Origin of the sequence: Methylocystis sp. (assembly GCF_050251305.1) — a bacterium.
Lineage (GTDB): Bacteria > Pseudomonadota > Alphaproteobacteria > Rhizobiales > Beijerinckiaceae > Methylocystis.
Genome location: NZ_JBFWNB010000017.1, coordinates 1 through 56,399, shown reverse-complemented (window position 1 = coordinate 56,399; position 56,399 = coordinate 1). Strand labels below are relative to the sequence as shown.

General features: G+C 63.9%; 53 protein-coding genes (1 of these 53 running past the window's edge). 29 read left to right on the top strand and 24 right to left on the bottom strand.

The window, feature by feature from the left end:
* The 4 genes in view from rfbB to rfbA are tightly spaced (at most 19 nt apart) and all read left to right on the top strand, a layout consistent with a single transcriptional unit that may run on beyond the window.
* Positions 1 to 416, top strand: the final stretch of a protein-coding gene (gene rfbB, locus AB7F41_RS08110; RefSeq protein ID WP_428385824.1) for a dTDP-glucose 4,6-dehydratase. Its footprint begins 661 nt before the window's first position; 416 of the gene's 1,077 nt are visible here — the last part of the coding sequence; the start codon falls outside the window, past its left edge; its stop codon occupies positions 414 to 416.
* A gap of 19 nt (positions 417 to 435) precedes the next feature.
* Entirely contained in the window at positions 436 to 987 is a 552-nt protein-coding gene (gene rfbC, locus AB7F41_RS08105) for a dTDP-4-dehydrorhamnose 3,5-epimerase (RefSeq protein ID WP_428385826.1), read from the top strand.
* 9 nt (positions 988 to 996) lie between these two features.
* Complete coding sequence (gene rfbD, locus AB7F41_RS08100; RefSeq protein WP_428385830.1) at positions 997 to 1,878, top strand: dTDP-4-dehydrorhamnose reductase; 882 nt, start codon at positions 997 to 999, stop codon at positions 1,876 to 1,878.
* Between the two features lie 11 nt (positions 1,879 to 1,889).
* Positions 1,890 to 2,777, top strand: a complete 888-nt coding sequence (gene rfbA / locus AB7F41_RS08095) for a glucose-1-phosphate thymidylyltransferase RfbA (protein WP_428385828.1) — start codon at positions 1,890 to 1,892, stop codon at positions 2,775 to 2,777.
* On the opposite strand, the gene AB7F41_RS08090 is transcribed toward rfbA, so the two are convergent.
* A complete protein-coding gene (locus tag AB7F41_RS08090) occupies positions 2,720 to 5,227 on the bottom strand; it encodes a rhamnan synthesis F family protein (protein ID WP_428406502.1) in 2,508 nt (835 codons plus the stop codon). The genes rfbA and AB7F41_RS08090 overlap by 58 nt on opposite strands.
* A gap of 195 nt (positions 5,228 to 5,422) precedes the next feature.
* Between AB7F41_RS08090 and AB7F41_RS08085 the strand changes: the two genes are divergently transcribed.
* The 3 genes from AB7F41_RS08085 to AB7F41_RS08075 all read left to right on the top strand — a co-directional run bounded on the left by AB7F41_RS08085 (position 5,423) and on the right by AB7F41_RS08075 (position 8,513).
* Positions 5,423 to 6,076 carry an ABC transporter ATP-binding protein gene (locus AB7F41_RS08085; RefSeq protein WP_428383773.1) on the top strand — a complete coding sequence of 218 codons (654 nt, stop codon included), beginning with the start codon at positions 5,423 to 5,425 and terminating at the stop codon, positions 6,074 to 6,076.
* On the top strand, positions 6,069 to 7,370 hold the full coding sequence (locus AB7F41_RS08080; protein WP_428383771.1) for a hypothetical protein: 1,302 nt from the start codon (positions 6,069 to 6,071) through the stop codon (positions 7,368 to 7,370). Before AB7F41_RS08085 ends, AB7F41_RS08080 begins: the two co-directional genes overlap by 8 nt.
* A 63-nt stretch (positions 7,371 to 7,433) precedes the next feature.
* The gene (locus AB7F41_RS08075) at positions 7,434 to 8,513 is read left to right on the top strand and encodes a hypothetical protein (protein WP_428383769.1); all 1,080 of its coding nucleotides are present in this window, start codon (positions 7,434 to 7,436) and stop codon (positions 8,511 to 8,513) included.
* Here AB7F41_RS08075 and AB7F41_RS08070 read toward each other — a convergent pair.
* Both AB7F41_RS08070 and AB7F41_RS08065 read right to left on the bottom strand, forming a co-directional pair.
* Positions 8,501 to 9,811 carry a hypothetical protein gene (locus AB7F41_RS08070; protein ID WP_428383767.1) on the bottom strand — a complete coding sequence of 437 codons (1,311 nt, stop codon included), beginning with the start codon at positions 9,809 to 9,811 and terminating at the stop codon, positions 8,501 to 8,503. The genes AB7F41_RS08075 and AB7F41_RS08070 overlap by 13 nt on opposite strands.
* A 169-nt stretch (positions 9,812 to 9,980) precedes the next feature.
* Positions 9,981 to 11,888 carry a glycosyltransferase family 2 protein gene (locus AB7F41_RS08065; RefSeq protein WP_428383765.1) on the bottom strand — a complete coding sequence of 636 codons (1,908 nt, stop codon included), beginning with the start codon at positions 11,886 to 11,888 and terminating at the stop codon, positions 9,981 to 9,983.
* 457 nt (positions 11,889 to 12,345) lie between these two features.
* Here AB7F41_RS08065 and AB7F41_RS08060 point away from each other — a divergent pair, with 457 nt between their 5' ends.
* The 8 genes from AB7F41_RS08060 (at position 12,346) to murI (ending at position 21,483) form a co-directional block, all read left to right on the top strand.
* On the top strand, positions 12,346 to 12,924 hold the full coding sequence (locus AB7F41_RS08060; RefSeq protein WP_428383763.1) for a hypothetical protein: 579 nt from the start codon (positions 12,346 to 12,348) through the stop codon (positions 12,922 to 12,924).
* Positions 12,925 to 13,137: 213 nt separating this feature from the next.
* Positions 13,138 to 13,893, top strand: a complete 756-nt coding sequence (rimP, locus tag AB7F41_RS08055) for a ribosome maturation factor RimP (protein ID WP_428383761.1) — start codon at positions 13,138 to 13,140, stop codon at positions 13,891 to 13,893.
* Between the two features lie 2 nt (positions 13,894 to 13,895).
* Complete coding sequence (gene nusA, locus AB7F41_RS08050) at positions 13,896 to 15,506, top strand: transcription termination factor NusA (RefSeq protein WP_428383759.1); 1,611 nt, start codon at positions 13,896 to 13,898, stop codon at positions 15,504 to 15,506.
* On the top strand, positions 15,503 to 16,186 hold the full coding sequence (locus AB7F41_RS08045; RefSeq protein WP_428383757.1) for an RNA-binding protein: 684 nt from the start codon (positions 15,503 to 15,505) through the stop codon (positions 16,184 to 16,186). The genes nusA and AB7F41_RS08045 overlap by 4 nt, the downstream gene beginning before the upstream one ends.
* 21 nt (positions 16,187 to 16,207) lie before the next feature.
* Positions 16,208 to 18,811 (top strand): translation initiation factor IF-2, encoded by a 2,604-nt coding sequence (infB, locus tag AB7F41_RS08040; protein ID WP_428383755.1) that lies wholly within the window; start codon positions 16,208 to 16,210, stop codon positions 18,809 to 18,811.
* A 155-nt stretch (positions 18,812 to 18,966) separates the two neighbouring features.
* Entirely contained in the window at positions 18,967 to 19,392 is a 426-nt protein-coding gene (gene rbfA / locus AB7F41_RS08035) for a 30S ribosome-binding factor RbfA (protein ID WP_428383753.1), read from the top strand.
* Positions 19,389 to 20,291 (top strand): tRNA pseudouridine(55) synthase TruB, encoded by a 903-nt coding sequence (truB, locus tag AB7F41_RS08030; RefSeq protein WP_428383751.1) that lies wholly within the window; start codon positions 19,389 to 19,391, stop codon positions 20,289 to 20,291. Before rbfA ends, truB begins: the two co-directional genes overlap by 4 nt.
* Before the next feature lie 370 nt (positions 20,292 to 20,661).
* Complete coding sequence (murI, locus tag AB7F41_RS08025; RefSeq protein WP_428383749.1) at positions 20,662 to 21,483, top strand: glutamate racemase; 822 nt, start codon at positions 20,662 to 20,664, stop codon at positions 21,481 to 21,483.
* Between the two features lie 59 nt (positions 21,484 to 21,542).
* Here the strand turns inward: murI and AB7F41_RS08020 are convergent, their stop codons facing one another.
* Positions 21,543 to 22,703: a cytochrome-c peroxidase gene (locus tag AB7F41_RS08020; RefSeq protein ID WP_428383747.1), complete on the bottom strand. Its 1,161-nt coding sequence runs from the start codon at positions 22,701 to 22,703 to the stop codon at positions 21,543 to 21,545.
* A gap of 474 nt (positions 22,704 to 23,177) precedes the next feature.
* Here AB7F41_RS08020 and AB7F41_RS08015 point away from each other — a divergent pair, with 474 nt between their 5' ends.
* On the top strand, positions 23,178 to 24,293 hold the full coding sequence (locus AB7F41_RS08015; RefSeq protein WP_428383745.1) for a hypothetical protein: 1,116 nt from the start codon (positions 23,178 to 23,180) through the stop codon (positions 24,291 to 24,293).
* Positions 24,294 to 24,452: 159 nt separating this feature from the next.
* The gene (gene folE / locus AB7F41_RS08010) at positions 24,453 to 25,025 is read left to right on the top strand and encodes a GTP cyclohydrolase I FolE (RefSeq protein WP_428383743.1); all 573 of its coding nucleotides are present in this window, start codon (positions 24,453 to 24,455) and stop codon (positions 25,023 to 25,025) included.
* Between the two features lie 58 nt (positions 25,026 to 25,083).
* Here the strand turns inward: folE and AB7F41_RS08005 are convergent, their stop codons facing one another.
* Together AB7F41_RS08005 and leuB are read right to left on the bottom strand one after the other, a co-directional pair.
* Positions 25,084 to 25,545: a hypothetical protein gene (locus AB7F41_RS08005; RefSeq protein ID WP_428383741.1), complete on the bottom strand. Its 462-nt coding sequence runs from the start codon at positions 25,543 to 25,545 to the stop codon at positions 25,084 to 25,086.
* Positions 25,546 to 25,557: 12 nt separating this feature from the next.
* Entirely contained in the window at positions 25,558 to 26,664 is a 1,107-nt protein-coding gene (leuB, locus tag AB7F41_RS08000) for a 3-isopropylmalate dehydrogenase (protein ID WP_428383739.1), read from the bottom strand.
* A 247-nt stretch (positions 26,665 to 26,911) separates the two neighbouring features.
* Here leuB and AB7F41_RS07995 point away from each other — a divergent pair, with 247 nt between their 5' ends.
* The 4 genes from AB7F41_RS07995 to AB7F41_RS07980 all read left to right on the top strand — a co-directional run bounded on the left by AB7F41_RS07995 (position 26,912) and on the right by AB7F41_RS07980 (position 31,063).
* Positions 26,912 to 27,391, top strand: a complete 480-nt coding sequence (locus AB7F41_RS07995) for a hypothetical protein (RefSeq protein WP_428383737.1) — start codon at positions 26,912 to 26,914, stop codon at positions 27,389 to 27,391.
* Positions 27,392 to 27,558: 167 nt separating this feature from the next.
* Positions 27,559 to 28,464 (top strand): preprotein translocase subunit SecG, encoded by a 906-nt coding sequence (secG, locus tag AB7F41_RS07990; protein WP_428383735.1) that lies wholly within the window; start codon positions 27,559 to 27,561, stop codon positions 28,462 to 28,464.
* 107 nt (positions 28,465 to 28,571) lie between these two features.
* Positions 28,572 to 30,200 carry a CTP synthase gene (locus tag AB7F41_RS07985; protein WP_428383733.1) on the top strand — a complete coding sequence of 543 codons (1,629 nt, stop codon included), beginning with the start codon at positions 28,572 to 28,574 and terminating at the stop codon, positions 30,198 to 30,200.
* A 110-nt stretch (positions 30,201 to 30,310) separates the two neighbouring features.
* Entirely contained in the window at positions 30,311 to 31,063 is a 753-nt protein-coding gene (locus tag AB7F41_RS07980; protein WP_428383731.1) for a DUF5131 family protein, read from the top strand.
* Here the strand turns inward: AB7F41_RS07980 and AB7F41_RS07975 are convergent.
* The 3 genes from AB7F41_RS07975 to AB7F41_RS07965 form a co-directional block, all read right to left on the bottom strand.
* Entirely contained in the window at positions 31,021 to 31,920 is a 900-nt protein-coding gene (locus AB7F41_RS07975) for a three-Cys-motif partner protein TcmP (RefSeq protein ID WP_428383729.1), read from the bottom strand. The genes AB7F41_RS07980 and AB7F41_RS07975 overlap by 43 nt on opposite strands.
* Positions 31,921 to 31,993: 73 nt before the next feature.
* Positions 31,994 to 32,392, bottom strand: a complete 399-nt coding sequence (locus AB7F41_RS07970; RefSeq protein ID WP_428383727.1) for a carboxymuconolactone decarboxylase family protein — start codon at positions 32,390 to 32,392, stop codon at positions 31,994 to 31,996.
* Between the two features lie 36 nt (positions 32,393 to 32,428).
* Positions 32,429 to 32,560, bottom strand: a complete 132-nt coding sequence (locus AB7F41_RS07965) for a hypothetical protein (RefSeq protein WP_428383725.1) — start codon at positions 32,558 to 32,560, stop codon at positions 32,429 to 32,431.
* A gap of 337 nt (positions 32,561 to 32,897) precedes the next feature.
* On the opposite strand from AB7F41_RS07965, the gene AB7F41_RS07960 reads away from it, so the two are divergent.
* From AB7F41_RS07960 to AB7F41_RS07940, 5 genes are all read left to right on the top strand, one after another.
* Positions 32,898 to 33,197 (top strand): hypothetical protein, encoded by a 300-nt coding sequence (locus AB7F41_RS07960; RefSeq protein ID WP_428383723.1) that lies wholly within the window; start codon positions 32,898 to 32,900, stop codon positions 33,195 to 33,197.
* A 199-nt stretch (positions 33,198 to 33,396) separates the two neighbouring features.
* Positions 33,397 to 33,846, top strand: a complete 450-nt coding sequence (locus AB7F41_RS07955; RefSeq protein ID WP_428383721.1) for a host attachment protein — start codon at positions 33,397 to 33,399, stop codon at positions 33,844 to 33,846.
* Between the two features lie 238 nt (positions 33,847 to 34,084).
* Entirely contained in the window at positions 34,085 to 35,302 is a 1,218-nt protein-coding gene (locus AB7F41_RS07950) for an alpha/beta hydrolase (RefSeq protein WP_428383719.1), read from the top strand.
* A gap of 128 nt (positions 35,303 to 35,430) precedes the next feature.
* Positions 35,431 to 36,327, top strand: a complete 897-nt coding sequence (locus AB7F41_RS07945; protein ID WP_428383717.1) for a hypothetical protein — start codon at positions 35,431 to 35,433, stop codon at positions 36,325 to 36,327.
* Positions 36,328 to 36,429: 102 nt separating this feature from the next.
* A complete protein-coding gene (locus AB7F41_RS07940; protein ID WP_428383715.1) occupies positions 36,430 to 36,879 on the top strand; it encodes a TspO/MBR family protein in 450 nt (149 codons plus the stop codon).
* Here AB7F41_RS07940 and AB7F41_RS07935 read toward each other — a convergent pair.
* The 6 genes from AB7F41_RS07935 to AB7F41_RS07910 all read right to left on the bottom strand — a co-directional run bounded on the left by AB7F41_RS07935 (position 36,876) and on the right by AB7F41_RS07910 (position 43,390).
* Entirely contained in the window at positions 36,876 to 38,090 is a 1,215-nt protein-coding gene (locus AB7F41_RS07935; RefSeq protein ID WP_428383713.1) for an alpha/beta hydrolase domain-containing protein, read from the bottom strand. The genes AB7F41_RS07940 and AB7F41_RS07935 overlap by 4 nt on opposite strands.
* A gap of 129 nt (positions 38,091 to 38,219) precedes the next feature.
* The gene (locus tag AB7F41_RS07930; protein ID WP_428383711.1) at positions 38,220 to 39,980 is read right to left on the bottom strand and encodes a di-heme-cytochrome C peroxidase; all 1,761 of its coding nucleotides are present in this window, start codon (positions 39,978 to 39,980) and stop codon (positions 38,220 to 38,222) included.
* Between the two features lie 130 nt (positions 39,981 to 40,110).
* Complete coding sequence (locus tag AB7F41_RS07925; RefSeq protein WP_428383709.1) at positions 40,111 to 40,659, bottom strand: RBBP9/YdeN family alpha/beta hydrolase; 549 nt, start codon at positions 40,657 to 40,659, stop codon at positions 40,111 to 40,113.
* Positions 40,659 to 42,341, bottom strand: coding sequence for a lysine--tRNA ligase (locus AB7F41_RS07920; RefSeq protein ID WP_428383707.1), 1,683 nt, complete (start codon positions 42,339 to 42,341; stop codon positions 40,659 to 40,661). The genes AB7F41_RS07925 and AB7F41_RS07920 overlap by 1 nt, the downstream gene beginning before the upstream one ends.
* A gap of 166 nt (positions 42,342 to 42,507) precedes the next feature.
* Complete coding sequence (locus tag AB7F41_RS07915; RefSeq protein WP_428383705.1) at positions 42,508 to 43,032, bottom strand: ImmA/IrrE family metallo-endopeptidase; 525 nt, start codon at positions 43,030 to 43,032, stop codon at positions 42,508 to 42,510.
* Between the two features lie 16 nt (positions 43,033 to 43,048).
* Positions 43,049 to 43,390 carry a helix-turn-helix transcriptional regulator gene (locus AB7F41_RS07910; RefSeq protein ID WP_428383703.1) on the bottom strand — a complete coding sequence of 114 codons (342 nt, stop codon included), beginning with the start codon at positions 43,388 to 43,390 and terminating at the stop codon, positions 43,049 to 43,051.
* Between the two features lie 387 nt (positions 43,391 to 43,777).
* On the opposite strand from AB7F41_RS07910, the gene AB7F41_RS07905 reads away from it, so the two are divergent.
* Positions 43,778 to 44,287 (top strand): toll/interleukin-1 receptor domain-containing protein, encoded by a 510-nt coding sequence (locus AB7F41_RS07905; RefSeq protein ID WP_428383701.1) that lies wholly within the window; start codon positions 43,778 to 43,780, stop codon positions 44,285 to 44,287.
* 459 nt (positions 44,288 to 44,746) lie between these two features.
* Entirely contained in the window at positions 44,747 to 46,027 is a 1,281-nt protein-coding gene (locus tag AB7F41_RS07900) for a carbohydrate porin (protein WP_428383699.1), read from the top strand.
* Between the two features lie 582 nt (positions 46,028 to 46,609).
* Here the strand turns inward: AB7F41_RS07900 and AB7F41_RS07895 are convergent.
* The 9 genes from AB7F41_RS07895 to AB7F41_RS07855 form a co-directional block, all read right to left on the bottom strand.
* Positions 46,610 to 47,488 (bottom strand): NAD(P)-dependent oxidoreductase, encoded by an 879-nt coding sequence (locus AB7F41_RS07895; RefSeq protein ID WP_428383697.1) that lies wholly within the window; start codon positions 47,486 to 47,488, stop codon positions 46,610 to 46,612.
* Positions 47,488 to 48,540 (bottom strand): GTP 3',8-cyclase MoaA, encoded by a 1,053-nt coding sequence (moaA, locus tag AB7F41_RS07890; protein ID WP_428383695.1) that lies wholly within the window; start codon positions 48,538 to 48,540, stop codon positions 47,488 to 47,490. Before moaA ends, AB7F41_RS07895 begins: the two co-directional genes overlap by 1 nt.
* A gap of 126 nt (positions 48,541 to 48,666) precedes the next feature.
* Positions 48,667 to 49,659 (bottom strand): sulfotransferase family protein, encoded by a 993-nt coding sequence (locus AB7F41_RS07885; protein WP_428383693.1) that lies wholly within the window; start codon positions 49,657 to 49,659, stop codon positions 48,667 to 48,669.
* Positions 49,660 to 49,713: 54 nt separating this feature from the next.
* The gene (mbnF, locus tag AB7F41_RS07880; RefSeq protein ID WP_428383691.1) at positions 49,714 to 51,360 is read right to left on the bottom strand and encodes a methanobactin biosynthesis FAD monooxygenase MbnF; all 1,647 of its coding nucleotides are present in this window, start codon (positions 51,358 to 51,360) and stop codon (positions 49,714 to 49,716) included.
* Positions 51,357 to 52,658: a methanobactin export MATE transporter MbnM gene (mbnM, locus tag AB7F41_RS07875; protein ID WP_428383689.1), complete on the bottom strand. Its 1,302-nt coding sequence runs from the start codon at positions 52,656 to 52,658 to the stop codon at positions 51,357 to 51,359. The genes mbnF and mbnM overlap by 4 nt, the downstream gene beginning before the upstream one ends.
* Positions 52,655 to 53,236 (bottom strand): methanobactin biosynthesis protein MbnC, encoded by a 582-nt coding sequence (mbnC, locus tag AB7F41_RS07870; protein WP_428383687.1) that lies wholly within the window; start codon positions 53,234 to 53,236, stop codon positions 52,655 to 52,657. The genes mbnM and mbnC overlap by 4 nt, the downstream gene beginning before the upstream one ends.
* Complete coding sequence (gene mbnB / locus AB7F41_RS07865; protein ID WP_428383684.1) at positions 53,214 to 54,041, bottom strand: methanobactin biosynthesis protein MbnB; 828 nt, start codon at positions 54,039 to 54,041, stop codon at positions 53,214 to 53,216. The genes mbnC and mbnB overlap by 23 nt, the downstream gene beginning before the upstream one ends.
* Before the next feature lie 80 nt (positions 54,042 to 54,121).
* On the bottom strand, positions 54,122 to 54,955 hold the full coding sequence (locus tag AB7F41_RS07860; RefSeq protein ID WP_428383682.1) for a methanobactin precursor domain-containing sigma factor: 834 nt from the start codon (positions 54,953 to 54,955) through the stop codon (positions 54,122 to 54,124).
* A gap of 105 nt (positions 54,956 to 55,060) precedes the next feature.
* Positions 55,061 to 55,396 carry a hypothetical protein gene (locus tag AB7F41_RS07855; protein WP_428383680.1) on the bottom strand — a complete coding sequence of 112 codons (336 nt, stop codon included), beginning with the start codon at positions 55,394 to 55,396 and terminating at the stop codon, positions 55,061 to 55,063.
* Between the two features lie 418 nt (positions 55,397 to 55,814).
* Between AB7F41_RS07855 and AB7F41_RS07850 the strand changes: the two genes are divergently transcribed.
* A complete protein-coding gene (locus AB7F41_RS07850; RefSeq protein ID WP_428383678.1) occupies positions 55,815 to 56,180 on the top strand; it encodes a hypothetical protein in 366 nt (121 codons plus the stop codon).
* Positions 56,181 to 56,399 lie beyond the last annotated feature (219 nt).

The following is a 56,399-nucleotide window of genomic DNA, read 5'->3' as shown; positions in this document are numbered from 1 at the left end:
TCCGCGACTGGCTCTATGTCGAGGATCACGCCTCTGCGCTTTTGCGCGTGGCGCGCGAGGGCGAAGTCGGCGAGTCCTACAATGTCGGCGGGCGCAACGAGTGGCGCAATATCGACGTGGTCGAAGCGATCTGCGCATTGATGGACGAGTTCCGTCCGCGCCGCGCCGGACCGCATCGCGACCTCATCTCATTCGTCGCCGATCGTCCCGGACATGATCTGCGCTACGCCATCGACGCCACGAAGATCGAGCGTGAACTCGGTTGGCGGCCGGCCGAGCAGTTCGAAACCGGTCTTCGCAAGACTGTGCGCTGGTATCTGGACAATTCCGACTGGTGGCAGGCGATCCGCTCGGGCAAATACCGCGGCGAACGGCTTGGGGTGCTTGGCGAGCAGGACGAACAAGCCGTCGCCTGACGCGCCGGAGGGGGGACGCTTGTTCGAAGATCTCGAGCTGTCGGGGCTCAAGCTCGTCACGCCCAAAAAATTCGGCGACGAGCGCGGCTTCTTCTGCGAAACGCACAATGAAAAAACCTGGGCGAACGCCGGACTGCATTTCGACTTCGTCCAGGACAATCATTCGCTCTCGCGCGACGTCGGCACAGTGCGAGGCTTGCATTATCAGACGGCGCCCTTCGCGCAGGACAAGCTCGTGCGCGTGGTCAACGGTCGAATTCTCGATATCGCCGTCGATCTGCGGCGGTCGTCGCCGACATTCGGGCGCCACGTCGTCGTCGAGCTTTCGAAGGAGAATTGGCGCCAGCTGTTCATTCCCATCGGATTCGCGCATGGCTTCGTCACGCTCGAACCCGATACGGAAGTGCTCTACAAAGTGACGAATTTCTATTCGCCGCAGCATGATTGCGGCGTCGCCTGGGACGATCCCGATATTGGCGTCGCCTGGCCGGTCGCCGCGGAGCGCGCCGTGCTGTCGGAAAAGGATCGCAAATGGCCGCGGCTGCGCGATCTGGCGGAGGTTTTCGCGTAAGTGGGCAAGATGAAGCGCATCGCCGTGACCGGGCTCACAGGCCAGGTCGTCAGTTCGCTGATCGAGCGCGCGCCGAGAGGCGTTGAAATGCTTGCGCTCGGCCGTCCGGGCTTTGATCTCTCTTCTCGGGAGATGGTTCTCGCGTCGCTGCGCAGCGTGCGCTGCGACGCCATCGTCAACGCCGCCGCCTACACGCAGGTCGACAAGGCGGAGAGCGAGCCGGACGTCGCGATGCGCGTCAATGGCGCGGGCGCGGGCTTCGTCGCCGAGACCGCCGCCGAACTGAAGGTGCCGCTGCTGCATCTTTCGACCGACTACGTCTTCGACGGCGCGCTCGATCGCCCCTATCGCGAAGATGACGCGCCCGGCCCGACCGGCGCCTATGGACGGTCGAAGCTCGAAGGCGAACGGCAGATCGCGGCGCGCTGCGACGACTGCGTGATTTTGCGCACCGCCTGGGTCTACAGCCCCTTCGGCGCGAATTTCGTCAAGACGATGCTGCGCCTCGGCGAGACGCGCGATGAAATCGGCGTCGTCGCGGACCAGATCGGAAATCCCACGAGCGCGCTCGACATCGCCGACGCGCTGCTCGCCATCGCGGAACGACTGGTCGACGACCCGGATCCTGGCCTGCGCGGCGTTTTCCACATGGCCGGTCGGGGCGAAGCCAGCTGGGCGGAGATGGCGGAAGCGATTTTTTCTGCGGCGGAGACTCAGGGACGCAAGCCCGTCCGCGTCAAGCGTATCGCCACTTCTGACTATCCGACGCCGGCGCGCCGACCGGCGAATTCGCGGCTCGACAGCTCCAAGCTTGAACTCAATTACGGGATCGCGCTGCCGAAATGGCGCGACTCCGTCAACGTCTGCGTCTCCCGATTAATTCCAAACTGAATAGGATTCTCATGCGCGGCATCATTCTCGCCGGAGGAAGCGGCACCAGGCTGCATCCGATGACGCTCGTCACGTCGAAACAATTGCTGCCGGTCTACGACAAGCCGATGATCTATTACCCGCTCAGCACGCTGATGCTCGCCGGCGTGCGCGAGATCCTGATCATCACCACGCCGGAGGATCTGCTCTCCTTCAAGCGGCTGCTCGGCGGGGGTGGGCAGTGGGGGCTGTCGCTGTCTTACGCCGTGCAGCCTCGGCCCGAGGGGTTGGCGCAGGCCTATATCATCGGCGCCGAATTCGTCGATGGCGAACCCTCGGTGCTCATCCTCGGCGACAATATCTTCTACGGCCATGGCCTGCCGGAAGTGCTGGGCGAATCGTCACGCAGCGCCGCGACAGTGTTCGCCTATCATGTGCGCGATCCCGAGCGTTACGGCGTCGTCGAATTCGACTCCGCCGGCCGCGCCGTCTCGATCGAAGAAAAGCCGACGCGCCCGCGCTCCAATTGGGCGGTGACCGGCCTCTATTTTTACGATGAGCGCGCGACCGAATTTGCGGCGCAATTGAATCCTTCCCCGCGCGGCGAATTGGAGATCACCGATCTCAACCGCATCTATCTGGAGCTTGGCGAACTGCAGGTCGCCCGACTCGGTCGCGGATTCGCCTGGCTCGACACGGGAACGCCGGAGGCGCTGATCGAAGCGAGCGAATATGTGCGCGCCATCGAGCAACGTCAGGGGCAGCGCGTCGCCTGCCTCGAAGAAATCGCCTTCCGCGCCGGGTGGATCGACGCCGCGCAGACGCGCGCCGCATCGTCGAAATTCGCCAAGAGCGGCTACGGTCAATATATCTCGCAAGTGCTCTTGGAGACGGAACGGGAGTTCTCGCCCGTCGCATAGAGCGGCGAAGCCGCAGCGCGCCGCAGATCGGCGGCGACGCGTTTGGGATCGAAGAGACGCGTCGCGTCGCCCGGCGGCGGCGCGTGGCGCTGACGCGGAACGATGGCGCCGATGAAGGGCTCCACACTCGACACCGTGTCCTCGATCAGCTGCGCGAGCGACATCGGGTCGAGCCGCTCAGGCGAAACGATGTTGTCGAAGCGGCGACGCAGATCCTTCCCTTCGAACGCATTGGAGATTGTCGCAAGTCCCGCTTCCGCCATTTCGAGCGGGGGATAACTCGGGTGCGGAGAGATCATCAGCGAAACGCCGATGAGCGCGCGATTGAGAAAGTCGGCGTAATCTTCGAGACGGGCTTTCCCGCCGACGGTCGCGTTCTGCACAGGATAGAGAAGCGATTCGGGAAAATCCTCGCCGAGAAAAACGATCTTCCAGCGACTCGCGCGAATCGGATCGCGCTGCTGCCAGATGACGAGCGCCGCGCAGATCAGTTCGAAAGCGTTGCGCGTCACCGACGGACGACCATAAATGAGCATCGTCGGTTCGCGCGCGACGCTGGCAAGACGTTCCCGAATCCGTTCGTTCATCTCGTAGGGAACATAATAGGCGTCACGGAACCGATATTTCCCGGTCATGACCGAGAAAAGCTCTTCCGAATTGACGATCGCGATCGTCTGATCGCCGTGATGATAGGTCGCTTCGGTAAGGCAGGACTTGGCGCCGCGGCCGTAGAAGTAAGGCTCGTCGTCCTGAATGAGGTAGACGAACGGGCGCTCGCCGCCGAAATAGCGCGCCCTGTCGCGCTCCAGAGCGCGCGCAAATTCCGCCGTCCACCAGGCGGTCGCGAAGAAGACGTCGTTGGCGCGCACGTTCAGCCTCCCGCCTTCCCGCTCATTGGCGTCGACCAGCGCCGCCGTTTCGGCGTCGAGGCTTGCGGCGTAGGGAACCGGCGCATAGTCCGCCAGCGTCGCATAGGCTTCGGGCTCGATGTCCGCGTCGGTCGCAATGATGCGCGCGTCGAAGTCGCCGCCGAGCTCGTTCAGAAGCGCTGAAAAAAGTTTCATCGCCGTCGCAATCCCGCCGAAGGTCTGTCGCGGATTGACGCTCGGCGTCAGCAGCGTCAGCCGCGGCCGATCGTTACGCGACGGATAGGAGAGCAGAGGCCGCGTTTCGGCGATAAAATTCAGGAAAGGGTGAAAATTGGAGTCGACGCAGGCGAGCGAGGGTTGGAAGACCTTGAGCCGATGCGTCGCGACGTCTTCGGCGCTGCGCACCGGCAGCAGCGTATGGCCCATCGGATATAGATCGCGCTGCGCGACTTTCAGCCACTCGAAGCCGCGCGATTCGGCGATCATCAACAGCGAGCGCTCGATGGCGTGCGCGAGAGTGCCGTCGACCTGACCGCTCTCCTGTGGAAAGTCGTCGAAATCTACGTCGAGGTCGAGCAGCGGCCGGATCGCGGCGGTTCTGCCCCAGAACATGGAGCCGGAGGGAAATTCGAGCGTGAGATTCTTGTCGATCTCGATATCCATCCGCTTCAACAGATTGCGCGCCAGATCGTAGTCGTAGCCCCAGTTCAGAATGCCGCGCAGCTCGAAGAGATGCTGCGGAAAAACTATGCCGAGCTTTGGATCGTCGAACAGCGAGAGAATCGAGCGCGCGATGCGCTCCGAGCCGAGAAGATTATCGATGAGATAGTCGCGCCAGCGCGCCAGCGCCGCGCCGCCATGCGGCGAGCGCTTGGTGTGAAGGTGAATAAAGAGATCATAATCGGCGTAGACGTCGCGGAAACCGAAAAATTTGGCGGCGATGTCGCGCCCGCGATTCGGACAGACGCGGGTCAGGACCTTGCCCTTGCGCCACTTGGCGCAGATTTCGTCGATGGCGCGCTTCTTTTCCTCGGTGTCCGTCGATATGCAGAGATCGAGCGCGCCGGGAACATTCTGCAATTTTTCCAGGACGAGCGGCAGCACGTCTGGATAGAAGGCGTGGACGACGGCGACGATGGCGCGCGCGCGCTGCGGCGCGGCGTCGTAGGCGAAAGGCGTTTCGAGCGCGAAATCCATTTCATTGACCGGACGGCGGGAGGGAACGACCCCGTCCGGCTTGGTCAATTCATAGGCGTAGTAATAGCTGATCGCCGCCTGACGCAGCGGGTCGTTGATCGGATTGCGCCGTCGGCCGAGCGGCGGATCATATTGCGCGGCGATCTGGCGCAACACGGCGCCGCAGGCGGCGCGCAATCCCTGTTCGCGAACGAGGCGCGGGCCGTCCCGCAAAAGATCGCGCGGCGCGAGAAACACGCCGACCGGCGAATCGATGAGTTTCGCCAGCTCGAGCATCGCCGCGCCGTAAAGCGCCACGACGCCGCGCGTCGTCAGGATAATATAGCCGTTGCGCAGATGGCGGCGCGCCCATTGCAGCCTGGTTTCGGATTTCCTGTCCGTCATGCTGGCGCCTTCCACTCGAGCTGCGGCAATCCAGCGGCGAGGAAATTTAAGAAAATTCAACCACCGCCGCATATACGAAAACCGTTTGCGTCGCCATGACTTAGCCAGAAATCCGGCGTAACGAAGGCCCGCGCCGCGTTGGGGGCTGCGCCTGGGGAAAGGCGATGAGTCGCGACCGTCCGCCGCTCGGGAATCATGATCAAGCTTGACAATGTTTTTAAGTATTATCGTTCGCACGGCCACAGGAAGGTCGTGCTCGATCATGTCAGTCTCGATTTCGCGGCTGGCCGCAGCTACGGCGTTCTTGGCGTCAACGGCGCCGGCAAATCGACTCTGATGCGCCTTCTCGCGGGCACCGAGCTGCCCAATGGCGGCCGGGTCGTGCGCGCGTCGCGCGTCTCCTGGCCGCTGGGATTTTCCGGCGGCCTGCATCCGATGCTCAGCGGCCGTGAAAATGTGAAGTTCGTCGCGCGAGTCTACGGACAGGACACCCGCAAGGTCGTCGACTTCGTCGAGGACTTCGCCGAGATCGGCGCCTATATCGACGCCCCGATTCGCACCTATTCGTCCGGCATGCTGGCGCGTCTCGCCTTTGGGCTGTCGCTTTCCATCGATTTCGACTGCTATCTCATCGACGAGGTCACCGCAGTCGGCGATGCGCGCTTCGCGGCGCGGTGCCAGGAGGAGTTCGCCAGGCGTCGGCGCACGGCCGACGTTATCATGGTGTCGCATGCGATGACGACCATTCAGCACTATTGCGATCGCGGCATGGTGCTGGCGGGAGGGCAGATTCACGTCTTCGGCAACGTCGACGACGCGATCGAACTCTATAAGAAGCTCAATGCCTGAAGCCGCTCACGCGCAGCATCCGGAGGTCACGGTCACCGTCGCCGAACCCGAGCGGTCGCCTCTGACGCCGCAGGACGCGGCCTTGAAGGCGAAGTCGATCGCGCGCGCGTTGCGCAGGGCCGCGAACAAATCGCGCGCGCCGGCGCGGGTCATCGCCGGCGGCGGCGGCTTTCAGGCGCGGCGCGGCGATCGCGCGTTCCGTCTCGGCGTTCTCGTCAGCTTCGCCGCCTGCGTTATTGCGCCGTTCCTCGTCGCTTCGATCTATTGGGGACTGATCGCCAGCAAGCAATATGTGACCGAAACCAAATTCGCGTTGCGCGCAGGCGAGGCGTCGAGCCTCGATCTCTTGAGCGGCGGCGCTATGGGGACGCAAGCCGCCCAGCAGATGCAGGATGCGCAGGTTCTCGTCAATTTCATCCGGAGCCGGTCGATGGTCGAAGCGCTCGACCGAAAGATCGACTTGCGCGCGATGTTTTCGCGTCCGGGCGTCGATTATTTTTCGAAATTCGATCCGGAAGATTCTGTCGAGGACCTGGAAAAATACTGGAAGCGGCGAATCGACGCGAGCATCGACCTGATATCCGGCATTATTTCGGTCAATGTCCGCGCCTTCACGCCGCGCGATTCGCTCGCGATCGCGCAGAACGTCATCGATCTTTCGGAACGGCTGGTGAATGAAATGTCGACGCGCTCGCGGCGCGACGCTCTGGCGCAGGCGCGGACGGAACTGACGCGCGCCCAGGAACAGTTGAAGAATTCGACCGCCGCCATGCGCGACGCACGCAACGCCGAAGGCGTGCTCGACGCGCCAGCGGCGGCGGAGGCGATCAACAAGATCATCACCGCGCTGCGTCTGGAGTTGGCGCAGACAGAGGGCGACCTCGCCTTGCACAGCGACTCGGCGGCGCTCGATTCGCCTCAGGCGCGGCTGCTCGCGGCGCGCGTTCAGAGCCTCAAGAGCCAGATCGACGAATATTCGGCGCAAATTGCGAGCGGCGACGAAAAGGGCGCCGGATCGCTGGCGAAGCGCGCCGGCGTGCTTTCGAGCCATCAGATCGAACTTGACCTCGCGCAGCAGCGCTATGCGCTTGCCGCGGCGACCTTTGAAAGCGCGCGCGTCGATCTTGAAACGCAGCGCGCCTATCTCGTTTCCTTCCTCCGCCCGACTCTCGCGGAGAAATCACTCTATCCGCGGCGTTGGCTCGAATGGGCGATCATCGTCGCCCCCGCGACGATCGGTTGGCTCGCGCTCGTCGCCGTCGCCTTCCTGGTTCGCGACCATATGGCCAAGTAGCCGACGAAACAGCAGGCGCAATGGCAGGGACCGATTGCGCCTCTTCGACGCCATGGAGCAATCGTGTTCTTCAATATTGACGGCGACAGCGGCGATGCAATCCGAGGTTGGCTCGCCCCGGACAATCCTTCCGCCGTTCCCAAGATCCTGATCCGCAGACCGGGACAGGAAGATATCGAGATTTCGGCGACCTTGGAGCGTCTCGACGTGCGCGAACTGGGCGTTCACGCCACGGGCCTCGTCGGCTTCGTCGTCGACGACAAGATCGTCGCGGGCCTCGCAGGCGCCGAGGACATCGAACTGCTCGAAGCCGACACCGGAATCCTCATCTACCGCCGGTTCAAGACGGGCAAGCACATCGAGCGTAAGTTTTTTCTGTTCGACAGTTCGATTCGTCCCATCGAGAAGCTGGGCGGCCGGTCGAGAAATCTGTTTACGCTGACCTATCCCTCGACCGAGCGTTACGCCTTCGAAACGATGCTCGTGCTCATCAACAATGGTTTCAACAAATCGATCTTCATGTCGGGGCGCTCGAGTTTTCCGCGTTATTCGCATTTTCTGTCCAACGCCCAGTTCACCACGGCGGCGCTGCTCAGCGATCCCTTTGAGGAGCTGGCGCAGCGGCTCGTGATCCTCGGCCTGATCCAGAAGTCGGAATCGACGCATATGCTGCCGCTGCTCTTCACAGGCCTGACGCCGCTGACCAATTTCGTGCGCGATCTGCCGCTCGAAGACCCAAAGGGCATGCTGGCGAAATTCCGGAACGTGACCGATGAGGAGCGCGACGCGCTCAAGAGCCCGATGACGAGAATGTTCGGCTGCATTCCGGGCGAGACGCCGGAGCGGCGCCATGTCACGACGGCGCTGGAGAATCTGGCGTCGATGGATCTTGTCGGCGTGCGCAGCCGCTTCCGTGAGTTCAGCGCGCTGCTCGCCGGCATTCTCGGCCATGACCTCGCCGGCGACTATGAACCGGTGGTGCACCCGTCGATCGGCGCGCTCGCCGACCGGCTGTCGCGCATCAGCCTTGTCGCCGATCTTCTCGAGGACGATCTGGCGCTTTACTCTTTTGCCGAGGAATCGATCGTCTCCGCGCTGTCCGACGACGCCGACGCCGTCGCGCGCGACACTCAGACCATGTGATCGTCGATGCTCGCCAGGATCAGCGAAATCGCCGCCCAGGCCACGAGCAGCGCGCAAAACAGCAGTATCGTGTTGATCGCGGCCTTGGGATAGGTCGCGGATTCCGGCAGCGTCGGCTCGACGACCGTGACCATGTAGAGCTGCTGCTTTTCAAGCTCCTGTCGCGCATGATGATAGGAAACTTGCGCGATCGAATAGAGTTTCTCGGCAAATTGTTCGTCGAGCTTCAGACGCTCATAACTCGCGATCTGCGCGGAGACGGTATCCGGGGCCTGTGTGTCCGCAAGCTTCTTCTTAAGCGCGGCGAGCTGCTGGTCGATTGCGGCGAGACGCGTGCGCTGCAGGCGTTGACTCGGCGCATCGTTGGAGAGCGACGACGAGAATGTCGAAAGCGCGTTGACGATATCGATGCGCTCCAGAGTGAGCTTGCCCATCAATTCGCCGATGCTTGCGGCGCGCGAACCGGGATCGATGATGACGTTCTTGTTGCGGAACTGAAGCGTCTTCTCGCGCGCGTCGGCGAGCGCCTGGCGGGCGAGCGTCACTTCGAGTTCAGAGCGGCTCAATGCGTCGCTGCGATTGCGCAGCGTGATCTTGTTGACGAGGCGCTCGCTCAGTCTGACGATATCGCGCGCAATATCCAGCGAGTCCTGAGGTTGGAAGGCGTCGGCGCGCACGGTCAAAATGCCGGACAGCGTGTCGACGCTGGCCGAAATATGGCTCAGCCAATATTTCCAGATCTCTTCCGCATTGGCGTTTCTGCCGAGGCGCGAGAAATAGTCGACGCCGGGCCGCGCAAACTTCTTCTCCATGTAGTCGCGCCCGCCGAGGTCGGCGACGATCGCGCGGCTCTTGATATAATTGAGCACGATGAAGGCGTCCTGCGAGGACGTATTGCCGCCGCCGCCGCCCGTCAGCTTGGAGATGATCGAGGTCGGGTCGGCCGCCAGTTTCTTTTCCTGCTGGGCGCGCACGGTCAGCCTCGTCTCGGCGACATAGCGGTCCGACTGCCAGAAGCAGGCGTAAAGCCAGAACAGAAACGTCGGGAGAACGACGGCGATCAGAAAGCTGTGTCGGATCAAACCGCCGCCCGCGCCCGACTTGGCGGTCGCGATTTTCTCGGCGATGTCCTCCACCCGTTCGCGGATCAGCGCCGGCAGGCGGCTCGCCGCGTCCTTCGACGTCAGCGGCGAGAGAATCTCAATCGCTTTCCTGGATGAGAAGCGCGCCGCGACGTTCTGCGCGGTCGCGACGACTTCTGACAGTTTAGGCGGTCTCGGAGCTCGATGCGTGCTCATCTACCCTCAAGTCGCTGACCTTCTTCATGCGCCACGCATGTTAACTGAGGCTGAATCGCTCAGGCGCACTACGCCGTCGGTCCCTAGCGGCCCCGCATTGGGGCTGAGCAGACGATTTTCTCTGCGCCGCAAATTAAGCGCGTCGAAGGCGCCGCGCAAGCGTCTAACGTCATGGCAAAGCTTCATAGTTGGCGTAGAGAGATAGCCCCGGGTGGAAATGCGGATCGTCGCGAATGACGGCGCGCCAGCGTTCGTAAAATGCGCGGCGCTCGCTCTCATAGACGCGCTGCAGACGAAGCGCGCCGCCGCCGCGGCTCGCTGACTGCCGATGGATCAACGTCGCCTGCGTGTTGCAGAGCGTCCGCCAGCCTTGCGCGCGAAGACGCAGGCATAAGTCGACGTCGTTGAGCTCGACCGGAAGCTCGACCTCGTCGAAGCCGCCAACCGCATCAAACTTGCGACGTTCGACCATCAGACATGCGCCGGTCACCGCCGAAACCTCATGCGGCAAGACATTGCGGCCCATCCATCCGCGGTCTTCTTCGCGCCCGCCCGCGCCGAAATGGCCCGCCACCCCGCCCATGCCAAGCAAGACGCCGGCGTGTTGAACGGCGCCGCCGGGATACAGCAGCTTTGCGCCGACGGCGCCGACATCCGGCGCGATGGCGAAAAAGAGGAGCCGTTCGATCCAGTCCGGCGTCACAATTTCGGTGTCGTTGTTCAGGAAGACCAGAAAGTGGCCGCGCGCGGCCCGCGCGCCGGCGTTGCAGAGCGCGGAAAAATTGAACGCGCCCTGCTGACGCAGGACATTCAGTCGGGCGTCCATCGCCTGTCGCTCGCGCAGAAGCGCCTGCGTGCGCGGCTCGACGCTGTCATTGTCGACGACAATGACGTCAAACTGAGGATAGAGACTCTTGCGCAGCACGCTGTCGAGACAGGGCGCGAGCAGATCGACGCGGTCGCGCGTCGGAATAACGAGCGTCACTGCGGGCGGCGCGCCGCGGAATACGGCGTCGATCGTCGCCCGCTGCGGTTGCGTCGCGCGCGCGAGATGGAACAAAGGCCGTCGCAGCGCGCCAACCTCCTGGTTCTGTGCGGCCGACAGGAGGCCGTCGATCAATTCGTCGGCGCCGGCGTCGCGCCAGCCGCGACGTTTTGAAAGAAGGCCGGCCCGAAAACAGGCGGCGCGGCCGATGTAGTTGCCGAACCGATGCAGCGTCGCGCTCCAGCCCGGTTTGTAGACCGGGCGCAAGCCATCGCCTTCGCCGCGCGTCTCATCCGCAGAGACGATGGCGTGTTGCGGATGTCGGGCGAAATGTTCGACGAAGCAGGCGCAGGCGTATGGCTCCAGCCGATCTCCGGCGACGAGCGGCAGCACGAGATCGCCGGCGTCGAGCTGCGCCTCGCCTGTCGTGATCAGGAAGGCGCAATGCGGATAGGTTTGCGCGGCGACGCTCGCGCGCGTCGTTTCGATGTCGCGCGGGGCCGCGCCGCGGGCGTCGACCAGCGCGACTATGCGCGGCCCCTTCGACCAGTCGCTGCGAGGCCGATCGAACGTGGGCTCGGTTTCGCGCATTCGCGCCGTGCGCCATTTGGAATAGGCGGACAGGGGCGCGGCGCCGAACGCCCAGCGCCAGTTGAGCTCCGATTCCGCCGTCAGGCCGACCATGCCGGCGGAAAGCGCGAAGAACAGCCGCTTGGGCGCCGCCGCCGCTTTGCGCAGCGCCTCGAAGCGGCTCACCCGCCCCGCGCTCAGGATGCGGAAGTTAAAGGGGCCCGGACGATTGGTCGGACTGATCCAGACTTCCGTCGTCCCGTGGGGAACGCGCCCGACCCAGACGCCCGCGCCTTCGCAGGGCCCTGGCAAAATGTGCTCTCTGAATTCTCCGCCAAGCCAGAAGCGGAGGATGGGCCGCACGGGCTCGTCGTAAAGGCTCGCTGTATAGCGGAGCTCGACGAAGCCCCCTGGGGGAAATATCCGCAAACCAGAAAAGCGCAGCCAGGGCTCCTGCGACTGCGCCAGGAAGCCCTCCTCCTGACGCAGGACGTCGCGCGCGGGCTCCAGGTCCAGGGCCATGGCGACGCCGCCAGCGTCGGCGGGCGGCGAGTCTAGCGCCTCGGGATGCATGCGCGCGGGCGAAGATGGGAGGGACGACGCGCGACTCCAGCGTCGGCGAACGAACGCGCTTCTATAATAATCTCCAAATGTCTCATGTCGCGGCTGCGCCCGAACGGCCGCAATGAAAGAACTACGTCAGACCCGGCGGGAACCTATGAGCGCATGGGCGCGAGGTCAACATGCGCCGCCGCCCGCCATTCCCGCGAAAGCGGATGTGACTTGCACGCTGCGAGCAGGACCTGCGCTCTCGCGCGCATCGCGAGACAGATTGTCCGGCGGAGCGCGCATCAATAGCGCCGCCGCGTCAATCTCTGGTAAATCGCTTGAGAAGCAAAACACGGACAGTCTCCGGAGGCCTCGCCAATCGACGGCGGCGCCGTCGGAGAGCCCGAGCGCATACGCAGGGAAGGTGACGATGAAAGATGCAGAGCCGCCGGAAGAACCTGAATATGATGATATCGTATACAGCCCAATGGCGAAGTTTATCGGATACAGTCCCTTTCTTGGTTTTGCGGTTGGGGCTTATCTATTGAATCGTGGGCCGGATGAGCTTCTTTTTACCGAAAGCTTCTTGCAACGGTTTGAGTGGTTTGCTGTTCTCCCGTTTGAGCAGGGTTTCATAAGGAAGCCTACGCCTTTTTTGCTCGAATATGGCTTTGTCTCCAATATTCTTGCCTTGATTAATCTCTTCGTCGGATTGCCTTTGGTTTTGACGCCAAGACCCATAGCGGAGCGAAGAATCGCAGAACGCTTTTGGTATTATGCTAAGCTGGGAGTAGGTTCGTTCATAATAATATTCGCGTTCCGCGAATTCGGCTTTTTTGAGATGTCTCAGGTTTTAAGGGGAAGCCAAATCGTCGAAGGCCGTAATAGAGGTTTTTTTGTTTTGTTTCCAGCGGGAGGGCAAATTCTTGCAGTTATTATCTTGGCATGTGTGTTGATAGCAAAGGTCGCGATAAAGAGCGCTATGCATAAGTCAGAAGGGGAGAATTGAAGTGGCAGATGCTCGGAAACCCTCTTCCGGTTGGGCCACGACGGCCAGCCGAGCGATCCGTTTCAAGTTTTCTTGATTTTCCGCGCGTCTCCTGCCATATAGAGCCGAACTTCATCTCATAACGATCATTCTCCGGTGATCGCCGATTGAGAGTGGGCCCTCCGGGGACCCGCTTTTTTTGTTTTGATCGGCCGGGAGCTTCAAGGACCAGGCTTGACGGAAAATGCCGCCGCCATTGCGACCCTCGACGAACCGCGTCTCGTCAGCGAGACGGGCGTCGCGGCGCGCGTGGCGCATCTCGCCGAGCCGGTGCTGGCGCAGCTGGGCTATCGCATCGTGCGCGTGCGGCTCATGCAGCAGAACGGCCAGACGCTGCAGATCATGGCGGAGCGTCCGGACGGCGCCATGACCATCGAGGATTGCGAGGCGGCAAGCCAGGCGCTGTCGCCCGAACTCGACGTCGCCGATCTCATCGCCAATGAATATCGCCTGGAGGTTTCGTCTCCGGGCGTCGACCGTCCGCTGGTGCGCATGTCCGATTTTCTGCGCGCCATGGGCCATGAGGCGAGGATCGAATTGACGCATCCGCTCGCGAGCGGACGCAAGCGCTTTCGCGGCGTCATTCGTGGCGTCGAAGGCGAAGGCCGCGGCGCGCTGCTCGCGTTGGAGCGCACCGACGCGCGCGCCGACGAGGAGAAGGCCGTATCGCTGCCGCTCGCCGATCTCGACGAGGGCCGGCTGGTGCTCACCGACGCGCTGATCCGCGAATCGCTGCGCGCCGGCAAGCTTCAGCAGGCCGACGAGACGCAGGACGGGGCCGAGGCGGAGGAGCGCCCGCGCCGCGGACCGGGACGCTTTCGCGGTCCCGCGCAACAGAAACAAAAGCCGCTGGCTCCGGCCGGCGTGCAGACCCAATTCAAGAAGGCCGGAGGCAAACCCAAGCCGCCCGCCCGCTCCAGGGGAGAGTGACGATGGCCGTCAGCGCCAACCGACTTGAGATTTTGCAGATCGCCGACGCCGTCGCGCGCGAAAAGTCGATCGACCGTTCGATCGTCATCGCGTCGATGGAGGACGCGCTGCAGAAGGCGGCGCGCTCGCGCTATGGTCAGGAGACCGAGGTGCGGGCGGAGATCAACGCCAAGACCGGCGAAGTCCGCTTCTCGCGGCTGCTGCTCGTCGTCGACGAGGTCGACAATGATTCGACGCAGATTTCGCTCGCCGACGCGCGCAAGCGCAATCCGGCGGCGCAATCCGGCGACTGGATCTCGGAAACGCTGCCGCCGTTCGACTTCGGCCGCATCGCCGCGCAGTCGGCCAAGCAGATCATCGTGCAGAAGGTGCGCGAGGCCGAGCGCGACCGCCAGTATGATGAATACAAGGACCGCATCGGCGAAATCGTCAATGGCGTGGTCAAGCGCGTCGAATATGGCAATGTCATCATCGATCTCGGCCGCGGCGAAGCCGTCATCCGCCGCGACGAGATGATCCCCCGCGAAATGTTTCGCCCGGGCGACCGCGTCCGCGCCTATGTCTATGACGTGCGCCGCGAGCAGCGCGGGCCGCAGATCTTTCTCTCGCGCACCCATCCGCAGTTCATGGCGAAGCTCTTCAAGCAGGAAGTGCCGGAGATCTATGACGGCGTCATCGAGGTGAAATCGGTGGCCCGCGATCCCGGCTCGCGCGCCAAGATCGCCGTCGTGTCGCGCGATTCCTCGATCGACCCGGTCGGCGCCTGCGTCGGCATGCGCGGCTCCCGCGTCCAGGCGGTCGTCGGCGAACTGCAGGGCGAGCGCATCGACATCATTCCCTGGTCCGCCGACGCCGCGACCTTCATCGTCAACGCGCTGCAGCCGGCGGAAGTGGTCAAGGTCGTTCTCGACGAAGACAGCGCGCGCATCGAGGTCGTCGTGCCCGACGATCAGCTGTCGCTCGCGATCGGCCGTCGCGGCCAGAATGTGCGTCTCGCCTCGCAGCTCACCGGCTGGGATATCGACATCCTCACCGAGGCCGAGGAATCGGAGCGCCGGCAGAAGGAATTCATCGAGCGCACGAAGGTGTTCATGGGCGCGATCGACGTCGACGAGGTGGTCGGTCGGCTGCTCGCTTCCGAAGGCTTCCGTTCCGTCGAAGAGCTCGCCTATGTCGAGCTGTCCGAACTCGCGTCGATCGAGGGCTTCGACGAGGAGACCGCCGCCGAGATTCAGAACCGCGCCAGAAACTATCTCGAGCGCGTCGAGGCGGAGAACGAAGAGCGCCGCAAGGCGCTCGGCGTCGCCGACGAATTGCGCGAGATCGACGGCATGACGACCGCGATGATGGTGAGGCTCGGCGAAAACGACGTGAAGACGATGGAGGATTTCGCCGGCTGCGTGCCGGACGATCTCGTCGGCTGGAGCGAGAAGAAGGACGGCGAGACGGTCAAACACGAGGGCTTTTTCGACGGCATCGACCTGTCGCGCGAAGAGGCCGAGGCGATGATCATGGCGGCGCGCGTGCGCGCCGGCTGGATCGAGGAGCCGATCGTCGCGGCCGAGGTCGAGACCGAGGCCGAAGCTCAGACGGAAGGCGAAGAGCGGATTTGATCGAAGGCATGACGCGCGCGCCGCATGTTTCGGAGAGGACCTGCATCGTGACGCGCCAGAGCGGCGCGCCCGAGACGATGATCCGATTCGTGCGCGGACCGGACGGCGCGCTTGCGCCTGACATCAAGGCGCGTCTGCCGGGCCGTGGCGTCTGGGTGACGGCGCGCGCCGACCTCGTCGCGCAGGCGGCGCGCAAGCGGCTGTTCGCGCGCTCGCTGAAAACGCAGATCGACGCGGCTCCGGAGCTCGCGGACGACGTTGACCGATTGCTCGAAATCGATTGTCTGCAAATGCTGTCGCTCGCCAATAAGGCCGGCGCGGTGATGGCGGGCTTCGGCAAGGTCGCCGACGCGCTCGCGCACGGGTCGGTCGGCGCGCTCGTCGAAGCGCGCGACGGCGGCGACGACGGCAAGCGGAAGCTTGCCCAGGCGGCGCGGCGCGACGGATCGACGGCGCCCGTTATCGGCTTATTTTCCTCGCTGCAATTGGATTTGGCGTTAGGCCGCACAAATGTGATACATGCTGCCCTCGCCGAGAGCGGGCCGACGACGGCTTTTATCTCACGATGCCGTCGACTCGCAGACTATCGGGGCGTAAGCATCGACGGCGCGACGGCGGGCGGCGACGAAATCGAGGCGAAGCCCGACAATGGCTTTGCGAAAGACAGTAACGGGTCGTAGCGACCCAGGATTGGGATCTGGATGAGCGAAGGCGAGAACAGCGGCGATAAAACTTTGACCGTCGCGCCGTCGAAGACGTTGCACTTGAAGCAGCGACCGGTCGAGCACGGCATGGTCCGCCAGAGCTTCTCCCATGGCCGCTCGAAAGTGGTCGTGGTCGAGAAGGTGAAGCGCCGCGCCCCCGGACACGAGGCGCCGAAACCCGCTGGCGCGCCGGCCCCCGCCGCGACGCCGGCGGAGCCGCCGAAGGCCGCCACGCCGAGATCGGAAGGCCAGCGTCCCGCGCCGGCGCGCTCCGGCTCCGGCGTCGTGCTGCGCGCCCTGACCGACGAGGAGCGGGAGGCGCGCGCCCGCGCGCTGGTCGACGCGAAATCCCGGGAAGAGGAAGATCGCCGCCGCGCCGAGATCGAAGCCAAGGCGCGCGCCGAACGCGAGGAGCGCGAACGCGCCGAACGCGTCGCCGCCGATACGCGCAAACGCGAGGAAGAAGAGCGGCTCGCGCGCGAAGCGGAATCGAAACGGAAATCCGAGGAAGAGGCGCGTCGCCGTCTGCCGGGCGAGGCCGCCGGCGCTGCGCCGCCGCGGACCGCGCCAAGCGCCGCCGCGCCGCGGCCGGCGGCCGCGCGTCCTGCCGGCGACGCCGAACAGCCGCGCCGTCCGCCCGTGCGTCAGATCGGCGGCTTCGCGCCCCCGACGCCGCCGCGGCCGGCGCCGTCTCGCACCGGCGAGATGAAAAACCGCGGCCGTCTCACCGTCACCACCGCGACGAGCGAAGAGGGCGAAGAGCGCACGCGCTCCGTCGCCTCCTTCAGGCGCCGTCAGCAGCGTCTGTTTCGCGGTCAGGTGGAGCAGAAGGAAAAGATCGCGCGCGAAGTCGTTCTGCCCGAGACGATCACCATCCAGGAGCTCGCGAACCGCATGTCGGAACGCGCGGTCGATGTGATCCGTCTGCTGATGAAGCAGGGCGAGATGCACAAGATCACCGACATCATCGACGCCGACACCGCGGAGCTCGTCGCCGAGGAGATGGGTCACACCGTCAAGCGTGTCGCCGAATCCGACGTCGAGGAAGGCCTGTTCGATTCGCCTGACGCGGCGTCCGACCTCGAACCGCGTCCGCCGGTCGTCACCATCATGGGCCATGTCGACCACGGCAAGACCTCGCTGCTCGACGCCATCCGCCAGGCCAATGTCGTCGCCGGCGAGGCTGGCGGCATCACCCAGCATATCGGCGCCTATCAGGTGACGGCGCCCGGCGGGCAGCCAGTGACCTTCATCGATACGCCCGGCCACGCCGCCTTCACGGCGATGCGCGCGCGCGGCGCCAGGGTCACCGACATCGTCGTTCTGGTGGTCGCCGCCGATGACGGCGTCATGCCGCAAACGATCGAGGCGATTAACCATGCGCGCGCCGCGCAGGCGCCGCTGATCGTTGCGATCAACAAGGTCGACAAGCCGGACGCGAAGCCCGAACGCGTGCGCACCGAATTGCTGCAGCACGAGGTGCAGGTCGAAAGCATGGGCGGCGAGACTCTCGAAGTCGAAGTCTCCGCCAAGCTGAAAACCAATCTCGACAGGCTGCTCGAGGCGATTTCGCTGCAGGCCGAGGTGCTGGACCTCAAGGCCAATCCGAGCCGCGCGGCGGAAGGCACGGTCATCGAGGCGCGTCTCGACAAGGGGCGCGGCCCCGTCGCGACCATGCTGGTCCAGCGCGGCACGCTGCATGTCGGCGACATTGTCGTCGCCGGAACCCAATGGGGCCGCGTGCGCGCGCTGCTCGACGACCAGGGCGTTTCGCGTCAGGACGCGGGGCCAAGCTTCCCGGTCGAGATTTTGGGCTTCAACGGCACGCCGGAGGCGGGCGACCGCGTGGCCGTCGTCGAATCGGAGGCGCGGGCCAGGGAAATCACCGAATATCGCGAGCGCCAGAAGCGGGACAAACTCGCGGCGCGCGGCGGTTCGGCGCGCGGCTCGCTGTCCGACATGATGAGCCAGCTCAAGACGGCAGGCCGCAAGGAGTTCCCGCTCGTCATCAAGGGCGACGTGCAGGGCTCGGTCGAAGCCATCGCCGCCGCGCTCGAAAAGCTCGGCACCGACGAGGTCGGCGCGCGCGTGGTGCATGCGGGCGTCGGCGGCATTTCGGAATCGGACATCTCGCTGGCCGAGGCGTCGAACGCCGCGGTCATCGGATTCAACGTGCGCGCGCATAAGGAAGCGCGCGAGGCGGCGGAACGCGCCGGGATCGAGATCCGCTACTACAACATCATCTATAATCTCGTGGATGACGTGAAGGCGGCGATGTCGGGCCTGCTGGCGCCCACGCTGCGCGAAACCATGCTCGGCAACGCGACGATCCTCGAAGTCTTCGACATTTCGAAGGTCGGCAAGGTCGCCGGCTGCCGGGTCACCGACGGCAATGTCGAGCGCGGCGCCAATGTCCGTCTGATCCGCGACAATGTCGTCGTGCACGAAGGCAAGCTCTCGACGCTCAAGCGCTTCAAGGACGAGGTCAAGGAAGTCGCCGCCGGACAGGAATGCGGCATGGCCTTCGAAAACTACCAGGACATGCGTCCCGGCGACGTGATCGAGTGCTACCGCGTCGAGGAGATCAAGCGGACGCTGTAAACGCCGTCGCCGCGCCGCAAAATGCAATGGCCGGGCGCGTCCCGGCCATGCGCGTCGCGTCCCAGCGCGCTACCTTTCATCGTTAAGCCTGATCCGCATCACGTCCGCCGCAAGCGCGGGCGGGATGCGTCGACGGCAGTCACCGAGTTTCGAATATGTCCAGAGCGCATCATTCGCACACCGGCGCGCCCTCCCAGCGCATGCTGAGGGTCGGCGAACTCGTCCGTCACGCCGTCGCCCAGTTGCTGGCGCGCGGCGAAATCAGCGACCCGGTGCTTGAACGCCACGTCGTCACCGTTTCGCGCGTGAAGATGAGCCCTGATCTCAAGCTCGCGACCATTTACGTGATGCCGCTCGGCGGCAAGGACGAACCAGAAGTGCTCGCCGCGCTCGATCGCCACAAGCGGTTCCTGCGCGGGGAGATTGCGCATGAGGTGAATTTGAAATTCGCGCCCGAGGTCCGCTTCCGCATCGACGACACATTCGACAATGTGTCGCGCATCGACGCGCTGCTCAGCTCCGATCATGTGAAACGCGATCTCGCCGGCGAGGACGCCGAGGAAGACGGCGTCGACGAATGAGCAAGAAAAGATCGAATCGCGCGGTCGTCGACGGCTGGATCGCGCTGGACAAGCCTGTGGGTCTGACGTCGACGCAGGCCGTGTCGCGCCTCAAGCGCGTTTATAACGCTCAAAAGGCGGGCCATGCGGGCACGCTCGATCCGCTTGCGTCCGGCATTCTTCCCGTGGCCTTCGGCGAAGCCACCAAAACGGTGCCTTTCGTTCAGGATGGCGAGAAGGCGTATCGATTCACGGTGCGCTGGGGCGCAGAGACCGACACGGACGATTCCGATGGGCGGATGACGCGGGAGAGCGCCGCGCGGCCGGAACGCGCCGCGATCGAAGCGTTGCTGCCGCAGTTCACGGGCGAGATTTTGCAGACGCCGCCTCAATTCTCGGCGATCAAGATCGCCGGCGAGCGGGCCTATGACATCGCCCGCGAGGGCGGGCAGGTGGAGCTGAAGCCGCGCGCGGTCAGGATCGACGCTTTGACGCTGATCGAGGCGTCTTGCGACGAGGCGACATTGACCATGGAATGCGGCAAGGGCGCCTATGTGCGGGCGCTGGCGCGCGATCTCGGCCGGATGCTGGGCTGCTTTGGCCATGTCACGGCGCTGAGACGCACCCGCGTCGGACCGTTCGTCGAGGAAGACGCTTATACGCTCGACGAGATCGAGACTCAGAACATGGCCGGAGAGGCGCTGCTCTCGGTCGAGGCCGGACTTGCCGAACTGCCCTGCGTCGTCGTCGATCGCGACACGGCGGCGCGGCTGCGGCGCGGCGGCTCGGTGATCCTGCGCGGCCGCGACGCGCCGCATGAGGGGGTCGTCTATGCGGCTTGCGGCGGCGTTCCGGTCGCGTTCGGCGAGATCGTCCAGGGCGCGCTCGCGCCGGCGCGCGTCTTCAATCTGCCGTTCTGACGCCGCGCGCGTTCGGCGCGCCCGGATCGACGTTTCAAGACAGATGTTTGTGGCCGGGACGGCGCGCGCTTAAGAGCTCCTCGAGAGGCGACCGCCCGGCGTTTTCGCGAAAGCGCGCCAGGTCCTCGATCGCGCGGCCTATCTCCGCGCGGTCGGGTCCAGCGTCAGGCGCATGCGAAATGCGGGTCCGGCGCCCGTCAAGTTCGTCGCCTTGGTCGGCCGTCAATGGTTCGGGCGGGCCGGGCTTCCCATCTTTTGACTTTTCCATCATGCGGCGATTTCGACTGGTTGGCAGATTCCCTCAAGCGCCAATCGACCGTTGATCTCGCGAGGGGAAGCTAGTCCTATGGGCTTCGAGATTCGACCGCGCATGACCCGTCGCCCCAAACTCCTCGTCTTCGACTCCGGCCTCGGCGGCCTCACGGTCTTTTCCGAGATCGTCAGGCTGCGGCCGCATGCGGAATATGTGTATTGCGCCGATGACGCCGGCTTCCCCTATGGATCCTGGAAGGAGCCGGAACTGATCGACCGCGTGATGAAGCTCATGGAGCGGCTGATCGCCGATCATGCGCCGGACATGGTCGTCATCGCCTGCAACACCGCGTCGACGATCGTTCTGCCCTATTTGCGCGTGCATTGGCCGGAGCTGCCCTTCGTCGGCACGGTGCCGGCCATAAAGCCGGCGGCCGAGCGCACACGGTCGAAGATGATCTCGGTGCTCGGCACGCCCGGCACAGTGGCGCGCGACTATACGCAAAACCTCATCGCGCAATTCGCCGGCCATTGTTCGGTGACTCTCGTCGGCTCGAAACGTTTGGCGAGGCTCGCCGAAAGCTTCATGCATGGCGAGAATGTCAGCGACGTCGACATCGCCGCCGAGATCGCGCCCTGCTTCAAGGAGGAGAGCGGCCGGCGCACCGACGCGGTCGTCCTCGCCTGCACGCATTATCCGTTGCTCGTCGCGGAATTCACACGGCTGGCGCCCTGGCCGGTGGAGTGGATCGACCCCGCGCCGGCGATCGCCCGGCGGGCGGATCATTTGCTGGCGGAGCGGTTCGGCGCCGATCCGGCGGGCGGCCAAAGCGCGGCCCGCCGCGCCATCTTCACGAGCGGCGCCTCGCCTTCCGCGCCGCTCGCGGCGGCGCTAGCGCGCTTCGGCCTCGAATGGTCGACGTTCGCCCCCAGCGCTTAGCGCGGTCCGCCGGGATCGCGCGCAAGAGGCGCGCCGCCTCTGCGCATCGCCGTCGCGCGCTAAGGTTTCGGGCGATCGGTCAATGTTTCGAGAAACGCGACGATCGCGTCGATATCCTTGTCCGACAGCCGCGGCTTTTCTCCGAGCTTGCGATCATAGGGCGCCTCGTCGACGTTGACGTTTTCATGCGCCGTGGCGGGCAGATCGTCGAATTTCAGCGGCTTGCCGCGCGCGCCTTTCGGATACCAGCGGCCGGGATCGGTGTCGCGCGTCGCGTAGAAGGCGACGACGTCGCGCAGCTTGTCGAAAACGCCATTGTGCAGATAAGGGCCGGTGACGGCGATGTTGCGCAGGGTCGGCACTTTGAAGGCGCCGCAGACGCTGTCGACCTTGAAGTCCGGCGGCGCCGCTTCAGCGAGTCCCGCGCGCGCGCACAGGCCGAGGTCCGGCGGCGCGCCAGGCGTCGCGGCGCTCGGAATCGCCCTGTTCTTGGGGCCGCCGAGCGCGTCATAGGTGAAATCGGTAAAGAGCCAATCCTGCGGATTGCGCGAGTCTTCCTTGCCGGCGTGGCAGGCGAGGCAGTTGCCTTTCTTCGGGTCCTTGAAAAGTTCGAAGCCTTTCTTCTCCAGCGCCGTCAACTGCGTTTTGCCGCGCAGATAATCGTCGAATTTGGAGGCGAAGGGATGGAAGCGCGGGGTCGCCTCGAAGGCGACGATGGCTTGCGCGAGCTTCTCGAACGCCGCGTCCGCATCATCGAAAACCTTCGCGCCATAGACCTGACGGACAAGGTCGGCGTAGGCGCCGTCGCGCACTGCGTCGACGACGAAGCGCTTCGATGGCGCGTTCATTTCCTGCGGATCGAACATCGGCCCTTCGATCTGGGCGAGAAGATCGCGCGCGCGGCCGTCGAAAAACTGTCCGCCGGCCGGAATCTTTTCGATCTTGCCGGTTTCTTCGTCCGTGTCGTCGATGAAGCCGAAGGGCGGCGCGAAGGACGCATACATGATCGACGGCGTGTTGCGTTTGCCGAGCGAGGTCGGCGTCGAGCCGCGCGCGAGGGCGGGCACGCTCGACCCGTTATTGCCCTGGAACGCCGTGTTCGAGTCGTGGCAGGAGGCGCAGGAGACGCCGGCCGGACGCGACAGGCTCGCATCCTCGAAGACGCGTTTGCCGAGCAGCTCCAGCGGCGTCAGATCGCGCTCGTCCGCCGCGGTCGGCATGGGAGCGGGCTTGGACGCCGGCATGGGAACCGACTTGAGAGCCGACTTGAGAGCCGACTTGGGAGAGTCCGGCTTCGGTGGGACGGGCTCGGCGCAGAGCTGCGGTCCGAGCATTGCGAAGACAGCGCAAAGCGCCGCACGGCGCGCCTTGCGCAGGCTGGAAAGGATCACTTGAATCAGCCCGCTGGAGAGGAAGGAAGTCTTGAAACTTTAGAAATCGCGCGGCGCCCAGGTCAATTTCGTTAATCTGGATTGCTTCCAGCATAGGTGCGAACGAACGCCGCATATGCGCCCCAGCGCCCGCGCGCCGCTGCGTAAATCACATTTAATTAACTGATATCAAAAGTATTTCATGCTCAGAAACCTTTCCGGCGCACTACAGCCACATTTTAACGTTTCTCTGAAACCGAACGGTGTGACTGCGCGCGACTCGTCGAGGAGTTCCTGGCGCGTGGCCAATGAAAGGGTTCTGGCATGGTCGATATCGGCGACGATAAGGAGCTGATGGCTGAATTTGCCGAGTTTAAAGAGTTGCTGCGTCGAGACCTCGGGCACGTCCCCGCGCCGCCCGCTGCGGCGTCTCACGACGATTATCCGCATGCGTCGGGACCGATCGACCCGAGTCTTTCTCCTCAGGCGCCGCGCGCCGACGAGTCCTGGGGCGCGCTGCATGCGACGGAAGACGAATTCTATGACGGGCCTGAAGAGGAGCGCGAAGGCGGGCGGCGCGCTCTGTTCTTTGTGGCCGCGGCGATCGTCGTCACGGGGCTTGCCGCCCTGACATGGGTGATGGGCCCTTGGAGCGCGATGGATCCGGAAGAGGATCCGGCGCTGGCGACGGCGGCGCCTCTCGCCGATCCGGAGGCCGCCGCGCCCGTGATCAACAGCGCGGCGACGGCGCCGCAGTCCGCCGAAGCGCCCGCGCCCGAGGAAAGCGCTCAGGCGCCGGCGGCCGGCGAGGCCGAATCTTCCGCGCCGGCGGCGGCTGCGGCGGTCGACTCTGCGCCTGCCGCCGAGGACGCCCAATCCGCGACGGCGCCGAACGACTCCGACGCCGCCGCGATGGCGTCGCCGACCGAGCCGACTCCCGTTCCGTCGTTGGGCGCGTCCATTCCTGTTCCGGCCGGCGCCGCCGCGCCGCAACTTGCGCCTCTCCCCATGACGGCGACCGCGCCGCCGCCGGCGCCGATGGATCCCGCTCCGGCGGCCTCGACGCCCGCGGCCGCCGCGCCGCTGCGCGCCGCCCGCGCGGAACCGGCGCCCGCGCCCCTGGCGGCGGTTCCTCCGAGATCCGCTGCGCTCGAGCCGCCACAGGCGGCGGCCCCCGCCGCGCCTGTCGAGCCGCCCGACGCCGCTGAAACGATCGAAAAGCCGAAGCCGGCGCCGCGCGCCAAGGCCGCGAAACCGCGCAGGCCGGCAAGGTCGACGGCCAGCCGCTCGCGACCCGTCGAAACGCCGGTCGCCGCCGCGGCCCCCGAGCCTGCGCCGATCGCGCCGCCGCCGCCTCCGCCTGCGGGCGACGGGCCGTTTGGCTTCGTCAAGCGGTCGGTGAACGCGGTCGGATCGGCCATCGGCGGCCTCGTTCGCTGATCCAACGCACCGCTAATGGAAACGCCGGCGCCTGCGCGCCGGCGTTTTCTTTTTGGCGAATGGCGCGGCTGTGGCCTTTGCCAAACGCTCGAGCCTGTGACTTTATCCAAGTCAAACGGGCGGCGCGCGCCGCTTCGAGGATCATGGAGAGTTGAAGGCATGGCCAAACCTACCCAAGCTGACGCAGAGGCGGCCGTGCGGGTTCTCATTGAATGGGCGGGCGACGATCCCAATCGCGAGGGTCTGATCGACACGCCGGAACGGGTGGCGCGCTCCTACCGCGAGCTCTTCTCCGGCTATGACGTCGATCCGCGCGACTATCTCAAGCGCACTTTCGACGAGGTCGGCGGCTATGACGAACTCGTCGTGCTCAAGGACATTCGCGTCGTCAGTTTCTGCGAGCATCATCTGCTGCCGGTGACCGGCCGCGCCCATGTCGGCTATTTGCCGAGCAACCGCGTGGTCGGAATCTCAAAGCTCGCGCGCGTGGTGCACGGTTTCGCCCGCCGGCTGCAGATTCAGGAAAAGCTCACCGCCGAGATCGCCGAGGCGATCCAGGACATTCTGGAGCCGCAAGGCGTCGGCGTCGTCATCGAGGCGGAGCACAGCTGCATGACCTTGCGCGGCGTCAACACGACCGGCTCGCTGCTGACGACGAGCCGCCTGCTCGGCGTCATCCGCGACGACCCGCGCACCCGCGACGAATTCCTCGGCATGGTGCACGGGAAGTAAAGCGCCGAGTTCTTAAGTCAGCATCTCAATCCGCAAAGTATGGTATTAATGCCTCCCATCACTTACCGCTAACGACTATGGAAATTTCTGCTTTGTGTGAGACAAGGGATGAAAACAACATATTCTCCTCTCCAGCATGAGAGCTCACAAAGAAACTTGCATAACCATTGGAAGCTATCTCATCTAATCCCGAAAATGGACTGAATGTATCCATGCCGATAACAGTGTTGTTTAAAGTAACGTTAGTTCTGCAAAGCGAATATTTTTTTGAGAATGTAGTTATTGCTTCTAGCGTGGATCGTGAGAAGAATATATCGAAAGCAACCATTGGCCGCCCTTCCACAATACGGCCATTTTTGTCGTAAAGACCCCCGCGGGGTATTTCAACTATTTTTGTATATTCTATCGTCAATGCCGTTCCAATGGGGCATTCGGCGGCGTGAACGAGAGAGCTGCCCCACAGAAAAATCGTCGTGAAAATCATGACGTTTTTTGGAGGTGGTGGCAGTTGTGTTGGCATTCGATTTTCTCATCACAGTGTTTTCTTCAGCTCCCCGACAATCGCGTCGCCCATCTCGCTGGTTGAGACGGTCGACGGCGCGTCGCCCTTGATGTCCGCCGTGCGCAATCCCTTAGCCAGCACGCTGGCGATCGCCGCGTCGATGGCGTCGGCGGCTTTCGGCAGATCGAAACTGTAGCGCAGCGCCATGCCGAGCGAGCCGATCATGGCGATCGGATTGGCGATTCCCTTGCCGGCGATGTCGGGCGCGGAGCCGTGGCAGGGCTCATACATGGCGTGGCGCTTGCCCTTTTCATCCGCTGCGCCGAGCGAGGCCGACGGCAGCATGCCGAGCGAGCCGGTCAGCATGGCGGCCTCGTCCGACAGCATGTCGCCGAAGAGATTGTCGGTGACGACGACGTCGAACTGCTTGGGCCAGCGCACGAGCTGCATGGCGAGCGCGTCGGCGAGCATATGTTCGAGCGTGACGTCGGCATATTCGCGCTTGTGCAGCGCCGTGATCACCTCGCGCCACAGATAGCCGGACTTCATCACATTCGACTTCTCGGAAGAGGTCACCCTGTTGCTGCGCTTGCGCGCGAGTTCGAAGGCGACCCGGCCGATGCGCTCGATCTCGTAGGTTTCGTAGACCTGCGTGTCGACGGCGCGTTTCTGGCCATTGCCGAGTTCGGTGATTTCCTTCGGCTCGCCGAAATAGACGCCGCCCGTCAGTTCGCGCACGATCATGATGTCGAGGCCGTCGACGATCTCGCGCTTCAGGGAGGAGGCGTCGGCAAGCGCCGGATAGCAGATCGCGGGGCGCAGATTGGCGAACAGCCCCAGATCCTTGCGCAACCGCAAGAGGCCGGCTTCCGGCCGCACGTCATACGGCACGCCGTCCCATTTCGGGCCGCCGACGGCGGCGAGCAGCACGGCGTCGGCCTCATGCGCGCGCTTCATATCCGCTTCGCTGATGGCCTGCTGATGCGCGTCATACGCCGCGCCGCCAACGAGCCCCCGCTCGATTTCGAAGCGCGCGACGCCCGCCTCGTTCAAGAGCGCGAGCACTTTTTCAGCCTCGGCGGAAATTTCCGGACCGATGCCGTCGCCCGGCAGGAGCAAGAGCTTGTAGGCGGCCATGAATCCCTCTTCGTCGACGTGGAAACTCGCGCCGTCAATAGAGCGCGCCGCCAGACGACGCAACCGCGCGCAATCCGCTTTCGTCGTGCGACAATTCGCCCGCCACTCTATGCTTGCCGCGGCGCGCTTAGCCGTGCAGCTTGAAAAATGTCAAACGCAAGGGGGCTTCGCGCGAGACGCGTCAAACAACGAACGACGTCAGCGGGAAGCGATGCGCAGTCGTTCTGCGCAGTTGGGAGACGCAAAGATGAAGAGCTACAAAACCGTCCTGCATATCATGGCGCTTGGTCTGTTCGGCGTCCTCGCCGGCGCGGCGCCCGCAAAGGCCTTCTGCCTCATCAACTGCGAGCCCAAGCCCGACGACGCGAAGAAGGTCTTCGACAATCTCATCAAGAAGCGGTTCGACAAGGACGCGGTGATCGAGGATTTCAAGGTCACGCGCTTCTGGCCGCTCGACGTCGAAGGCGCCGGTCACGCCGGCTATGAGTTTTACTACACCGCGAAAGTGCGCTTCCCGAACGGCGCCAATCTCGAATGCAAGCCCGACGGCGGCGCGCCGAAGCCCGGCTGCTCCGACAACACGAGCTATTATTCGACGACGATCCAGAACCAGATGATCAAGGACAAGCAATATATCGAGCCGGGGAAGGTCATCGAGTTCAACGACGAGACCCGCTTCGACGAGGAAGGCTCGAAGTGGAAGGGCCAGGACGGCAATTTTTATTGAGCGCTCCGCGCCGCTCAGGATTGCGAGCCGCCAGGCTCGCGATTCCGCGCTTAGGCGGCTGATCACATAGTCTTTCGCCCCTTCCTTGCGCGCGTCGCTTGGTGTAGAAGGCGCCCAACGGAGTGCGCGCGCTCGAGCACGGCTCAGGCGCGTCTGGAAGGGTTCACATGCAGCAGGTCATTATCGCGATCCACCTCATGGTGGTGACGGCGCTCGTCATTCTCGTGCTTTACCAAAAGTCGGAGGGCGGCGCGCTCGGCATGGGCGGCAGCGGCGTCTTCACCGGCCGCGGTCAGGCCAATGCGCTCACCCGCGCCACGAGCATTCTCGCGACAATGTTCTTCATCACCAGCATCGCGCTCACCGTGCTGCCCGCCTGGGAGCGGCGCGGCGAAGGCGACGACTGGACCAAGGCGCTCGATCCGGGATCGATTCAGATCAAGGAAATTCCGAAGACCGAAGGCAAAGACGGGCAGGCCGCGCCGGACAAGGCGCCCGAGCCCGACAAGGACACGATCTTCGACCAGCTCCAGCGCGCGCAGCAGAAGCGTCAGCAGCAGAGCGCGCCCGCAGCAGGCGCGCCGCCGGCGGCCACGCCGCCCGCCGCGGCCACGCCGTCCGCCACGCCCCAGCCGCCCGCGCCAGCGGCGCCGCCGGCCGTGACGACTCCGCCCGCCGCGCCGACTCCGCCAGCCGCCGAGGCGCCGGCCCAGCAGCCCGCCGCCACGCCGACTCTGCAGGCGCCGGCCGCGGAACCAGCGCCGTCCGTAACGCCGCCGGCGGCTGAGGCGCCGAAGCCGGATGCGCCCAAGACTGACGCGCCGAAGCCCGACGCGTCTAAGACCGAGGGCTTGAAGTGGGAGGCGCCGAAGACGGAGGCTCCCGCCGCCGCGCCGGAATCGAAGCCCGTCGAGTCGAAGCCGGCCGAATCGGCCAAGCCCGCCGTCCCGGAGGCGACGCCTGCGGCCCCGCAGGCCAAGCCGGAAGCAAAGCCGGCTGAGCCGGAAACAAAGTCCGCTGAACCGGAAACCAAGGCCGCGCCGTCGGTGATCTGGAAAGCTCCCACTCAGTAAGTCGGACGTCAAATCATCCATCCGATGAATTCGGCTGGGGGCGACGGCCCCCGGCCCAATAAAATTCGCTATCAGAATCGCTGGAAAGGCGTTAGGCGTTAAGCCCCATGGCGCGGTACATCTTCATCACCGGCGGCGTGGTCTCCTCACTTGGCAAGGGCTTGGCGTCGGCGGTTCTCGGCGCGCTTTTGCAGGCGCGCGGCTACACGGTCCGCTTACGGAAGCTCGACCCCTATCTCAATATCGATCCGGGCACGATGTCGCCCTATCAGCACGGCGAGGTCTTCGTCACCGACGACGGCGCCGAGACCGATCTCGACCTCGGACATTATGAGCGCTTCACCGGGCGGCCCGCCTCGAAGCAGGACAATGTCACCACCGGCCGCATCTATCAGGACATCATCAACAAGGAGCGGCGCGGCGATTATCTCGGCGCGACGATCCAGGTCATTCCGCATGTCACCAACGCCATCAAGGAGTTCATCCTCGAGGGCAATGAGGACGTCGATTTCGCGCTGATCGAAATCGGCGGCACGGTCGGCGACATCGAGGGCCTGCCGTTCTTCGAAGCGATTCGCCAGATCAAGAACGATCTGCCGCCGCATCACTGCATCTATATCCATCTCACGCTGCTGCCGTTCATTCCCAGCGCAGGCGAATTGAAGACGAAGCCCACGCAGCATTCGGTGAAGGAGCTGCGCTCGATCGGCATTCAGCCCGACATTCTGCTCTGCCGCACCGATCGCGAGATCCCGCGCGAGGAGCGCCGCAAGCTCGGTCTCTTCTGCAATGTGCGCGAACAGGCGGTGATCGAGGCGCGCGACGCCTCCAACATCTATGACGTGCCGCGCGCCTATCACGCCGCGGGGCTCGACGCGCAGGTGCTCGCCGCCTTCGGGATCGAGCCTGCGCCCAAGCCCGACATGAGCCGCTGGAACGCCGTGACCCAGCGCATCAATAATCCGGAAGGCGAAGTCACCATCGCCGTCGTCGGCAAATACACCGAGATGAAGGACGCCTATAAGAGCCTCATCGAGGCCCTGGCGCATGGCGGTCTCGCGAACCGGGTGAAGGTCAATCTCGACTGGATCGAGTCGGAGATTTTCGAAAGCGCCGATCCGGCCGCGCATCTCGAACATGTGCACGGCATTCTCGTGCCGGGCGGTTTCGGCCAGCGCGGCGCCGAAGGCAAGATTCTCGCGGCGCGTTTCGCGCGCGAGCGCGGCGTGCCCTATTTCGGCATCTGTTTCGGCATGCAGATGGCGGTGATCGAGGCCGCGCGCGCGCTTGCTGGAATCGAAAAGGCGAATTCGACCGAGTTCGGCCCCTGCGCGGAGCCGATCGTCGGCCTGATGACCGAATGGCTCAAGGGCAATGAACTGGAGCAGCGCGCGGCGGGCGGCGACATGGGCGGCACCATGCGTCTTGGCGCCTATCCCGCGCTGTTGAAGCCGGGGTCGCGCATCGCCGAGATTTACGGCGCGACGGAAATCTCCGAGCGCCACCGCCATCGTTACGAAGTGAATTTCGCCTATCGCGACCGGCTGGAGGAATGCGGGCTGCTGTTCGCCGGCTCGTCGCCCGACGGGCTGTTGCCGGAGACGGTGGAGATTCCCGGCCACCCCTGGTTCGTCGGCGTGCAATATCACCCGGAACTGAAGTCGCGCCCCTTCGAGCCGCACCCGCTCTTTGCGAGTTTCATCGCCGCGGCGAAGGCGCAGAGTAGGCTGGTGTGAGGGCAAGTTGGTTTTTGCCAAGTGTCGCGAAATCGTGTATGGAACAAAATATGAACATTAGACATTGATTTACCGGGTTCCTAGCATATCAACCGCTAGGAGTTGCGGATATGGCTGAGACTTCAATCGAATGGACTGACGCGACCTGGAATCCAGTGGCCGGCTGTTCAGTCCTCAGCGCAGGGTGCACTAACTGTTATGCAATGCGCATGGCAGCGCGGCTAAATGCAATGGGCATCGAGAAATACCACGATCTTACGCGAAGGAGCGGAGGTCGAAGTGTTTGGACCGGCAAGATTTATCTCGACGAGCAAGCGCTTTTGAGCCCGTTAGGTTGGAAGCGCCCGCGCACGATATTTGTGAATTCTATGTCAGACCTATTTCACGAGCATGTACCCCTCGAGTTCATTGAACGCGTATGGTCCGTTATGGCGCGCACCCCTCAACACACCTATCAGATTTTAACCAAACGCCCGGCAAGAATGAAGGCTGTTCTCTCGTCGGCCAACACTCCCAAGCTAAGCAATGTTTGGTTGGGCACGTCGGTCGAGAACTCGAAGGTTTTGTCCCGATTGGACGATCTAAGGGAAACTCCCGCGGCGATCCGTTTCGTCTCTTTCGAACCACTCATTGGCTCGGTAGCCAACGCGAACTTGGATCAAATTCATTGGGCTATTGTTGGGGGAGAATCTGGTCCGCGTGCGCGCTCAATGAAAATTGAATGGCTGGATGAAATCCATCAGCTTTGCCAGGACTACGGCGTCGCTTTCTTTTTTAAGCAATGGGGTGGCAAGAACAAGAAGGCGGCGGGTCGATCCTATCAGGGGCGCGTATGGGACGACCGCCCTACCTTGAGCATGTGACCTGCGATTTTTGTTGCTAGTCCAATGGCTTTGGGGTCTGGATTTGCGATTGCGAAAAACAAGGCAAACATAGGTGCGCCCTGCTTTGTATGTAACCGGAGCGGAGACAACACTTTTGGAAATATCGTTTCGAGGCGCTTTCGAACGAAGCTCTCGATCTTATCCACATCAGCAGTCCGCTGATGCTGCTCGTCAACAGTTCCAAATAGATCCGTCGTATCTGAGCGCTCGTACCATTTGCTTTCCCACTCGGAAGTCCCAAGCATTCTTGTGATGGCCGCGCGTTTTCCAGCGTCCATGGCTGTCCAATCCAGGGTTGCTTGTCGAAAGAGACCAGAGAGCGAAACCAAGTACCAGACATCGATTGCTCTCGTCGAGCTGATTGCTTCCAGTATCTCCCAAGGAACGCTCATTCCATAAGGGTCCAGAAACATCACGGCCCTGGTTGACTCCCAATTTCTTCGTCCAAGCAAAGTCGCCAGCTCCTTCTCAGCGACGCCCTTCCTTACCTGAATGTCGCGACGCGGATGCATGTCGCGCAGTAACTCTAGCGCGGCGCAGTGCTTAGGATTTCTCTCAATAAAAACGATGCGATCGAACGGCGGTTCAATATCAATTGCTATTGTAGCAGATCCGCGATGACGTTCGATCCGTTCTGGAGTAGCTGGGTCAAAGAGAGTTCCATCGTGCGCGTCGAGCCTCTCGGTGCGCTCTCCGGTGCCTGCGAACGCGTCGATGTACCAAAGCTCGCGAAAGTATGGCCTAAGGGCTGTTGTGAATGCTCGCAAGTACCCTTCAACCACTGCCAATTTGAGATCTGTCGAAACGCCACCAAATTCATGTTCTGCAATTGACATGTTAGAGCCTCAAAATTCAATCCAATTCAATATCTCTAATTCCGCGACAAGCGGAGCGATGACTAGGAACTGCTCACCCCGCCTCATACTCCTCGTCGATCGGCACGCCGAGCGCCGTGACGAGACGGTTGGTCTCCGACGCCATGCCGACAATCGCCAGCAGTTCGCGATATTCCTCTTCGCTCATGCCCTTCGCGCGGGCGCTCGCGGTGTGCGAATGGATGCAATAGGGACAGGCGTGGGCGATCGAGACGGCGATGTAGAGCATCTCCTTCACTTTCGGCTCCAGCGCGCCCGGCCCCATCACCTGCTTCAGACTCTCCCAGGTGCGCTTCAAGGTCACGGGATCATGCGCGAGCGCGCGCCAGAAATTATTCACGAAGTCGCTTTTGCGCGTCGCGCGAATGTCGGCGAAGACGGCCCGAGCCTCGGGCGAGAGTTCTTCGTCGGAGAGCAGTCGAACCGTGGCCATGATCTCTATCGTCTGCGCGCGTAACCGCGGTCGGCATCATTTGTTGGGGGCGGCCGGCGCAGCGGGCCAGCTGCGCGGCCCCGGATTGAAATGATAATTCACCCCGCACCCGGAGAGCGCCAGAGTGATCGCGAGAAGCACCATCGAAGCGGCCAGCGGCGTTCGCATCTTTTCAACTCCCAGCGCCTGATGGTCTCTTTTGTCAGAAAACGCTCATGGGCGCGCCTCAAATCGCCCGCCTTTCCGCCTGCCGGCGTTGGCGCGCAATTTGCGTCCGCGCGATTAGCGCGCATGACAAGGAGAGAAATCTTGGGAGGCAAGCGCGCAACCCCGTTCGCGAAGTTTTCTGCCTAAATTCAAGGCGGTGCGCTGATTTGACCTTGCCGCGCCCGATTGACGCGCGACATGCTGCAGCGCACAATCTTCGCCATGAACCTGCGCTATGCGTTCGACCGATGGGGCGTGCGTCCGTCGAAAGCATCAGCGCGGCGCCAAGGAGGTCACGATGGAAGCGGTCAAACAATGGTTTCAGGATTGGTCTGACGCCTGCGAATACGCCAATGAATGCGCGCCCGATTTTTCCTTCCTGTCGTCTTTCGCTTTGGGCGAACCCTATACGGCGCTGCTGAGCATCGCCGCCGTCGGCTGGCTGATCTGGGCGCTGAACGAGCGCGCGATCAGGCGCCACGCCGCGCGTCTCCGGGCTGCGGCGGCGCATGCCGGCGACGGCGCGCTCGACGCCGCGCTGCAGGAGATGAAGCGCGCGTCCGACGCGGGCGAGAAGGAAGAAAAGCTCGCCGCATGACGCCCCCCACGGGCGCCATTTGAACCCGACCGACGGCGCGCTACCTCCGTCATCAGGGGGGAGCGCGAACGGTCGGCCAGCCTTGTGATCGATCTCTCGCGACGATAGGAGAGTCTGCGTTTGCCGCGCCGGCGAACGCGTGCGGCGTCGTCTGACGCCGCACATGTCGTAAAGAAGAAGATTGAAGGCGAGGGATGTCATGAGCGAAGTTTCCGTCGGCAACGGCGCCTGGGTTCTGGTCGGAGACGGCCGTCGGGCGCTTTTCTTTCAAAACCATGGCGACGCCGACCTCCTCGATCTGCGCGTCGTCGAGACGCGTATCGACGAAAATCCGCCGACCCATGAGCAGGGCTCGGACAAGCCCGGCCGCAGCTTCAACTCCTTCTCCCCGGGCCGCAGCGCCATGCAGAATGTCGACTGGCATGAGCTGGAGGAGGAGCGCTTCGCCCGCGCTATGGCCGACCGCATCAATCGGGCGGCGGAATCGGGCGAATTGAATGCGATCGTCATCGTCGCGCCGCCGAAGGCGCTCGGCGAAATCCGCAAGGAGCTGTCGCAGAAGGCGCATGGCAAGGTCGTCGGCGAACTCGCCAAGGACCTGACGCGGCATCCCTTGAAGGAGATCGAAAAGGCGCTGACCCGGGCCTGAAAGGCAGGGGAAGGCGCTCGGCCTTCCCCTGCGCAGTCGGAGACGTTCGTCCCAGCCCCGCCTCCGACGCCCGGCTTCTTGCGCGAGCATCCCAATAATGACGCATTCCCCCCGAGAATTCAGTGCGATTGCGCACAGCGTGGGGGAACGTCGCATTTGAGCCGTAAAGATGGAGGACGGAGCGTGGTTGGCGTCGCCTTTGCGGCGACGCGCAGGAACAGTTGAGAGCACGGGGCGTATGGGGCGCGGGTGGATCGGGCTGGTGGCGCTTCTGGCGCTTGCGTTCAGCGCTTGCGCGAGCCGTCCGCATGGCACGCTCGTGCCGACGCATCAGCGCGTCCCCGGCGCGAGCGTCGTCGACCTTCTGGTCATCACCAACAGAGAGCCGGATGTGGCGGAGCCCGGCGCGATGTTTTCCGGCGAACGCGGGCGCGGCGTGAGTTTCGCCAATATTGCGGTCTCGATCCCGCCCGACGCCAATCGCGTGATCGGCGACGTGCAATGGCCGCAGGCGCCGACGCCCGATCCCGCGACCCAATTCACCACGCTGCACGCCGAGGTGCTCAGCAAGGAGCAGGCGCTGACCGCCTTCAACGCTCGCATCCGCAAGACGCCAAGGAAACAGGTTCTCCTCTTCGTCCATGGCTTCAACACGCGGTTCGAGGAGGCGGTCTACCGTTTTGCGCAGATCGTCCACGACTCGGAGGCCGACGTCACGCCGGTTCTGTTCACCTGGCCGTCCCGCGGCCGGCTGCTGCAATATGGCTATGATCATGAAAGCGCGAGCTATTCTCGCGACGCTTTGGAAAGCGTGCTGCAGGCGCTGCAGCGCGACCGTGAGGTCGGCGAGATCGCGATCCTGGCGCATTCGATGGGCAATTGGGTGACGCTCGAAGCGCTGCGCCAGATGGCGATCCGCAACGGCCAGATCGGATCGAAGATCCAGAATGTCATGCTCGCCGCGCCGGACGTCGATTTCGACGTGTTTCGGCGACAGATCGGCGCGATCGGCGTTCGGCCTTCGGTGTTCACCTTGTTCGCTTCGCGCGACGACGACGCGCTCGCCGCCTCCCGCCGCTTCTGGGGCAATACGCGGCTGGGCGCCGTCGATCCGCACGCGCCGCCCTACCAGGAAGTCCTCGACCGGGAACGCGTGAAGGTCGTCGATCTGACGGGCATCGCCACCAACGATCCTTTGGAGCACAGCAAATTCGCCTCCTCTCCCGAGGTGGTGCGCTCGATCGGCGCCAGGCTGGCGCAGGGTCAGCCGCTCAGGGACGGCCATGCGGGCGTCGGCGATCAGCTCGGGCTGGCGACGGCCGGCGCGGTTTCGGCGGTCGGCGGCGTCGCCGGCGCGGCGGTCGCCGCGCCCTTCGCCATCGTCGATCCGGCGACGCGCGAGAATCTGGGCGAGCACCTGCACGCCGTCGGCAAAAACCTCGATCCACAATATTAACCGCTGTGGATCAGACTGTTGAACGGCTTCTATTTTGGAGGGCTGTTGCCGCAATGTCACAGCGCGCGAAGCTGAAGCCCGCTAGGGTGAAAGGCTCGCGACGATCACCGCACGGGACTTCAATCGACATGTCATTCAAGCGTCAGCTGCTCGCCATTCTGGCGGTCGCCTTCGCTACGTCTTCAGCGCGCGCCGAACATCCGTCGTGGTGGAAGCCGCCGCTGACCGATAATCCTGGCCCCAAGCGCGCCGTCGACGGCGTCAACGGCAAGCTCGAAGGCTTTGGCGGCGGGTCCGACTGGCTCGGCTTTGCGCGCTTGAACAACGCCTCCGCCGGCGGCATGGGGTCGATCACCGCCCCGATCGGCAATCGGTTCGGATATCAGATCGACGCGATTGCGGCGGCGCATCGCGGCTTCTTCGTGAGCGGCGGCGCCGGCCACGCCTTCTGGCGCGATCCGAACGTCGGCCTCATCGGCGGTTATGGCGCGATCGCCCATGACAAGCGTCTCGACGACACGCGCTTCCGCGTCGGCGCCGAGGGCGCCTATTACTACGGGCCGTTCGCCCTCTCCAGCATCGCCGGCTATGAGGAGAGTGCGGGCCATTTCTTCACCCCGCTGGGCTATGGGCCTGGATATCTCGCCTACCAGTGGCAGCCGCGGCGCGGGCGCTTCTTCGACATGTTCGATATCAGCGTCTATCCGACCTACAACGTCAAAATCTCTGTCGGCCATCGTTACGTCGGCGGGCGGCACGCGGCGGCGGTCAGCGGCGAGGCGCTCATCTGGAACCTCGGGAATTCCGCGATCACGGGCTTTATCGAAAGCCGCGTGGGCGAGAATGACTACAAGGCGGTCTGGGGCGGCATTCGCATCTATCTCGGCGAGACCGACAAGACCCTCATCAGCCGCCACCGAGAAGACGATCTGCCCAACTGGATGAAAGACGACATGTTCTCATCCCAGAACAGCGTCCGCGCCGGCGCGACGCCGGTCTTCTACCGGATCCCGCAACAGCCGTAAGCCGCCGCGCTGCGCCCGTTGCGCGGAACGACGCAGCCTGAAAGAGCAAGGAGCGGTTCGACGCCTTCTGCGCAGCAATCGTCACGGCTTATCTCCGCCGTCGTGGCGGCGGGGCCGGTCCTCGCCGCCGCGCTGCTCGGCAGTTTCGCGACGACGCCGAACATCGCGCCCTGGTACGACGCGCTCGCCAAACCGCCGCTGACACCGCCGAATTGGGCGTTCGGCCCGGCCTGGACGACGCTTTACGTGCTGATGGCCTGCGGCTTCTACCGTATTCTCCGGCTTGCGCCGGCGACCCCCGGACGGCGCGCCGCGATCCTGGTCTTTTGCGCGCAACTCGTCCTGAACGCCGCCTGGTCGTTCGCCTTCTTCGGGGCGCGCAGCCCGCTCTTCGGACTCGTCGTCATTGCGCCGCTGGAGGCGCTGGTCATTGCGACGACGTTCCTTTTCCACCGGCTCGATCGAGCCGCGGGATACGCCCTGGCGCCGACCGCGTTCTGGGTCGCCTTCGCGACCTATCTGAACGCGGGAATTTTCGTCCTCAATTCCTAAAACGGCGCCGTTCTCGCCGCCGCCACATAGGCGTCGGCGTCCTTCTGCAACAGCAGCCGCTTCTGGACGAGCTTGTCGGCGATCACGCGCATCGTCGCGACGAAATAGGCGCGCGACCCGTAGCGCTCGACGAGCGCCGGACGCGGATCGGCGGTCTTGTCGCGATCGGCCTTCGTCGCCGCGAAGGGGATTGCAGAACCGGCGACGCAGGGCGGCCCTTTTTTGTTTTTTTGCGCGTTGAAGCCCGTGAAGGTCGCAATCGGCAACGCGAGATCGGGCGTGCGCAGGCCGGGGACGTCATTGCCGTCGGCGTCGATCTTTGGAACCCGGCGCGCGCCCTCCGGCGCGGCCGGCAACGCCGGAGTTTTCAGCCATTTCAGATCCTGCGCCGGCGTCAGATCGCCATCGAGCGGCGCGCGCGAGGCTGGCGGCGCGACGCCCTTCGCCGTCCATTCGTCGAGCGCGACGAAGAGCGCCCGAAGCGGCGGCGCGATCGCGCGCGCGTTGACGGGCGCGACGCAATTTGTCGCCGTGGTCGACCCGACGACGCCAGCGAGATAGAAGCGCCGCCCATTGGCCGCCGCGTCCTTTGTGAATTCGACGCGCGGCTTCTCGCGCCAATAGGCGTCGGCGCCCCAGGTGGCGATGAATCGGGTCGGGACGGCGGGCTCTCGACTGGCGTCGTGGATCAACAGCCCGTCGAAGGCCGGAGCCGCGTCCGACATGATGTCCGCGTCGGCGCCGTCGGCGCGGCCAAGAATCCGCTTCATCTTGAGCGGCCCCCGAAGATATACGAGTATATCCGCCATCGCGGGCGCTCTGGCTTTATCGGGCAGCTTGCCGAAGTCGAGCGTCAGCGTCCCGATGCCGCGCTCGAGCGCCAGCGGCCGCACATCGTCGCGCGGCTGCGTCTCGATCAGAACGGACGTCGCGCCGCCGCTCGGCGGCTTGGCGGGCTTCGCCAGCGTTCCTGCGAGGTCATAAGACGCGCCATCGAGCTTCACGCTTGCGGTCACCGCCTCGTTTCCCCCATCCGGCCGCGTCTCGAATTTCAGCAGTTCCGCGCGCGCTGCGCCGGCGAAGGTCAGCGCCGCCATGAGCGCGAGGCGTTTCGCGCGCCGCGCGCCGCGCGTCGTCCTCTTCGACCCAATGAGCGATTTTCCGAAGATCGGCGAGAAAGCCTCGCCACGCTTGGCGTTTGTCCGACTCATCTTGCAAGCGTAGCAGAGGAGGGATGAACGGTCGCCGATAGCGCGTGCGGGCGGCGTCCTGTTCAGCGCGTTCGGTAAGCGACATGGCCGAAGCGTCGGGAACGGCGACGATCCGTCCCCGACGGCCGATCAGAGCGTCTTCAGATATTCGAGCAGCGCCCGCTTGTCCGACTCGCTCAGCGTGGTGCCGTAGTCGTGGCCGCAATGGCTGACGCCCGAGCCCCGGTTGCAATCCGTCTTCATCAGGAACGTCGACTTCGGCTGCTCCACGGCGAGGCCGACAGCGGAAATGTCATAGGCCGGGCCGATCTTGAAATCGCTGACGCGCGCCTGCGGCGGCTTCAGGAGTTCGGCGAGCGACGGGGCCGAGGCGTTGTGCAGATAGGGCGCCGCCGCCCAGACGCCTTCGAGAACCCGGGCTTCATATTTGATCTTGCCCTCGGTTTCCGGCGCGCGGCGGCAGGCCCAGCGTCCGGCGCCGGGCGTGCCGGGAATCTTGTAGACGCCCTTCAACTCTTCGACCAAAGGCCGAAGAAGCGCGAGCGTCACGTCGGCCTTTTGCCGCTCGACGGAATTCACCGTCACCGGAATGAAATGTTGCAGGATTGCGCCGCGCACAGCGGTGGCCAGCACTGAGACCGGCGCGTCTTTGCTGGCGAGCGGCTCCGAGACGAAGGGAATCGAGGCTCCGGTCAGCGCGCCGGCGTCGACCTTCCAGTCCGGCGCGAAATATTGATATTCGCGCGCGTCGGTGCCGACGTCCTGCACGGGCGTGCACCAAGTGTCCGGATTGAGCAGACGCGGCTGCCCTCGGTCGATCCCGTGGCAATCGGCGCAGCCGCCTTCTTCATAGGGGCGCTCATAGACGAGCCGGCCTTGCGCCGCGAGCTTCGCATCCACGGGCCACGGCCATTTCGGCGGCCCGATCCGCTCGACCAGCCGCTCCAATTCGATCAGCCCTTTGAAGTCGACCGAATTGGATTTGACGTAGTTGAAGCCCAGAAGATGGCTGGTGTCCTTCTCCGGGAAGAACTCGCCGAAGACGCCATAGACCTGTCCGACGTTTCTCGCCATGGCGAGAATGCGGTCGCCATTGTCGGCGAATCCCGGCCATTGCGTATGATCCTGGCGCGGCGCGTTCCACAGGAACGGCGGCCGCACCGGCGCATCGGCCTTTCGCATGTTGCCCGGGATGATATGCGTCGGCCCCCGACCGACGTCGAGGCCGGCGACGCGATTGAGGATCATCCCGACGGCGTCGATGCGTCCGGCGCCCCACGGCTTGTCCTTGGGCAGGCCCGCCTCGGTGATGGCGTGGTGGCGCCCGTACCAGAGATCGACCTCGGCGCGCAGCTTGATTTCCTTTTGCGGATCATAGCCGGCGCCGAGAACGGCCTTGGCGAACGCCGAAAAGGCCGCCTTGTCGGCGACGACCTTGCCCATCGCCGCGTCGAGATCGGCCCAGAGCGCGCCCATATCGGCGAGCGCCGGCCCGCCGTCGATGCGATAGGCTTTGCCCTCGACCTCGATCTGCCGCGTATGGCATGCGGCGCAGGTCGGTCCCAGGACGCCGTCGGCGACGACGAAGCCGACCGGAAGCCCCGGCGTCGGACTCGCGGGATTGGGCAGGTAGCCGTAGCGCGCGAAACCATCCGCAAGGAAAGGCTGGCCGTCGGCCTGTTTGAGCGCCTTGATCCAGTCCCAGGGAATGAGGCGCGAGCCCTGGCTCGTCGCGTAAAAGTCGCTCCAGGCCTTCTCGTCCCAGGGGCCGGCGCCCGGAATGGAGGACGGCTGTTCGACCCGTTCCAGCGCCATCGACGCAGATGCGCCCATCGCCAGTATGACAGCCGTACGCGCGGCGGCGCGGAGGAAAATTTTTGTGATGTCCATCTCAATTCTTCTCAATGAACCGTCGTTGCAAAACGCAATGACCCCGATGCAAAAACGCTTGGGAACAGCGCGTTGTGGCAACGTCGGCGATCGTCAGTAGCGTGTCAATACTCCGAACAGATGACGCGCGTTAGAGTTTCGCCATGAATTTCGCGAAGACGAGCGAGCCTTCCGGCCATGGCCCGTGGCCGCTGTCGACGTTGATATGGCCGGCCGCGCCGGCGTCGATGAACTCAGCGCCGATGTCCTGCGCGAGATGGCGCGCAAAGAGCGGATCCGCATAGGGATCGTCGCTGCTGCCGACCATCGCCGCGGGGAAGGGAAGCTGCGCGCGCGGAATCGGCAGGAAGCCGGAATCGACCGATGGCAGTTCCCGAATCACCGCTTCCGAGGGCGGCGCGACGAGAAAGGCGCCGGCGATCTTGTCGCCGACGCGCTGCGCCGCATGCAGCGTGGCGATGACGCCGAGCGAATGCGCGACGATCACGACCGGTCGCGCGCTGGCGAGAACCTCTCGCGCGATCGTTTCTTCCCACTCGGCGCGAATCGGCTTTTCGAAGTCGCGTTGCGCCACCCGTCTGGCCGTCGAGAGTTTCGCCTGCCAGCGGCTTTGCCAATGTTCGGGGCCGGAATCGCTCCAGCCCGACACGATGAGGATGTCGGCTTCGGCGACGCGCATCAGGCCGTTTCGCGCGCGAACGCGCCGCTGAGCGCGTCCCCGATCAGCTTGCGCGTCTCGGCCACGCCATAGAGCGCGATGAAGGAGCCGAAGCGCGGCCCCTTCTTCTCGCCGAGCAGCACTTCGTAGAGCATGTTGAAGAAGTCGTTGGAGACGCCGGGGCGCTCCGGCGTCGCGCCCTTCGCGTTGAAGTCCTGATAGCGCGGCGCGGCGCGGGCGACATCGTAAAGCGCTGTCTGGATCTCTTCGCCGCTGGCGTGCTCCATGCCGGCGAGCGCCGCGTCGATGTTCTGCAGGACCTCGCGCTCGACGTCGTCCGCGGCGCGATAGCTTTTCGCCGGCTTCACGAAGTGGCGGAAATAGGCGACGGCGTAGCCCACGAGCTTGTCGAGGCGGGGATGATTCTGCGGCGTCACTGAGGGCGCGTAGCGGCGCAGGAAGCCCCAGAGCACGGCCGGATCTTCGGCGTTGGCGACGGCGGCGAGGTTGAGCAGCATCGAGAAGGAGACGCTGGTTCCCTTCGCCTCGCCTTCATGCTCCAGCGTCTCCGCCGGGGGCGGGTCGCCGGCGTGGATGTGCCACACAGGATTGCCGAGGCGGTTCTTCCAGTCCTGGCGCGGATAGGCGTCGAGAAAATTCAGATAGTCGTCGACGGCGCGCGGGATCACGTCGAAATAGAGCCGCTTCGCCGCGGTCGGCTTCTGATACATGAACTGCGCGAGGCTCTCGGGGCTGGCGTAGGTCAGCCATTCCTCGATGGTCAGGCCGTTGCCCTTCGACTTCGAAATCTTCTGGCCCCTCTCATCGAGGAAGAGCTCATAGTTGAAGCCTTCCGGCGGGCGGCCGCCGAGCGCGCGCACGATCGCACCGGACAGCTTCACCGAGTCGATGAGATCCTTGCCCGCCATTTCGTAATCGACGCCGAGCGCATACCAGCGCATCGCCCAGTCCGGCTTCCATTGCAGCTTGCAATGGCCGCCGGTGACGGGCGTTACGAATTTCTCGCCCGTATCGGGATCGCTCCAGGAGATCGTTCCGGCTTCCGCGTCGTAAGCGTCGAGCGGCACCTGCATGACGATGCCGGTCTTCGGATGGACGGGCAGGAAGGGCGAATAGGTTGCGGCGCGCTCCTCGCGAAAGCTCGGCAGCATGATCTTCATCACCGCGTCGTAGCGGGCGAGCATGTGCTTCAAGGCGGCGTCGAAGCGGCCGCTCTTGTAATAGTCGGTCGCTGAGGCGAATTCATATTCGAAGCCGAAGGCGTCGAGAAAGGCGCGCAGCCGCGCATTGTTATGCGCGCCGAAACTCGGATGCGTGCCGAAAGGGTCCGGCACCTGCGTTAGCGGCTTGCCGAGATTGGCCGCGACAAGCTCCTTGTTCGGGATGTTGTCGGGGACCTTACGCAGCCCGTCCATGTCGTCGGAGAAGGCGAGGAGGCGCGTCGCGATCTTCCCCTCGGTCAGGACCTCGAACGCGCGGCGCACCATGCTGGTGCGCGCGACCTCGCCGAAAGTGCCGATATGCGGCAGGCCGGACGGACCGTAGCCGGTCTCGAACAGCACGTGCGTCTGGCCGCTGGCTTCGACCCGCTTCACGAGTTTTCGCGCCTCTTCGAACGGCCAGGCGGGCGAGACGCGCGCGGCTGCGACGAGTTCGGGCGACAACAGGAGCGGTGCGGACATGGGATGCGAACTGGCCAATCTGGAATGGGGAGGCGCGCACAGTAGGGAGAGGGACTTAACGCGTCAACGAGGAAGCCGGCTGGGTAATGGGTCGATCTGAATTGAGAAAGTCCCTGCGCCGTATAGTTCAAGCCGACGCGCCTCCAGCAAATCAGGAGCGGTTCACCTACAACAATCTTAATGTTGTAAGCCGGATCGTCATCGCCTGTTCGCTGACATTAAATTCTTTGGCGAGCGCAGTGACGTGGGAATCATAGAGCTGTTCAGTGTTCAACGCCTTGACGCGTTCTCGCACCAAGCGGGACGGCATCAACAGGCAGGCAGCAAACTGGTTTGCCTCTATCTCCTTTGCGTCCATGCCGGTGGACGAACGCTGATTGCGGTGGCTGATCAAATGTCCACGATCAACGTGGACATGCTCACCCGGCTCGAATTGGTGGCGTAGGCAATGATGGGCCATTTCATGGGCGATTGAAAATCTTTGCCGTTGTGGAGGATCGCTTTTCCGTATGGCAATGCGGGAGCCATGGGGTCCCGTGATCAGCGCTCCAGAAATGTCTTCGCCAAGGTCGACGTAAACCACTTCAAGTCCGAGTTGTGCCGCAACGCCCGCAACGTCAACAGGAGCATGCTTGATGTTCAGAGCATCAACCAATGCTTCAGCCTGATTTCTAGCGGACAAGATGCTCATCGACTCTCCTATGGGTTCAATTGATTTTAGATTTGCCGGCAAGCTTTCTCGCTGCGCTCACCGAAAGGCCAAGCTTAGACACAAGCTCATCGGTGATGCGAGCATTGCTGCTGGTGACTGGTTGCACTGCTTTTGGCGGCAGAATGTCAGTGACTTCGACATTGAGCGCCGCCGCCAGCTGCACAAGGGTATGCGACAAAATTCGCTGATGGCCACCCTCAATGTTGGCGACGGATACGCGGGTCGTCGGCGGCGAGAGCAATCGGCCGAGGTCCTCTTGCGTCATGCCCGCCTTGTTTCGGTGGTCGCGAATGCGACGTCCGACCTCCGCGTAAAAGGGCTCGATCCGTGGGGCCATGGCAAAATGTATGAATCAGCGGGATGATTTTGTAAAGCGTTACTTACGTAAGTATTACTTACCAAAAAATAGAAACAATATCATTGGTTGACAACCGGGGAGGGCTCTGGTTTGGTTAACGCTGTCGGGCGGTGTGATGCGGGCCGGCATCAACTCGAACTAGGAAATTCACCGATGGCTAGATGCACAGCACCAGTAGAGGGGCATCGCTCAGCAGGCGCTGCAGCGGCGTGCCCTGTATGCCGCTACCGCTCTGGCCTGTACAGCGGCTACAGCGGCTACAGTGGTTCCGGGCGATCACTACCGTCGTATTCCTCATCGGTGAGCAGCGGTGGCAGCCGGAGCGGCAGCAGCGTAAGACCGAGATGGTCTCGAGCCGGTTCCTCCGTGGCGTACACTCCGGCCCAGGTGCGGGCGCTCACCCCGATCCGCGAAAGCGTCGAGAAGCGAGGGTCCCTGCCTGACCTTCGGGACGTCTTTCTCTGCCACGCGTGGGACGACCGGGGAGGTGCCGCCAAGGAGCTGCACGATCTACTCGAGTCGCGCGGTGTCTCGGTCTGGTTCAGCGAGAAGGACGTACTCCTCGGCGCGCCGTTGCTCCGCGAAATCGACAAGGGACTGGCGAAGTCGCGAGTCGGGATCGTGCTGGTGACTCCTGCGCTGCTGCGCCGTGTTCAAGGAGAGGGCATCGCCGACAAAGAGCTTTCGGCACTCCTAGCGCGTGAGCTGCTCGTTCCCATCGTGCACGACACAACGTATGAAGCTCTCCGTGAAGTCAGTCCGCTGCTCGGCTCGCGAAGCGGCCTGAGTACTGCAGAAGAGCCGATGGCAAACGTCGCGGCCAAGCTTGCCGAGCTGGTTGCCCTTCCGCCTGTCGCCGTTGAAGCGCATGTTTGAGCGGCTGCTTCAGGGGCCGAGTTCCTGACGCGGACTACCGCTATAGCTCAAAGGTGCCTTCACCTGTTGCAATACTCAAGACTTTTGCACGCGAGCCGAAGCCTTGAGAATAAGGGCCTTGGGCGCGTGAATAACTTTATTCCAAAAGTTGAAGGGTGTTTCATGTTTCATCCCAGATCGTGCCTTTGGGAAATGACCAATCAGGTCGTAACCTAAATTCAGACTGACCCGCATCGCCTCTAGGTCGGCGTGCCGACCTAGAGGCGACTGCCTGAGCCGTTTCGAATAAGGAAAGCTCGCGACTGTTGCGGGCTGCCAATAGACAAGGGCGGCGATGGCGCTAAGCTTGACGATATTTGATTCACGATCGGACTGCGCGCGAGGCCCGACAGGATGTGGCGGCGGAGGGACTGGAACGGGCCGGCCTCCGGCAACCGGCGAGCGTCGCGAGCGTTGGGCTTGCTCGCCGCCGCCTGCCTGAGCGTTGCGCCGATCGCCGGCCGCGCCCTCGCGGATGACGATTTTGTCTCGCTCGCCAAGCAGAAATCGTTGACCGACACGCCCGGCGGCCCCAAGGACCAGCTGCGCCGCTTCGGCGTCGACGTCGACGTCTGGGTCACCCAGTTCTATCAGGGCATTCCCGCTGGCGCGATCGACCGGACGGCGCAATACGGCGGCAAGATGGACATGTTTCTGCGCGTCGACGGCGAGAAGTTCGGCTTCTGGAAAGGGCTCAAATTCAATGCGCAATATGAGCATTACTTCGGCCGCAACGTGAACCGGCAGGACCTGGCGCTGCTGCCGGTCAATGTCGCCCAGGCCTTCATCGAGCGCGACGGCTATCACTCCGCTCTGTCGATGTCGCTGACGCAGGCGTTCAGCGAGGAATTTTCGGTGACGATCGGCAAATTCAACATGCTGACGCTCGCCTCGCAGACGCCGCTCGTCGGCGGCGGCGGCATCGACACCTTCATGAACCGCGCCTTTGCGCTGCCTTCGACCGGCATCGGCGTCAGCTCGCCGGAAAGCGTCGCCGACCGGCTGATTATCGCGCCGCCCTATCTCCTCGGCGGCGCGGCGACGCTCAAGACCAAATATTTCGACCTCAAAGTGATGGTCGCCGATCCGCGCAACGCGCAGCAGCCGCGCGTCATCGAACGGCCGTTCGAGCGCGGCGTCGGCGCCGGAGTGATGGCGACCGTGCCTGTCGAGATCGGCGGCCTGCGCGGATTCCACACGTTGCGCGCCGCCTACAGCAATGCGCGCGGCTTCGATCTCGACGACATCGGCGAGACGCGCCAGGCGATCGCCCGGCTCCGCGGCTTGACCAAGAAAGGCTTCTGGTTCGTCTCCTACGCGGTCCAGCAATATCTGATGCAGAGCGAGACCGACCCGAAAGTCGGCTGGGGTCTCTTCACCCTGGCGACGCGGTCGGACGGCAATCCCAATCCGGTCAAATGGAGCATGCTCGTCGGTCTCGCCGGCAACAATCTGATGAGCGGCCGCGAGGACGATCTCTGGGGCGTCGGCTTCTATCACTACGGCCTGACCCCGCCGCTCCTCTCCGGATTGGCGATGCGGAAAATCTATCGGCGCAGCGAGGGCGGCGTCGAGGCTTTCTACAATTTTGCGGTGACCCGGTGGTTTCGGCTGTCGGGCGACGTCCAGATCATCGACCCGTGGAACCCGGTCAGGACGCGGGCGAGCTATCTCGGCCTACGCCTGCAGACGAAATTTTAAAAAAAAGCAGCTCCTTAAAAACAAAAAGGCGAAGACGTCCGTTTCCGAACGATCCTCGCCTCAGGCCAGCCCTTTTGGCCTAATCCGGGTGCGCGACTTAAGGCGTCAATTCGCGCAGGAGATGCTACGCATGTAACGGACGCGACCCCGCCCATCATCTTTCGGCGTGATGACGAGCGTGCAATCTTCATCCTCTGCGCCATAAGCGCGCCCCACTCGGATCGCCGGTCCGCGCGCAAGCGGACGCATGCCCATGTCGTTTAGGCTCACGGCGGCTTGGACGCCAGTGGCGGTGGATCGGCTTTTCAGATCAGACGTCGATGGCGCAGCCGCGACAGCAGCGGCGGCGCCGATGGCGACGGTGAATCCGAGAATGATCCGCGACATACGGCTTGCGAAAGGGCTTTCGCGCGAAACGGCCATTTAGGGCTCCCCACAGGGTGGAACGGGAATTTTGCCCCGGCTCGCTACTCGAACGATGCGATCCGTGACGCTTCCTCTTTTTGCGGGGGGGAAACGCGGCGGCCCCGCGAATGGTTCCGCCGCAGTCATAAATTTTTAAGGATTGGCCTTAAATCCGCCTCATCGCTCCAGACGCGCGATGAGGCTCGACGTGTCCCAGCGCCGTCCGCCCATCTTCTCGACCTCGGCGTAGAACTGGTCGACGAGGGCCGCGATCGGCAGGCGCGCGCCATTGCGCCGCGCCTCGGCGAGGCAGATCGACAGGTCCTTGCGCATCCATTCGACCGCGAAGCCGAAGTCGAACTCGCCGGCAATCATTGTTTTCGTGCGATTTTCCATTTGCCACGATTGCGCCGCGCCGTTCTTCAGGAGATCGATGACGGCCTCCGCGTCGAGCCCCGCCGTCCCGGCGAAATGCAGCGCCTCCGCCAGGCTCTGGACCAGGCCGGCGATGGCGATCTGATTGACCATCTTGGTGAGCTGTCCGGCGCCCGGCGGCCCCATCAGGCGACAGGCCCTAGCGTAGCAGGCGATCACCGGCTCGGCTCTCGCGAAGACCGCCGGGTCGCCGCCGCACATGACGGTGAGCGCCCCATTCTCGGCTCCGGCCTGACCGCCGGAGATCGGCGCGTCGATGAAGCCGAGCCCGCGCTCGGCCGCCGCCGCATGGAGGTCGCGCGCGACCTGCGCCGAGGCCGTCGTATGGTCGACGAAGACCGCCCCCGCCGACATGCCCGCGAAGGCGCCGCCGTCGCCGATCGTCACGGCGCGCAGATCGTCGTCATTGCCGACGCAGGAGAAGACGAATTCGGCGCCCGCCGCCGCTTCCGCCGGCGTCGAAAACCATTCCGCGCCGGGGTGGGCGGCGACGAATTTTTCGGCCCTGGTGGCGGTGCGGTTGTAGACCCGCGTCCTGTGGCCGGCGCGATGAAGATGCCCGGCCATGGGATAGCCCATGACCCCGAGGCCAATGAATGCGACGGTTGTCGGCTCCGCCATCACCCGCCCGTCATGCTCATGTGGCGGGAGACCGCCGCCGCCGGCGCGGTTCGGTCGATGACGAAGTCGTGGCCCTTGGGCTTGCGCAGGATCGCCGTCTCGATCGCCTGATGCAGCAACGCGTCGTCGAAGCTCTCGCGCAGCGGCGCGCGGAGGTCCGCCGCATCCTCCTGGCCGAGGCACATATACAGCGTCCCGGTGCAGGTGACGCGCACGCGATTGCAGCTCTCGCAGAAATTATGGGTGAGCGGCGTGATGAAGCCGATGCGCCCGCCGGTTTCGCGCGCCCGCATGTAGCGCGCCGGCCCGCCGGTGCGATAATCAATCTCGTCGAGCGTGAAGGCCTCGCTCAGCCGGTCGCGCACCTCCTGCATCGGCAGATATTGGTCGGCGCGCTCCGGCCCGTCGAGTTCGCCGAGCGGCATCACTTCGATGAAGGTCATGTCCATGCCGGTTTCGTGCGCGAAGCGCACGAGCGGGACAAACTCGTCCTCGTTGACGCCTTTCAGCGCCACGGCGTTGAGCTTCACCTTGAGGCCGGCGGCGCGGGCGGCGGCGATTCCCGCCAGCACCTGTTCGTGCGCGCCGGTGCGGGTCAGCGTCCTGAAACGGTCCGGGTCGAGCGTGTCGAGCGAGACATTGACCCGCCGGACGCCGCAATCGGCGAGTTCGGCCGCAAAGCGCGAAAGCTGCGAGCCGTTGGTGGTGAGCGTCAGCTCCTCCAGCGCGCCGGACGCAAGATGGCGCGACAGGGCGCGAAACAGCTTCATCACGTCGTGACGCACCAGCGGCTCGCCGCCGGTGATGCGCAGCTTTCTGGTTCCGCGCGCGACGAAGGCGGCGCAGAGCCTGTCGAGCTCCTCGAGCGTCAGCAGATCGCGCCGGGGCAGGAACTGCATATGTTCCGACATGCAATAGACGCAGCGGAAATCGCATCGGTCGGTGACGGAGACGCGCAGATAGGAGATCGTCCGCCCGAAGGGGTCGACAAGCGGCGCCGGCGCGGCGGCCGCGGGCCCCGCGATTGCGGGCCTCCTGGCGTGGGCGTTCATCCTGATCCTCGAACCGGCGGGATTTCAGCGTCATCCATATATTGCCGGAACGCGGGCGCGTGAAGCCCATACCTTCGCGGCCGTCAGGGTCAGGGTCGAGGAGCGGCGGGCGAACGGGCGCGCTTGCTATCGGGCGCCCCAGCCGAAATCCTTGTCGAGCAGCGCGTAAAGCTCATCGTTATAGGGCCGGAAAAATTCCGCCAGATCCGCGCGGAGCCTGTCGTCGAGCGCCCCGTCCGGTCCGGTATTGCGCTCCTCGATCACCAGCGGCTCGACCTTCGGCAGGCCGAGAAATTCGTAAATCTGCTTCGCCGTCGCGCGCGGGTCGCGAAAAAACGCCGCCGCATCGACGATGAAAACGCGGTCTCGGCCAAACTTCTCGAAGAGCAGGCGCAGAAAGGGCGCATAGATGCTGTGCCGCAGATAGCCGGCGCGGGCTCCTGAAAACGCGTGCGGCTCCATGCCGCCGCCGCGGATCGTCGCCTTCTCGGCCTCGATCAGGGTTTCGAAATCCGGAAAGCCCTTCCAGTGCGGGTCCTGCGACTTCCGGCTGACGAAGCGCTTCTGATCCCAGCGCCAGTGCGAAAAGGTCCGTTCGACCGGATCGCGCAGAACGCAGATGATCCGCATGTTCGGAAACATCGACTTGGCGAGAAAGATCCAGAGCGGGTTGGGCATCACCGGTGTGCAGTAGCCGGTGATCGCGCCGCCGTTTTGCCGCTCCGCCGCCCGTTGCGCCGCGCGCGTCGGGAAATGCGCCATGAGTTCGCGCATCGTCTCCGTGAAGGCGATCTCCTTCGAAAGCGGCAGAACGACATGCGGATGCTGGAAAATGTAAGAGGAGAGAAAAGAGGTGCCGGAGCGCACCGCGCCGATCGACGCGAAGGACGGCTCCATGCGTTCGCCGCCGCTGAGCGCGCGCGCCCGGACGCGCCACTTCGGCGGGTTGAAGAAATAATAGGATCTGAACTGGCGTTTGGCGCGAAGCGGCAGCGCCTCCAACGCGCCGCTGGCGCGCGACAGACGGTTGAAGTCCTGATAGGGCGTCTGGATGGTTGCGAGCCGCTTCGGATCGACCGACAGGATCGGCGTGTCGAGTTCCGATGAAACAATGGACATTCGACCAATCTCCTTTGGCGAAGACGTTCTCTGGCGCCGCAGGCGCGGCTGAGCCTAGGCCGCGCCGACAAGCGCGGCCGATGGGAGCGCGCTGGTTTCGCGCGCCGCGAAGCCGCGCACGCGCGCGAAGCTCTTTTCCAGAGTCGCGAGCGGATCGGCGCTTCGGCTTGGCGAACGCCAGCAGATGAATCCGTCTGGGCGCACGAGGAGCGCGCCTTCGGGCGAAACGCCAAGGCGCGGCAGAAACAGCGCTTCGGGATCGTCGACGTCGACGCCAAGGCGGCAAACGCCAAGCGGCGCGTGCGCGCGCTGGGCGAGACGTTGCGCCGCTTCGACCCAGTCGTCGCCCTGCGGCCCGATGAACAGCATGAAGTCGCGGCCGATCAGATCATGCGAGGAGATCGTCTGCTCGCCACGCCGCAGCCAGACATGCGCGAGACGCGTTCCCGGCGCGCCGGTCGGGCGCTGAGGATCCTCGACCGCCGAAGCGTCGTCAGCCGCGTCGCTTATGATCGCATCGGAGCGATATCGGTACCCCATCGCGGTTTCGAGCAGTCCGTATTCGTCATCCCGGATGCGCAGCTCCTGACGATCGGGAAGAAGACGCTCGACATAATTGGCGATTGCGCGCGCGATCGCGATGCGCGCCGCCGGCCTGCGCTCGACGCCATAGCTGTCGAACAGCGCCGGCGCGGCTTGGCCCTTGACGACAAGCGCCAGTTTCCACGCCAGGTCGGCGGCGTCCTGTATCGCGGTCTGTCCGCCCAGGCCGCCGACGGGCGGCGTGACATGGGCGCAGTCGCCGGCAAGAAACACGCGGCCGAAGGACATGCGATCGGCGAGCAGCGCCGCCATTCGCCAGGGGCGGATATCGAGAATGTTCACCGCGAGCTCGGCGACGCCAAGAGACTGGCGCACGAGCGCCCGGCACCGTTCTTCATCGAAATCGGACGCCTGATCGCGCGAGGAGTCATATTCGATGTTGATCTGGCCGTGGTTGGGTTCGTCGCAGGTGACGAAGGCGCCGCTGAACGCCGCGTTGCGCAGATAGTAGAGCGCAAATCCGTCGCTCGGCAGGACCGCCTTGAGGTCGGCCTCGAACAGCACGGAGATGGTGTCGGCGAGAACGCCGGGGCCTTGCATCTTGACGCCGCCGGCGTCGCGAATCGTGCCGCCGGCGCCGTCGCCGGCGATCATGTAGTCGGCGCGAACCGTGGTCTCTTGTCCCGACGCTTCGTTGCGCAGGACCGCCTCGACGCCGTCGTCGCGTTGCGTGAAACGTATGAGCGTCGTCGAAAATCGCACATCGGCGCCGTTCGCGCGGGCGAAGCGCAGCAGCACGGGTTCGACCCGATCCTGTCCCGCCGTGCATATTTTGCTGGGCGAGACCTGCGTCGCGTCGAGCGACCTCTTGGTCACGAGAGTCTGGATCGGCGGACTCGTCACCGACTCCGCGATGATCAGCGTTGACTCATTGGCGCCGGCGCGGCTCGCCGCAAACAGCGCGTCTTCCAGACCGTCGACGACGCGCAAGAGCTCCATGCTGCGCCGGTTGATCCCATGCGCCTTCGGGAGGCGCGACGTCGACGCGCGCCGCTCGACGAGCAGACAGGGAACGCCGCGCCATGCCAGCAGCGCCGCCGCCGACAGGCCGGCGTAGCCGCCGCCGACAATCAGAACAGGGACTCGCTCCACGCTCATTGCACATGTCCTTTGGAGGGCCACGAGGCGCCGACCGGCTCCTCGGGCGCGGATCGAAGGCTGCGCCAAATCAGGAAAACGACGACGGCTTCAGGCCAGATCAGTGACTGATAGGCGATCTCCGGACGGTTCGCGGAGAGACCGAACGCAAGGACCAGGGGCGCAATGAGCCATTGCGCCAGCACGTCTGCAAAGGTCAGTCTGGCGAAGGCGCTGCGGGCGAGCGCCAGGCCGCGGACGACGCTGCCGATGAATCGGATCGGCAGCGAAAGCGCCAGGCAGGCGATGAAGACCGACCACCAAGGCCCGTGCTGGCGGTAGAGAGTCGCGCCGATCCAATCGCGGCCGAGGAGCAGAATGACGGCGGCCGTCAGCGCGATCGGCGCGCCGACGCGCGCCATCGGCGCGAGCGCCGTCGACCAGTCGTCGACGGATTTCGCAGGCAGGCGAATGGCGAGGAAGCGCGTCAGCGTGATCAGCGGACCGAGAATGAACAACATGAAGGTTTGGGCGGCGGCGAAGGAATCGAGACGCTGGCCGTTCGCGGCGCTCTGCCAGGGCAGCGAAAACAGCGTCAGCGAAAAGAGCATCGCCGCCTGCGGCGACAGAACCCGCAGCGCTTCCCAGAACGTCCCGCCCAGAAAGGAGCGCGCGAAGGCCAGTTCCGGAAGGCGCATGTTGCGGGCGCCATGCGGTGCCAGTCGAGTCCACAGCCAGATCGACGAGGCCACGGCAACGAAGTAGCCCGCGAGAAAACAGCCGGCGAAACCGAATCCGAGCGCATTCATGAACAGGAAATTGGCCCCCGCCTTCGCGGGAATTTCCGCGAGCTTCCATTTCAGCACCGCGCCGCCGCGTCCGAGCCCGTGCAGCAGAAATCCCTGCGTGTTGGCAAGCACGCGGAACGGCGCGCCGGCGACGAGCCAAACGATCGGCGCCCCGACAAAGGGCGCGGCGGCGGCGTCGCCCATCAGCATGCTCAGGAAGATCGGATAGGCGAAGAAGCCGAAGATCGCGGTCGCCGCGCCTAGCGCGACCGCGATCGCGCAGGTCTTTTCGATCGCCTCGCGCTCCTCGCCGTTCCGTTGGGCGTGGCCGAGCGCAATGGCGGCGACGGCGGCGGAGGCGATCGTGACCGCCACGTCGAGCAGCGTGATGCGCATCAAGATCGCATAGGCGCCGGAGGCCCGCCCGCCCAGTCGCGCCACCATCGCCAGATCGATCTGCATGATGAAGGCGGCGGCGGACGTGCTGGCGAACAGCAGCCAATATCCGCGCCAGAACGGCGCTCCTGTCATCGCGACAGGCCTTGCCACCCCGGAAAAACGTCGAGTTCAAAGCTCGGCAGCGTGAAATAGCCGAAAATGTCCTGAGGGGCGGGCAAGGGCTCTTCAGGTTCGATCAGCTCGATCTCGCGTCCGAAGCGGACGCTGCGGCATTTCCAGCCGATGACGAGATCCGAAGTGTCGGCGCATCCGATCACGATGCCGCGACTTCTGCCGCGATCGAGCACCGCCCAGCGCGCGGCCGACGCGCCCATGACCGACCGCAGATATTTTTCGTCAGCCAGCAGCCGGTCTTTGAACGGCGATTGGCGCAGCCAAACATAGACCCACAAATAGTAGGACCAGTCGAAGGCGAGCTTCTTCTCGCCCGCCCACGCCATGAACGGCCGAAAGATCGACATGCCGTCCGGGCCGGAGAGCTCCAGCAGTTCGGGGCAGATGTCGAAGAGCGTGTGCCAGTAGATGCGCAGGCTCACGTCGATGCGCACGAACGCCTTCTGATCGGCAGGATATTTGGCGCATAGTTGCGGCGACATCAGCGCAGGATAGAGGTCGCGGTCAGTCCGACTAGGCAGAGACAGCAAGGTCATGACGTCTTTCTTCGGGTTCGCCGAACAGATTTCGCAAGAGCTCGAGATCGGCGACGATATCGTCATATTCGATCTGGTCGTCGCGCTCATAGGTCATCGTCGCGCCGGGCGTGTCGAAGTCCGATCGAAACTGTTCGAGGAAGGCGAGCGTATCGGGCGCCAGCGCCTCGGCATGGGTGTCGAGCGAGATGAACGGCTCGATCAGCGACTGCCGGTAGCCGGCGACATGGAAGTGCTGGGCGGCGGCGATGACGTTGCGCCAGGCGTCGAACGGCGTCCCGCAGTTGCGATGGGAGCACACCGCGTTGGACGCGTCGAACAGCACGCCCGCGCCCGTGTCTTTCATCAGCCGCTCGAAGAAGGCCGGCGCCTCCGCGCCGCCGTCCATGATCGACGGATAATTCTCGAAATGGATGCGCTGGCCGACAAGGTCCTGCCACTGGAGCACCCTGTCGCGCACAGATTCATATTCCGTCGCGTAGTCGACTTCGCCGAGGTGAAAGAAGGCGCGTCCCTCATGGGTGAAGCGCAGAATATGGTCGGAGACGTAAATCGGGTTCAGCGCGTCGATGTAATCTCGAAGCCGAGCGGCGAAGTCGACCAGGGTCGGCCGATCGGCTTCGAGAAATTTCGAATACATGATGTGCAAGCCGATGGGACAGTCGAACGCCTTGGCCAGTTCGTCGGGATCGACGCAGAAAAAATTGTCGATAAGGAATTCGCAGTAATCGATTCGTCCTTCATCAATGAGCCTCTGGACCATGTCATAGGTATCGCCGAGCGTAAAATTGAAGCCAAGCCGCATCTATCTGTCGCCTTCGTCTTGACGCATCGGACGTCGCTTGCGCCGCTCGCCGGGGGGCGCGCGGCGCAAGCCGATCGTCCTTAGCCGTTGGTGGCGGCGCAGGTCGAAGCGCAGCGGGCGCTGGCGCGGCCAATAACGTTGAGCGTGATGCGCTTGGCGACACGAATGGTCATAGGTGCTTCCCCTTGAGAGTTCGTCTGGACGCTCCAGACGGGCGCCGCAGAACGCGGGACCCGAATGGTATGACGAGCGAGGCCGCAGAAATCGGACAGGCTGGGCGGAGAATTTTTTCGAGCGGTCGAGATTTCGATCTCCGCCGCCTTGGCGACGGCGCCCTGCGTGGAGGATTGCGCAGGCGAAGACGCGCGTAGCGCAGGCGACGCCTTGACGCGCAGCGCAGGTTCGCGCGACGACGCGATCTCGAAAGCGCGATCGAAGTGATCCAACGCCCGCGTGAGATTGCGGTGGACCGTTCTCAGGGACACGCCGATTTCCTGCGCGATTTCCGAATGGCTGAAGCCAAGAATGCGGCTCATGAAGAAGATCCGGCCGCAACATCGCGGCAGCTGCATGAGCGCCGTCTGCACGTCGGAGGCCAAGCCCAACGCGTCGGGGATCGCCGCGCTCAGCGAGTCGCGGTCCGCCGATTGAAACCAGACGTTGTTCTCGGTGAGCGCCCGCGCATGCGTCCTTTGACGCCGGAGGCTGTCGATCGCGAGGGTCGACGTGACTTTCGACACATAGCCCCGCGCATTCGAAACCGGCGCGCTCCGGTCGCCTTCGAGCATCTTGAGGTAGGCTTCCTGCACCATATCCTCCGCATCGTCCGAGCCGATCACGCGGCGCGCGCGCGTAATCAGATCGCGATGATGGCTTCTGTACAGGCGGTCGATCATCTCATGGGACTTGCGCATCCGGGGTTCCCCTCACTTGCCAAGCGCTCGCCGTTCACACACGTCGCATCGACGCCGGGCGCTCCAAGCGCCGGCGAATGCGTGATTTCCAATGGTGTGGAGCGTTTAGACGGGAGAGGCGCGCGCCGGCGGCGTCGCGGCATGCGTCCGCGAGTCGGGAACAATAGGAAGCGCCAACAGGATGAACTGCGCCGCTGGAAATGACAGGCGCACGATCTGTTCGGAGACGCAGAGGATGGGCGGCTGACCGTTGCAGCACGCGATGCAGTCCGAGCAAGAACGCTCGTGATCGATCGGCGCATGCGGCGCGAAAGGAACGAACTCGACTTTACAGACGACGGTGTTGAACGCCGGAAATAGCGTCTGCGCGCGCGCGGCGACAGTCGAAACGCCTGCAGCCTGCAGTAATATAGAGACAAGGAGAATAAGCCGAATGAGCATGGATTGCCGCCAACCATTGCTTACGGTGCGCGGATCATAGGCGCGAAATCTTTGGGCGGCAATACGAAAACTCTATGTACGACGCGCGTATGCCGAACATCGTCGCGGCGCCTTGCAAGGCAGTGGGCGTCGACAATCGAAACTGCCGCGCCCATTTTCAGAATTCCATTATTGATATTGAGCAAGGATCGAATACAGGTTTAGCGGTCTTGCGCCGCGCACGCATGCTGCTCTCTTCAACAACGTAACCGCAACGTAACAGCAACAGAACTGCAAAGACCAAGTGTGGCGAAGGCGCAACAATTGAAAATATTGTAGAAGCTGCACGCTCAACGTCGTTGACAAGCTCATCGCTGTGCGCTCAGAGTTCAGCATGCGGCAAAACAGACAAAAATTGAGGCGGTTTGTGCGCCCGATTTTGGCGATCGCGATCGCTTGTCTGCTTTTCCAGCAAGCCTTGGGTCTCATTTTTTCTCACGCGCACCACGCCGGCGATTTCGGCGCATTCGTCACCTCTCCCTTCGCGACGTCGTACGAACTGTGCGTCGACCAGGGCGGAGACGGCAAGGCGCGGCATGTCCAACACATGCATTGCACGGCCTGCTTTTTGAGCGAACAAAGCAACGACTTTTTTGCAAAGGATCTGTTGAGCGCCATCATCGTCGTGCTGGTGCCGCAGGCGGACGATTCTCCGATCTGGCTGGAACAGCGCGACCTGGCGCCGTCTGCCGAACAGTGGCCCAGTAACGGGCTTTCTCGCGCGCCGCCGTCGCGTCTCTCCTAAGACGCGCGTTAACGGTCGGCGGCCGGGTCTTCGACCCTCTTGCCATTCCCCGCGTTTGATTCCTGCGCGCGTTTTGTGACGCGTCGGGTCCATGTGTCGCATGTGTCGCGCGCGGCCGGGTTCGGCGCGCGCCGTCGGGACGCATCTCAAGAACAATTGTCGAATGGAGAAGAATGATGGGCGTAGTGAATCACGTCGCGGCCGCGCTCGCCGGGCTGA

Coding starts and splice junctions, on each gene's coding strand:
- mbnF (WP_428383691.1), bottom strand. CDS start 51,360: ATGAGCGTGGAGCGAGTCCCTGTTCTGATTGTCGGCGGCGGCTACGCC.
- secG (WP_428383735.1), top strand. CDS start 27,559: ATGCAGCAGGTCATTATCGCGATCCACCTCATGGTGGTGACGGCGCTC.
- AB7F41_RS07930 (WP_428383711.1), bottom strand. CDS start 39,980: ATGGACATCACAAAAATTTTCCTCCGCGCCGCCGCGCGTACGGCTGTC.
- AB7F41_RS08090 (WP_428406502.1), bottom strand. CDS start 5,227: ATGACGGACAGGAAATCCGAAACCAGGCTGCAATGGGCGCGCCGCCAT.
- AB7F41_RS07965 (WP_428383725.1), bottom strand. CDS start 32,560: ATGCGAACGCCGCTGGCCGCTTCGATGGTGCTTCTCGCGATCACTCTG.
- AB7F41_RS07915 (WP_428383705.1), bottom strand. CDS start 43,032: ATGAGCATCTTGTCCGCTAGAAATCAGGCTGAAGCATTGGTTGATGCT.
- AB7F41_RS08065 (WP_428383765.1), bottom strand. CDS start 11,888: ATGGCCCTGGACCTGGAGCCCGCGCGCGACGTCCTGCGTCAGGAGGAG.
- AB7F41_RS07955 (WP_428383721.1), top strand. CDS start 33,397: ATGAGCGAAGTTTCCGTCGGCAACGGCGCCTGGGTTCTGGTCGGAGAC.
- AB7F41_RS07950 (WP_428383719.1), top strand. CDS start 34,085: ATGGGGCGCGGGTGGATCGGGCTGGTGGCGCTTCTGGCGCTTGCGTTC.
- AB7F41_RS08020 (WP_428383747.1), bottom strand. CDS start 22,703: ATGCCGACCGCGGCGGACGAGCGCGATCTGACGCCGCTGGAGCTGCTC.
- AB7F41_RS07985 (WP_428383733.1), top strand. CDS start 28,572: ATGGCGCGGTACATCTTCATCACCGGCGGCGTGGTCTCCTCACTTGGC.
- nusA (WP_428383759.1), top strand. CDS start 13,896: ATGGCCGTCAGCGCCAACCGACTTGAGATTTTGCAGATCGCCGACGCC.
- folE (WP_428383743.1), top strand. CDS start 24,453: ATGGCCAAACCTACCCAAGCTGACGCAGAGGCGGCCGTGCGGGTTCTC.
- AB7F41_RS08085 (WP_428383773.1), top strand. CDS start 5,423: ATGATCAAGCTTGACAATGTTTTTAAGTATTATCGTTCGCACGGCCAC.
- mbnM (WP_428383689.1), bottom strand. CDS start 52,658: ATGACAGGAGCGCCGTTCTGGCGCGGATATTGGCTGCTGTTCGCCAGC.
- AB7F41_RS07910 (WP_428383703.1), bottom strand. CDS start 43,390: ATGGCCCCACGGATCGAGCCCTTTTACGCGGAGGTCGGACGTCGCATT.
- AB7F41_RS07920 (WP_428383707.1), bottom strand. CDS start 42,341: ATGTCCGCACCGCTCCTGTTGTCGCCCGAACTCGTCGCAGCCGCGCGC.
- AB7F41_RS07970 (WP_428383727.1), bottom strand. CDS start 32,392: ATGGCCACGGTTCGACTGCTCTCCGACGAAGAACTCTCGCCCGAGGCT.
- AB7F41_RS07895 (WP_428383697.1), bottom strand. CDS start 47,488: ATGGCGGAGCCGACAACCGTCGCATTCATTGGCCTCGGGGTCATGGGC.
- infB (WP_428383755.1), top strand. CDS start 16,208: ATGAGCGAAGGCGAGAACAGCGGCGATAAAACTTTGACCGTCGCGCCG.
- AB7F41_RS07860 (WP_428383682.1), bottom strand. CDS start 54,955: ATGCGCAAGTCCCATGAGATGATCGACCGCCTGTACAGAAGCCATCAT.
- AB7F41_RS07960 (WP_428383723.1), top strand. CDS start 32,898: ATGGAAGCGGTCAAACAATGGTTTCAGGATTGGTCTGACGCCTGCGAA.
- AB7F41_RS08060 (WP_428383763.1), top strand. CDS start 12,346: ATGAAAGATGCAGAGCCGCCGGAAGAACCTGAATATGATGATATCGTA.
- leuB (WP_428383739.1), bottom strand. CDS start 26,664: ATGGCCGCCTACAAGCTCTTGCTCCTGCCGGGCGACGGCATCGGTCCG.
- AB7F41_RS08015 (WP_428383745.1), top strand. CDS start 23,178: ATGGTCGATATCGGCGACGATAAGGAGCTGATGGCTGAATTTGCCGAG.
- AB7F41_RS07885 (WP_428383693.1), bottom strand. CDS start 49,659: ATGTCCATTGTTTCATCGGAACTCGACACGCCGATCCTGTCGGTCGAT.
- rfbD (WP_428385830.1), top strand. CDS start 997: ATGAAGCGCATCGCCGTGACCGGGCTCACAGGCCAGGTCGTCAGTTCG.
- AB7F41_RS07925 (WP_428383709.1), bottom strand. CDS start 40,659: ATGCGCGTCGCCGAAGCCGACATCCTCATCGTGTCGGGCTGGAGCGAT.
- AB7F41_RS07935 (WP_428383713.1), bottom strand. CDS start 38,090: ATGAGTCGGACAAACGCCAAGCGTGGCGAGGCTTTCTCGCCGATCTTC.
- AB7F41_RS07995 (WP_428383737.1), top strand. CDS start 26,912: ATGAAGAGCTACAAAACCGTCCTGCATATCATGGCGCTTGGTCTGTTC.
- rbfA (WP_428383753.1), top strand. CDS start 18,967: ATGTCCAGAGCGCATCATTCGCACACCGGCGCGCCCTCCCAGCGCATG.
- AB7F41_RS08080 (WP_428383771.1), top strand. CDS start 6,069: ATGCCTGAAGCCGCTCACGCGCAGCATCCGGAGGTCACGGTCACCGTC.
- AB7F41_RS07975 (WP_428383729.1), bottom strand. CDS start 31,920: ATGTCAATTGCAGAACATGAATTTGGTGGCGTTTCGACAGATCTCAAA.
- AB7F41_RS07945 (WP_428383717.1), top strand. CDS start 35,431: ATGTCATTCAAGCGTCAGCTGCTCGCCATTCTGGCGGTCGCCTTCGCT.
- moaA (WP_428383695.1), bottom strand. CDS start 48,540: ATGAACGCCCACGCCAGGAGGCCCGCAATCGCGGGGCCCGCGGCCGCC.
- AB7F41_RS08070 (WP_428383767.1), bottom strand. CDS start 9,811: ATGAGCACGCATCGAGCTCCGAGACCGCCTAAACTGTCAGAAGTCGTC.
- murI (WP_428383749.1), top strand. CDS start 20,662: ATGACCCGTCGCCCCAAACTCCTCGTCTTCGACTCCGGCCTCGGCGGC.
- AB7F41_RS08005 (WP_428383741.1), bottom strand. CDS start 25,545: ATGCCAACACAACTGCCACCACCTCCAAAAAACGTCATGATTTTCACG.
- mbnB (WP_428383684.1), bottom strand. CDS start 54,041: ATGCGGCTTGGCTTCAATTTTACGCTCGGCGATACCTATGACATGGTC.
- AB7F41_RS07980 (WP_428383731.1), top strand. CDS start 30,311: ATGGCTGAGACTTCAATCGAATGGACTGACGCGACCTGGAATCCAGTG.
- mbnC (WP_428383687.1), bottom strand. CDS start 53,236: ATGACCTTGCTGTCTCTGCCTAGTCGGACTGACCGCGACCTCTATCCT.
- AB7F41_RS07855 (WP_428383680.1), bottom strand. CDS start 55,396: ATGCTCATTCGGCTTATTCTCCTTGTCTCTATATTACTGCAGGCTGCA.
- rfbA (WP_428385828.1), top strand. CDS start 1,890: ATGCGCGGCATCATTCTCGCCGGAGGAAGCGGCACCAGGCTGCATCCG.
- truB (WP_428383751.1), top strand. CDS start 19,389: ATGAGCAAGAAAAGATCGAATCGCGCGGTCGTCGACGGCTGGATCGCG.